54 protein-coding genes (1 of these 54 running past the window's edge) are annotated in these 57,671 nt (G+C 47.5%); 33 read left to right on the top strand and 21 right to left on the bottom strand.

All coding sequences use genetic code 11. The features are described 5' to 3' along the window. Positions 1–361, bottom strand: the start of a protein-coding gene (locus B5D42_RS08420; RefSeq protein WP_078831040.1) for an S-adenosylmethionine:tRNA ribosyltransferase-isomerase. Its footprint begins 869 nt before the window's first position; the window shows 361 of its 1,230 coding nt (coding positions 1–361); it begins with the start codon at positions 359–361; its stop codon lies off the left edge, out of view. Positions 362–402: 41 nt separating this feature from the next. Continuing rightward, entirely contained in the window at positions 403–744 is a 342-nt protein-coding gene (locus tag B5D42_RS08415; RefSeq protein WP_139367063.1) for a DUF3052 domain-containing protein, read from the bottom strand. A gap of 300 nt (positions 745–1,044) precedes the next feature. Between B5D42_RS08415 and mraZ the strand changes: the two genes are divergently transcribed. The 14 genes from mraZ (at position 1,045) to B5D42_RS08345 (ending at position 18,587) form a co-directional block, all read left to right on the top strand. After that, positions 1,045–1,509, top strand: a complete 465-nt coding sequence (mraZ, locus tag B5D42_RS08410) for a division/cell wall cluster transcriptional repressor MraZ (RefSeq protein WP_078831038.1) — start codon at positions 1,045–1,047, stop codon at positions 1,507–1,509. Positions 1,510–1,537: 28 nt separating this feature from the next. Beyond that, positions 1,538–2,491, top strand: a complete 954-nt coding sequence (gene rsmH / locus B5D42_RS08405) for a 16S rRNA (cytosine(1402)-N(4))-methyltransferase RsmH (protein WP_078831310.1) — start codon at positions 1,538–1,540, stop codon at positions 2,489–2,491. 4 nt (positions 2,492–2,495) lie between these two features. Further along, on the top strand, positions 2,496–2,846 hold the full coding sequence (locus B5D42_RS08400; RefSeq protein ID WP_245825615.1) for an FtsL-like putative cell division protein: 351 nt from the start codon (positions 2,496–2,498) through the stop codon (positions 2,844–2,846). 42 nt (positions 2,847–2,888) lie between these two features. Then, a complete protein-coding gene (locus tag B5D42_RS08395) occupies positions 2,889–5,018 on the top strand; it encodes a PASTA domain-containing penicillin-binding protein (RefSeq protein ID WP_078831308.1) in 2,130 nt (709 codons plus the stop codon). 24 nt (positions 5,019–5,042) lie between these two features. Further along, positions 5,043–6,506: a UDP-N-acetylmuramoyl-L-alanyl-D-glutamate--2,6-diaminopimelate ligase gene (locus B5D42_RS08390; RefSeq protein WP_078831037.1), complete on the top strand. Its 1,464-nt coding sequence runs from the start codon at positions 5,043–5,045 to the stop codon at positions 6,504–6,506. A gap of 41 nt (positions 6,507–6,547) precedes the next feature. Then, entirely contained in the window at positions 6,548–7,858 is a 1,311-nt protein-coding gene (gene mraY / locus B5D42_RS08385; protein WP_078831036.1) for a phospho-N-acetylmuramoyl-pentapeptide-transferase, read from the top strand. Beyond that, a complete protein-coding gene (murD, locus tag B5D42_RS08380) occupies positions 7,858–9,216 on the top strand; it encodes a UDP-N-acetylmuramoyl-L-alanine--D-glutamate ligase (RefSeq protein WP_245825613.1) in 1,359 nt (452 codons plus the stop codon). Before mraY ends, murD begins: the two co-directional genes overlap by 1 nt. A gap of 46 nt (positions 9,217–9,262) precedes the next feature. Beyond that, the gene (locus B5D42_RS08375; RefSeq protein WP_078831035.1) at positions 9,263–10,573 is read left to right on the top strand and encodes an FtsW/RodA/SpoVE family cell cycle protein; all 1,311 of its coding nucleotides are present in this window, start codon (positions 9,263–9,265) and stop codon (positions 10,571–10,573) included. Position 10,574: 1 nt separating this feature from the next. Beyond that, positions 10,575–11,666 carry an undecaprenyldiphospho-muramoylpentapeptide beta-N-acetylglucosaminyltransferase gene (murG, locus tag B5D42_RS08370; RefSeq protein ID WP_078831034.1) on the top strand — a complete coding sequence of 364 codons (1,092 nt, stop codon included), beginning with the start codon at positions 10,575–10,577 and terminating at the stop codon, positions 11,664–11,666. Continuing rightward, entirely contained in the window at positions 11,663–13,030 is a 1,368-nt protein-coding gene (gene murC, locus B5D42_RS08365) for a UDP-N-acetylmuramate--L-alanine ligase (RefSeq protein WP_078831033.1), read from the top strand. The genes murG and murC overlap by 4 nt, the downstream gene beginning before the upstream one ends. Positions 13,031–13,035: 5 nt before the next feature. After that, positions 13,036–14,109, top strand: a complete 1,074-nt coding sequence (locus B5D42_RS08360; protein WP_139367062.1) for a POTRA-like domain-containing protein — start codon at positions 13,036–13,038, stop codon at positions 14,107–14,109. Between the two features lie 95 nt (positions 14,110–14,204). Continuing rightward, positions 14,205–15,587, top strand: a complete 1,383-nt coding sequence (gene ftsA / locus B5D42_RS08355; protein WP_078831031.1) for a cell division protein FtsA — start codon at positions 14,205–14,207, stop codon at positions 15,585–15,587. Between the two features lie 85 nt (positions 15,588–15,672). Beyond that, the gene (gene ftsZ, locus B5D42_RS08350; protein WP_078831029.1) at positions 15,673–17,529 is read left to right on the top strand and encodes a cell division protein FtsZ; all 1,857 of its coding nucleotides are present in this window, start codon (positions 15,673–15,675) and stop codon (positions 17,527–17,529) included. A 122-nt stretch (positions 17,530–17,651) separates the two neighbouring features. Next, a complete protein-coding gene (locus B5D42_RS08345) occupies positions 17,652–18,587 on the top strand; it encodes a TIGR01777 family oxidoreductase (RefSeq protein WP_078831028.1) in 936 nt (311 codons plus the stop codon). Positions 18,588–18,593: 6 nt separating this feature from the next. Here the strand turns inward: B5D42_RS08345 and B5D42_RS08340 are convergent, their stop codons facing one another. Together B5D42_RS08340 and B5D42_RS08335 are read right to left on the bottom strand one after the other, a co-directional pair. Beyond that, positions 18,594–19,424, bottom strand: coding sequence for a DUF2705 family protein (locus B5D42_RS08340; RefSeq protein ID WP_078831027.1), 831 nt, complete (start codon positions 19,422–19,424; stop codon positions 18,594–18,596). A gap of 15 nt (positions 19,425–19,439) precedes the next feature. Then, positions 19,440–20,336 (bottom strand): ABC transporter ATP-binding protein, encoded by an 897-nt coding sequence (locus tag B5D42_RS08335; RefSeq protein ID WP_078831026.1) that lies wholly within the window; start codon positions 20,334–20,336, stop codon positions 19,440–19,442. A 147-nt stretch (positions 20,337–20,483) separates the two neighbouring features. Between B5D42_RS08335 and B5D42_RS08330 the strand changes: the two genes are divergently transcribed. Next, complete coding sequence (locus B5D42_RS08330; protein ID WP_078831025.1) at positions 20,484–20,930, top strand: histidine kinase; 447 nt, start codon at positions 20,484–20,486, stop codon at positions 20,928–20,930. A gap of 633 nt (positions 20,931–21,563) precedes the next feature. Here B5D42_RS08330 and B5D42_RS08325 read toward each other — a convergent pair. Then, on the bottom strand, positions 21,564–23,939 hold the full coding sequence (locus B5D42_RS08325) for a 3-hydroxyacyl-CoA dehydrogenase/enoyl-CoA hydratase family protein (protein ID WP_078831024.1): 2,376 nt from the start codon (positions 23,937–23,939) through the stop codon (positions 21,564–21,566). Positions 23,940–24,472: 533 nt separating this feature from the next. On the opposite strand from B5D42_RS08325, the gene gatC reads away from it, so the two are divergent. Genes gatC through B5D42_RS08310 form a run of 3 tightly spaced genes read left to right on the top strand, consistent with a single transcriptional unit; the run spans position 24,473 to position 26,111 of the window. Beyond that, a complete protein-coding gene (gene gatC / locus B5D42_RS08320; RefSeq protein ID WP_078831023.1) occupies positions 24,473–24,763 on the top strand; it encodes an Asp-tRNA(Asn)/Glu-tRNA(Gln) amidotransferase subunit GatC in 291 nt (96 codons plus the stop codon). A gap of 30 nt (positions 24,764–24,793) precedes the next feature. Further along, positions 24,794–25,513: an ABC transporter ATP-binding protein gene (locus B5D42_RS08315; RefSeq protein WP_078831022.1), complete on the top strand. Its 720-nt coding sequence runs from the start codon at positions 24,794–24,796 to the stop codon at positions 25,511–25,513. Positions 25,514–25,547: 34 nt separating this feature from the next. Continuing rightward, positions 25,548–26,111, top strand: a complete 564-nt coding sequence (locus B5D42_RS08310; RefSeq protein ID WP_176112946.1) for a cob(I)yrinic acid a,c-diamide adenosyltransferase — start codon at positions 25,548–25,550, stop codon at positions 26,109–26,111. 1 nt (position 26,112) lies between these two features. On the opposite strand, the gene B5D42_RS08305 is transcribed toward B5D42_RS08310, so the two are convergent. Continuing rightward, positions 26,113–26,763: an ABC transporter ATP-binding protein gene (locus B5D42_RS08305; protein ID WP_078831021.1), complete on the bottom strand. Its 651-nt coding sequence runs from the start codon at positions 26,761–26,763 to the stop codon at positions 26,113–26,115. Between the two features lie 144 nt (positions 26,764–26,907). Between B5D42_RS08305 and B5D42_RS08300 the strand changes: the two genes are divergently transcribed. Then, the gene (locus B5D42_RS08300) at positions 26,908–27,129 is read left to right on the top strand and encodes a DUF2795 domain-containing protein (RefSeq protein ID WP_026767946.1); all 222 of its coding nucleotides are present in this window, start codon (positions 26,908–26,910) and stop codon (positions 27,127–27,129) included. Positions 27,130–27,201: 72 nt separating this feature from the next. Here the strand turns inward: B5D42_RS08300 and B5D42_RS08295 are convergent, their stop codons facing one another. The 6 genes from B5D42_RS08295 to B5D42_RS08270 form a co-directional block, all read right to left on the bottom strand. After that, complete coding sequence (locus B5D42_RS08295; protein ID WP_078831020.1) at positions 27,202–27,471, bottom strand: SemiSWEET family sugar transporter; 270 nt, start codon at positions 27,469–27,471, stop codon at positions 27,202–27,204. Positions 27,472–27,522: 51 nt separating this feature from the next. Further along, complete coding sequence (locus tag B5D42_RS08290) at positions 27,523–28,338, bottom strand: enoyl-ACP reductase FabI (RefSeq protein ID WP_078831019.1); 816 nt, start codon at positions 28,336–28,338, stop codon at positions 27,523–27,525. Between the two features lie 68 nt (positions 28,339–28,406). Next, entirely contained in the window at positions 28,407–30,062 is a 1,656-nt protein-coding gene (gene recN / locus B5D42_RS08285) for a DNA repair protein RecN (protein ID WP_078831018.1), read from the bottom strand. A gap of 77 nt (positions 30,063–30,139) precedes the next feature. Continuing rightward, positions 30,140–31,630: a tetratricopeptide repeat protein gene (locus tag B5D42_RS08280; protein WP_078831017.1), complete on the bottom strand. Its 1,491-nt coding sequence runs from the start codon at positions 31,628–31,630 to the stop codon at positions 30,140–30,142. Between the two features lie 65 nt (positions 31,631–31,695). Beyond that, a complete protein-coding gene (locus B5D42_RS08275; RefSeq protein WP_078831016.1) occupies positions 31,696–32,451 on the bottom strand; it encodes a zinc ribbon domain-containing protein in 756 nt (251 codons plus the stop codon). Positions 32,452–32,492: 41 nt separating this feature from the next. After that, on the bottom strand, positions 32,493–33,593 hold the full coding sequence (locus tag B5D42_RS08270) for a Nif3-like dinuclear metal center hexameric protein (protein ID WP_078831015.1): 1,101 nt from the start codon (positions 33,591–33,593) through the stop codon (positions 32,493–32,495). 50 nt (positions 33,594–33,643) lie between these two features. Here B5D42_RS08270 and B5D42_RS08265 point away from each other — a divergent pair, with 50 nt between their 5' ends. The 4 genes from B5D42_RS08265 to B5D42_RS08250 all read left to right on the top strand — a co-directional run bounded on the left by B5D42_RS08265 (position 33,644) and on the right by B5D42_RS08250 (position 36,554). After that, positions 33,644–34,489: an aminotransferase class IV gene (locus B5D42_RS08265; protein WP_078831014.1), complete on the top strand. Its 846-nt coding sequence runs from the start codon at positions 33,644–33,646 to the stop codon at positions 34,487–34,489. Positions 34,490–34,546: 57 nt separating this feature from the next. Beyond that, a complete protein-coding gene (locus tag B5D42_RS08260) occupies positions 34,547–34,825 on the top strand; it encodes a type II toxin-antitoxin system RelE/ParE family toxin (protein WP_078831013.1) in 279 nt (92 codons plus the stop codon). A gap of 14 nt (positions 34,826–34,839) precedes the next feature. Further along, a complete protein-coding gene (locus tag B5D42_RS08255; protein WP_078831012.1) occupies positions 34,840–35,169 on the top strand; it encodes a HigA family addiction module antitoxin in 330 nt (109 codons plus the stop codon). A 77-nt stretch (positions 35,170–35,246) separates the two neighbouring features. Beyond that, the gene (locus B5D42_RS08250) at positions 35,247–36,554 is read left to right on the top strand and encodes a cryptochrome/photolyase family protein (RefSeq protein ID WP_078831011.1); all 1,308 of its coding nucleotides are present in this window, start codon (positions 35,247–35,249) and stop codon (positions 36,552–36,554) included. Between the two features lie 4 nt (positions 36,555–36,558). Here B5D42_RS08250 and B5D42_RS08245 read toward each other — a convergent pair whose 3' ends face one another. Next, positions 36,559–37,395: a 1,4-dihydroxy-6-naphtoate synthase gene (locus tag B5D42_RS08245; protein ID WP_078831305.1), complete on the bottom strand. Its 837-nt coding sequence runs from the start codon at positions 37,393–37,395 to the stop codon at positions 36,559–36,561. Positions 37,396–37,405: 10 nt separating this feature from the next. Then, positions 37,406–38,074 carry a futalosine hydrolase gene (gene mqnB, locus B5D42_RS08240; protein ID WP_078831010.1) on the bottom strand — a complete coding sequence of 223 codons (669 nt, stop codon included), beginning with the start codon at positions 38,072–38,074 and terminating at the stop codon, positions 37,406–37,408. 205 nt (positions 38,075–38,279) lie between these two features. Between mqnB and B5D42_RS08235 the strand changes: the two genes are divergently transcribed. The 4 genes from B5D42_RS08235 (at position 38,280) to fabD (ending at position 40,710) form a co-directional block, all read left to right on the top strand. Next, on the top strand, positions 38,280–38,687 hold the full coding sequence (locus B5D42_RS08235) for a 6-pyruvoyl trahydropterin synthase family protein (RefSeq protein ID WP_078831009.1): 408 nt from the start codon (positions 38,280–38,282) through the stop codon (positions 38,685–38,687). 74 nt (positions 38,688–38,761) lie between these two features. Then, entirely contained in the window at positions 38,762–39,178 is a 417-nt protein-coding gene (locus B5D42_RS08230; protein WP_078831008.1) for a 6-pyruvoyl trahydropterin synthase family protein, read from the top strand. A 24-nt stretch (positions 39,179–39,202) separates the two neighbouring features. Then, positions 39,203–39,799 carry a GTP cyclohydrolase I FolE gene (gene folE / locus B5D42_RS08225; protein WP_078831007.1) on the top strand — a complete coding sequence of 199 codons (597 nt, stop codon included), beginning with the start codon at positions 39,203–39,205 and terminating at the stop codon, positions 39,797–39,799. Between the two features lie 20 nt (positions 39,800–39,819). Further along, positions 39,820–40,710, top strand: a complete 891-nt coding sequence (gene fabD / locus B5D42_RS08220; protein WP_078831006.1) for an ACP S-malonyltransferase — start codon at positions 39,820–39,822, stop codon at positions 40,708–40,710. 74 nt (positions 40,711–40,784) lie between these two features. Here the strand turns inward: fabD and B5D42_RS08215 are convergent, their stop codons facing one another. The 5 genes from B5D42_RS08215 to B5D42_RS08195 all read right to left on the bottom strand — a co-directional run bounded on the left by B5D42_RS08215 (position 40,785) and on the right by B5D42_RS08195 (position 44,326). Continuing rightward, on the bottom strand, positions 40,785–41,234 hold the full coding sequence (locus B5D42_RS08215) for a GNAT family N-acetyltransferase (RefSeq protein ID WP_078831005.1): 450 nt from the start codon (positions 41,232–41,234) through the stop codon (positions 40,785–40,787). 23 nt (positions 41,235–41,257) lie between these two features. After that, positions 41,258–42,475 carry a trans-sulfuration enzyme family protein gene (locus B5D42_RS08210; protein WP_078831004.1) on the bottom strand — a complete coding sequence of 406 codons (1,218 nt, stop codon included), beginning with the start codon at positions 42,473–42,475 and terminating at the stop codon, positions 41,258–41,260. A gap of 180 nt (positions 42,476–42,655) precedes the next feature. Beyond that, the gene (locus B5D42_RS08205) at positions 42,656–43,651 is read right to left on the bottom strand and encodes a beta-ketoacyl-ACP synthase III (RefSeq protein ID WP_078831003.1); all 996 of its coding nucleotides are present in this window, start codon (positions 43,649–43,651) and stop codon (positions 42,656–42,658) included. Continuing rightward, on the bottom strand, positions 43,644–44,066 hold the full coding sequence (locus tag B5D42_RS08200) for a PIN domain-containing protein (protein WP_078831002.1): 423 nt from the start codon (positions 44,064–44,066) through the stop codon (positions 43,644–43,646). The genes B5D42_RS08205 and B5D42_RS08200 overlap by 8 nt, the downstream gene beginning before the upstream one ends. A 32-nt stretch (positions 44,067–44,098) precedes the next feature. Further along, positions 44,099–44,326, bottom strand: a complete 228-nt coding sequence (locus B5D42_RS08195) for a DUF6364 family protein (protein ID WP_078831001.1) — start codon at positions 44,324–44,326, stop codon at positions 44,099–44,101. Positions 44,327–44,393: 67 nt separating this feature from the next. Between B5D42_RS08195 and ruvA the strand changes: the two genes are divergently transcribed. Together ruvA and sov are read left to right on the top strand one after the other, a co-directional pair. Continuing rightward, the gene (gene ruvA, locus B5D42_RS08190) at positions 44,394–44,984 is read left to right on the top strand and encodes a Holliday junction branch migration protein RuvA (RefSeq protein ID WP_078831000.1); all 591 of its coding nucleotides are present in this window, start codon (positions 44,394–44,396) and stop codon (positions 44,982–44,984) included. Positions 44,985–45,056: 72 nt separating this feature from the next. Further along, positions 45,057–52,298 carry a T9SS outer membrane translocon Sov/SprA gene (gene sov / locus B5D42_RS08185; protein ID WP_078830999.1) on the top strand — a complete coding sequence of 2,414 codons (7,242 nt, stop codon included), beginning with the start codon at positions 45,057–45,059 and terminating at the stop codon, positions 52,296–52,298. A 94-nt stretch (positions 52,299–52,392) separates the two neighbouring features. Here sov and B5D42_RS08180 read toward each other — a convergent pair whose 3' ends face one another. Both B5D42_RS08180 and B5D42_RS08175 read right to left on the bottom strand, forming a co-directional pair. After that, positions 52,393–53,724, bottom strand: a complete 1,332-nt coding sequence (locus B5D42_RS08180) for an ABC transporter permease (protein ID WP_078830998.1) — start codon at positions 53,722–53,724, stop codon at positions 52,393–52,395. 42 nt (positions 53,725–53,766) lie between these two features. Further along, positions 53,767–54,711, bottom strand: a complete 945-nt coding sequence (locus tag B5D42_RS08175; RefSeq protein ID WP_078830997.1) for an ABC transporter ATP-binding protein — start codon at positions 54,709–54,711, stop codon at positions 53,767–53,769. Positions 54,712–54,956: 245 nt separating this feature from the next. Between B5D42_RS08175 and B5D42_RS08170 the strand changes: the two genes are divergently transcribed. From B5D42_RS08170 to B5D42_RS08155, 4 genes are read left to right on the top strand one after another with little or no spacing between them, the layout of a single operon-like run. After that, entirely contained in the window at positions 54,957–55,403 is a 447-nt protein-coding gene (locus B5D42_RS08170; protein ID WP_078830996.1) for a hypothetical protein, read from the top strand. Positions 55,404–55,405: 2 nt separating this feature from the next. Beyond that, a complete protein-coding gene (locus tag B5D42_RS08165) occupies positions 55,406–56,071 on the top strand; it encodes a hypothetical protein (RefSeq protein ID WP_078830995.1) in 666 nt (221 codons plus the stop codon). Then, the gene (locus B5D42_RS08160; RefSeq protein WP_078830994.1) at positions 56,041–56,829 is read left to right on the top strand and encodes a sensor histidine kinase; all 789 of its coding nucleotides are present in this window, start codon (positions 56,041–56,043) and stop codon (positions 56,827–56,829) included. The genes B5D42_RS08165 and B5D42_RS08160 overlap by 31 nt, the downstream gene beginning before the upstream one ends. Further along, entirely contained in the window at positions 56,822–57,463 is a 642-nt protein-coding gene (locus B5D42_RS08155) for a response regulator transcription factor (protein ID WP_078830993.1), read from the top strand. The genes B5D42_RS08160 and B5D42_RS08155 overlap by 8 nt, the downstream gene beginning before the upstream one ends. Positions 57,464–57,671 lie beyond the last annotated feature (208 nt).

Raw genomic sequence — 57,671 nt, 5'->3', positions numbered from 1 at the left:
GCACGTCTTTCCACTTTTTAGCACCGCCTACCAGGCATTTCCACAGCACACGGTTTTTCTGCAGCATAGCGGTGGTGATATCCGGGTATTGTTCATGCGGCTCAAGACAAAAAATCTCGATCTGCCCGCCTGTTTCTTTCTGGAAAAGCAATCTTGCTTCAACTACTTTGGTATTGTTGAACACGAGTAAACTGCCTGCAGGGATTTCTTCAGCCAGATGCGCATACCTGCTTTCCCTGATAACTCCTTTTTTATAGACAAGCAGTTTACTATTGTCTCTTTTTGCCACCGGGTAAGCGGCAATATGATGGTCGGGAAGTTCGTAGGTATAATCTGCTATGGAAAGATGGCTCGGGTGCATGTAAAAGAATTGATCCGGCTGCAAAAATAAGCCGGAACCACTCAGCGGGCAGCTTTCCGCTTTACAATTTTAAGTCCGCTCCATTGTTCACTTACCGAACAGACTTTTATATCCACCCAATCCAGCGGCAGCACAATATCCCGGATAAGATCTTCGTTTATATCCGTCGGCAGACGGGAAGCTTTTTTATACCAGGAGATCCAGATGATTGTGTTTGAAGGCATTTCACTGATCAGCCTGCTGAATTCCTCCCGGAGTACAGCTGCTTTTATTGCAAAAAGATGTACCAGATCAGCAGCCCCACTTTTTACCACCTGACCGCTGATGTCTTCTCCCAATAGCTGGAAATAATCCGGTGGGGCATTCACAAGCATGACTTTCATGCCTGGTTGAATACCTAGTTTTCGTATCAGGGGAGTGCCGGAATAACCGCCGGATGTCATAAAAAGGATGATTTTAAGCTGAAAATAAGCATTTTTAAGGTTATGCACTGGTTATCCACAGCAATCCACATTTGATTCACATCCCGCAAGCCCTGAAACACCTTCAAATTCAATACTGCAAAGGCTTTGAGCCTGATTAAATCTGTGGATAAATACAGCTCCCCCATTTCTCGTTTAAAAGTGGGAAAAAGTGTTATTTTGTGTCAACAAGTGGTAATTCTGACAATTATTTATTAACCAATGAACGGATTTCACGGAGAATATGAAGCTACGGTCGATGCAAAAGGCCGTTTCCTGCTTCCGGGCGGACTGAAAAAACAGTTGCCTGAAGGCGAGGGGCGCTTCATTCTCAGCCGGGGCTTTGAAAAATGCCTCACGTTATATCCGATCAAAAGTTGGGAACTGATCATTGCCAAAATAAGCCAGTTGAATGACTTCGATCCAAAGGTACGTCAATTCCGCAGGCAGTTCCTGGGTGGTGCAACGGAAATTGAGCTGGATAATGCCGGCCGTATGCTGTTGCCTGCTTCCCTGAAAGAATATGCGGGATTAGGAAAAGATATTGTGCTGGCGGCGGCCCTGGATCGTTTCGAAATCTGGGATGCAGGTAAGTATAAACAGCTCTTTGATGATTTTTCACCCGAAGCTTTCAGTGAGTTGGCAAAGGATGTGATGACAAACGGAAATGAAAAATTCCCGGGTTGATTTTGAGAACGCAGTAAAGCAGAGACCCATGGACGCGCAAAACGGAAAAAAAGGTTCGGATCTGGATGTGAACCAGTCGGCGGCTGGTTACCATATTCCCGTTCTGTTCCATGAAACCATCGATGCGCTCAACATCAGGCCCGATGGCATCTATGTGGATTGCACATTCGGCGGCGGTGGCCACAGCAGGGGTATTCTCGCAAAACTTGGCGAAAAGGGTAAACTCTTTGCCTTTGATCAGGATGCCGATGCCGAGCAGAATCTGCCCAGAGATGAAAGGATCGTGTTTGTGCCCCAGAATTTCCGCCATATGCAACGTTTCCTGCGTTTGCATAAAGTAAACGCGGTTGACGGAATACTGGCAGACCTGGGCGTGAGCAGTCACCAGTTCGACCAGGGCGACCGTGGGTTTTCCACCCGCTTTACCGGCCCGTTCGATATGCGTATGGACAGGCGGCAACCATTAACAGCTGCTGTTATTGTAGCAACCTATACTGAACAGCAGCTGCATAAGATATTCGAGCAGTACGGCGAAGTATCGAACTCGAAAACGCTCGCAAAGCATATTGCACAGCACAGGAACCATCAGCCCGTTACAACCATCGAACAGTTCAAATCACTGGTAAGTCCGGTTGTAAAGGGGAATCCCAATAAATACCTGGCTCAGGTGTTCCAGGCGCTGAGAATGGAAGTGAATGATGAGATGGGCGCCCTGAAAGAAATGCTGGCACAGGTGCCGCAGGTACTTGCACCGGGAGGGCGTGTTGCGATCATAACATTCCATTCCATCGAAGACAGGCTGGTGAAAAATTTCTTTCGCCAGGGCAGTTTTGAAGAGGTACCGGATAACCCGTTCGAATCTGTCCGCAGGCAGGAGATACTCAATATTATTACCCGGAAGCCGGTAACGGCAACCGATGAAGAGCTGAAAAGAAATTCAAGAAGCAGGAGCGCAAAGCTGCGTGTTGCTGAAAAAATATAAATGCATGGAAGAAACAGGCAATAAAAAAACGGAACCAGCTGCAGGTAATGCTCTCAGGAACCCGTTGAAAGGTTTGTTTAACTACCAGTGGATGCTCAGCAATATTCCTTTTTTCCTGTTCCTGTCGCTGCTTGCGGTGTTGTATATCGCAAACGGGCATATGGCAGATAAAACAATGCGTAGGATCAATGCCACAACCGTGGAGTTGAAAGAACTGCAATATGAATACAAGACGCTGAAAAGTGAAGTGATGTTCAAGAGTGAAGAAGTGCAGATGGTGAAAGCCACAGAGCCATTGGGTCTTAAAGTGGTGAAAGAAATGCCGCAAAGACTTCAGCAGGAAAAGAAGCCATGATATTTTTTGTAAAAGGCAGCCAATAACAGATACAGTTTGTTTGTGAAGGGGAATGAAAAACTAGAAGTAAAGCGGGACATCCTGTGGCGGGTATATCTGAGTTATATACTGGTGGTGGTGGCATGCGTGGCAATATTCGGCAAAGCAGTTTATATACAGCAGGTAGAAGGAAAGTACTGGCGGAGTATGAGCGACAGTCTTCACCAGAAGATCAACGAGATCGAAGCCGAGCGTGGAACGATCTACAGTGAAGACGGACAGATGCTGAGCACCAGCATTCCCCAGTTTGACATATACATGGATTTCAGGGTGGCACCTCTTCGGGAAAAGAACGGTCAGCGTTTCCGCGATAACCTCGATTCTCTCAGTTATTGCCTGGCAACGTTGTTCGGAGATCAGTCTCAGGGAGAATATAAAACACTGCTGAAACAAGGGTACAGGGATAACAGCAGTTATTTCCTGATCAAAAAGAAAATATCCTTCAGGGAATATGAGCAACTGCGCAAATTCCCACTGTTCAGGCTGGGAAGATATAAAAGCGGGTTGATCGCCAATGAGCGGACCATCAGGCTGAACCCTTACCAGATGCTCGCATTCAGAACCATCGGATTGGCGCGGGATTCGAATAAAGTGGGATTGGAGCTGGCTTACGACAGTGTGCTGAAAGGAAGGAACGGAAAACAATGGGTGCGCTCGATAGCAGGCGGCGTAACGGTTCCGGTAGACGATACTTATGAGATAGAACCTGAAACAGGGAAAGATATTGTAAGCACCATCGATGTATTCATACAGGAAGTAACTGAGAATGCGCTGATGAAGATGATGCAGAAGAACGAGGCGGAACATGGCTGTGCGATCGTACTGGAAGTAAAAACAGGTAAGATCAAAGCGATCGCTAACCTGGGCAAACGCAGCAATGGCAGTTATTGGGAAGATTTCAATTACGCCATTACGCCCTCGGAACCAGGATCAACCTTCAAGCTGGCTACCATGCTGGCATTGCTGGAAGACAAAAAAGTTTCTTTGAACCAGACCGTAAACCTGGAAGGCGGCACCTGGAAAATTGCGGGTCAGACGGTGTACGACAGCGAAAAGCACGGTCGCACGGATGTAACGATCCAGAAAGCTTTTGAGCTCAGTTCAAATGTCGGAATGGCGAAGCTTGCAGCAGCATACTATGCCGCAACACCGGGCGCTTTCATCAGCCATCTTAAAAAAATGCGGATGGATACGGTGACCGGCATAGATCTGAAAGGCGAAAAGCCACCGGTGATCTATAAGCCGGGTGGCAGGTTCTGGGGACCAACCACTTTACCATGGATGGCTTTCGGCTATAACCTGGCAGTAAGTCCGCTGCAGACAGCGATGCTGTACAATGCCGTTGCCAATGGAGGTAAAATGATGCGTCCTTACCTGGTAAGCGCTATCAAAGAAGAAGGTGTTCTGTTGCGCGAGATCAAACCGGTAGTGCTGGATGAAAAGATCTGCAGTGATCAGACACTCAGGCAACTTAAAACCTGTCTCGAAGGCGTTTGTACCGCGGGAACAGCAACGGAACTGTTCAAAAACACACCTTACAGCGTTGCGGGAAAAACAGGTACTGCGCTGGTGGCTGATAATAACAGGGGATATGCAGATAAGATCTACCAGTCGTCGTTTGCAGGATATTTTCCGGCAGACAATCCGCAATACACCTGCATCGTGGTGATCAAGAACAAACCTCATGCAGCGGTGTTTTACGGCGGATCGGTAGCAGGGCCGGTGTTCAAGGAGATCTCAGACAGGCTGTACAGTACATATGTGCGCCAGTCAGGAAATAACCAGGCAGCACCTGTGAAGAAAGACAGTACCGCATTTACATATACAGGGATGAAACAGGATATATCGTTCATCGCATCCACACTGGGATTACCATACAGGGACTCTGCAGGCAGAACAGATGAATGGATCAATATTTACGGCAAAGACGCAACAGTGGTGATGAATAAAAAGCCCGTTCAGCGGGGAACGATGCCGCAGCTGAAAGGAATGGGATTGAAGGATGTGGTCTATTTGTGCGAGAACATGGGTTTGAAGATCAATGTGAAGGGAAAAGGAAAAGTAACACAACAATCGGTACAGGCCGGACAGGTGGTTGCACCGGGGCAATTAATAAACATCGAATTGAATTAACCAGGATCAGGAACATCAATCATTATGGCCAGACTGCAGGACATATTATACAAAGTACACCTGAAGCAGGTACAGGGGAACACTGATATCGATGTAAAAGATATACAGATCGATTCCCGCAAGGTAACTGCAGGCAGCGCTTTTGTAGCGATCAAAGGCGTCGCTTCGGATGGTCATGACTATATAGAGAAAGCAATTGCATCGGGCGCTGTGGCAATTGTATGTGAAGTATTGCCTGCGCAGACCGCAGCAGGAATAACTTACCTGCAGGTTACTAACACCCATGAGGCAGTGGCTTATATGGCCAGCAGGTATTATGGTGAACCATCTTCGCAGGTAAAGCTGGTAGGTGTAACAGGCACCAACGGAAAAACAACGATTGCAACAGTTCTGTTCAAGTTGTTTGGTCAGCTGGGTTATAAATGCGGATTGATCAGTACGGTACAGAACCAGATAGATGAAGAAATTATTCCGGCCACACATACAACACCGGATGCGGTAAGCCTGAATGCATTACTTCGGCATATGGCAGATGCGGGTTGTTCGCATGTGTTCATGGAGTGCAGCAGTCATGCGATCCATCAGCATCGTATTACCGGTCTTCAGTTCACAGGTGGTATTTTCAGTAATATCACACATGATCACCTGGATTATCATAAAACCTTTGATGAATACATCAGGGTGAAAAAGAGATTCTTCGATAATCTTCCTTCAACGGCATTTGCCTTATCGAACGCAGATGATAAGAGAGGTGAAGTGATGCTGCAGAATACGCCGGCCAAAAAATATTATTACAGCCTTAAGACCATGGCCGATTTCAAAGGCAAGATCCTTGAGAACGCGCTGACTGGCCTGGTGATGACGGTAAACAATACGGAAGTTCATTTCAGACTGATCGGAGAATTCAATGCCTACAACCTGCTTGCGGTATATGGCGCTGCGATCTGTCTCGGCGAGAACAGCGAAACAGTACTGACAGCGCTCAGCATATCAACGGGTGCAGAAGGCCGGTTCGATTATACTATCAGTCCTTCCATGGTGATCGGCATCGTTGACTACGCACATACGCCGGATGCATTGGAAAATGTACTGGCAACGATCAGAAAATTACGCAAAGGGCATGAGCAGATCATTACGGTAGTGGGTTGCGGCGGCGACAGGGATAAGACGAAGCGGCCGGTAATGGGGCAGTCGGCCTGCGATCTGAGCGACAGGGTCATTTTTACCAGCGATAACCCGCGTACCGAAGACCCGAACCAGATCCTGAAAGATATGGAAGAAGGCCTGACCAGCGCGGCACGCAGAAAATACATTGCCATCGCCGACCGGAAGGAAGCTATTAAAACTGCTGTGAGTTTTGCCAACCCGGAAGATATCATACTGGTGGCAGGAAAGGGACATGAGAAATACCAGGAGATCAACGGGGTGAAATATGATTTCGATGATAAGCAGGTACTGAAGGAAATGTTTGAATTGCTGAATAAATAAGGATCACTGTAAACACGAGGGAAAAATAAAAACCAAACCAGATGCTCTACCAACTTTTCACATGGCTGAAACAGGAATTCAATGTTCCCGGTGCTGGCTTGTTCCAGTTCCTGACATTCAGAATTGCCATGGCGATCTTGTTGTCTTTATTCATTGCAACTGTATATGGTAAAAGGATGATCCTTTTCCTGCAGAGACGCCAGATCGGCGAAACTGTACGTGAGCTGGGATTGCAGGGTGAGCAGCAGAAGAAGGGAACGCCAACCATGGGCGGGATCATCATATTGCTCAGCATTCTCATTCCAACCCTGCTTTTTGCCAACCTCGATAAAGTATACATCAGGCTGATGGTGCTCTGCACCGTATGGCTCGGAGCGATCGGTTTCCTGGACGATTATTTCAAGATCAAAGCAAGAAAATCAGCGCAGCAGAAGGGCGAAGCATATAAAAAGAAAGACAGCGACGGTCTTGCCGGTGTAAGTAAGATCATTGGCCAGGTAGGTCTTGGCATCATCATCGGCGTAACGCTTTATTTCAGCAATGCTGTAACTGTTGAAAGAGAAGTGGTGAGCGGAGCAACCTATGCACCACAGCAGGGCGAGCGGCTGGCGCGGGATTCCAATGTGTTTGTAAGAAATATGGATGGGGTGGACAGGAAGTTTGTGAAAGTAAAAACACCTATCACCACCATTCCGTTTGTAAAGAACCATGAGTTCAATTACAGCAAGCTGGTCAGCTGGATCGGTCCCGGCGCAGAAAAATATACCTGGATCGTTTATATCCTGATTGTAACATTTATTGTAACCGCGGTATCGAACGGAGCTAATATCACAGACGGACTCGATGGGCTGGCTGCAGGCGTAAGTGCTATTATCGGTGCGGCACTCGGTGTATTCATCTATGTAAGCGGAAACTACAAATTTGCCGAGTACCTGAATGTGATGTATATCCCCAATCTGGGTGAACTCTCGATTTTCGTAGGCGCATTTGTGGGAGCCTGTATCGGGTTCTTATGGTACAATGCATACCCGGCACAGGTATTCATGGGCGATACGGGAAGCCTGGCGCTGGGCGGCATCATCGCATCGCTGGCCATCATCGTAAGAAAAGAATTACTGATCCCGATTTTCTGCGGAGTATTCCTGATAGAACTGCTGAGCGTGATGATACAGGTCAGTTACTTCAAATACACCAAACGGAAATACGGTGAGGGCAAAAGGGTATTCCTGATGAGCCCGCTGCACCATCATTACCAGAAAAAAGGATTTCATGAAAGTAAGATAGCCGTAAGGTTCTGGATCATAACCATACTCTGTGTGGTGATGTCGATCCTTACGCTGAAAATGAGATAATGAACACAAAGGACGAAATGTATAAAAAGCTGGTAATACTCGGAGGCGGAGAGAGCGGTGTAGGTGCTGCACTGCTCGGGAAGAAGAACGGCTATGAAGTGTTTCTCAGCGATGGCGGCGCACTCAAGCCTAAGTACCGGCAGGAGCTCATTGATAACGGGATCGATTTTGAAGAAGGACAACATACGGCAGAAAAGATCCTCAGTGCAACGGAAGTGATGAAAAGCCCGGGCATTCCTGAAAAAAATGAAATGGTAAAACAGATCAGGAAACAGGGAATACCGGTGATCAGTGAAATAGAATTCGCATACCGGTTCAAAGGGAACAGCAAGATAGTGGCGATCACCGGCAGCAACGGCAAAAGCACCACTACCGCGCTGATCTACCATATCTGCGAAACGGCAGGACTGGATTGCGCACTGGTAGGAAATATCGGTTATTCTTTTGCCAAACAGGTGGCCGAAGATCCGAAAGCGATCTATGTAGCAGAGATCAGTTCTTTTCAGCTGGATGATATCAAGGAATTCAGACCGGATATAAGCGTGTTGCTGAACATCACGGAAGATCACCTGGACAGGTACGATTACAAATTCGAGAATTATGTAAGAAGCAAGTTCAGGATCATCGAAAATCAGACTATGAATGATTATTTCATCTACTGCCAGGACGATGAAGTAATCATGAAACATTTGGCTTTACTAACCATTCATACTAACCCATTACCATTCTCTATGAAACAAGAAGTAAAAAAAGGCGGCTACATCAAAGGCGATCAGATGATGTTAAGAATACAGGAAGAAAGAGTCAGTATGAGTATTTACGACTTCGCCCTGAAAGGAAAACACAATAACTACAATACAATGGCAGCAGGTATAGCAGCAGCAACACTCGGTATCCGCAAAGAAAAAATACGCGAAGCTGTCAAGAACTTCCACAGCCTGGAGCACAGGATGGAATTCGTAGCCATGGTACGCGGGGTGGAATTCATCAACGACAGTAAGGCGACCAACGTAAACAGCACCTGGTATGCGCTGGAAAGCATGAGCAAGCCAACCGTGCTGATCCTTGGTGGTACCGATAAAGGGAATGATTATTCACTGATCGAAGACCTGGTAAAGGAAAAAGTGAAAGCGATCGTATGCATGGGTGTTGATAATAAAAAGATCATCGACGCATTCAAGGATATCGTTCCGGTGATCGTTGAAGCAGACACGGCAAAGAAAGCGGTGAACGCAGCCTTTAAAATAGCGGTAAAGGATGATGTGGTGCTGCTGAGTCCGGCCTGCGCAAGCTTCGACCTCTTCAAGAATTATGAAGACAGGGGAACGCAGTTCAAAGATGCTGTAAAAGAATTGTAAATACTGCCCGGCAAACGCGGGTACAACATAACACGAACAGAGGTTGATGAACGAGACCACAGACAAATTGTTTTCACAGATCCCTTCCGTAGAAGGGATGCGGAACCAGCTTGCCTACAGGACAAGAGGAGATAAATACATATGGGGCATCGTGGTACTGCTGTCGCTGGTGTCGATACTGGTGGTATACAGTGCAACAGGTTCGCTTGCATACAAGATGTACAAGGGCAATACCAATGTATACCTGTTCAAACAGGTGTCGTTTACAATGATCGGTATCCTGCTGATCTATTTCCTCCACCGGATCAATTATACCCTGTTTTCAAGGGTAGCTACGGTGCTGTTCATGCTATCGGTTCCTTTGCTTATTTATACCCTGTTCTTCGGAGCAAGGATCAATGAAGGAAGCCGCTGGATCAAACTGCCCATCATCAACATGACAGTGCAGACAAGTGATCTTGCCAAACTGGCCTTGTTCATGTATATCTCAAGGATGCTGAGCCGTAAGCAGGAAGTGATCAAGGATTTTAAAAAAGGGTTTCTTCCCGTTGTGATGCCGGTGCTGATCATCTGCGCCCTGATCATGCCCGCTAACCTGTCTAACGCATTGCTCACCGGCGCCACATCGTTGCTGCTGATGTTCATAGGGCGGGTAAGCATTAAACATATATTGCTAACCATAGGAGTGGCGCTGATACCCGTTGCATTTATCGTGTCTGTGGCAGTGATCACATACGATGGTAAACAGAAGGAAGAAACAAAAAAAACAACCGTAGCTGAAAAAGCGAAATCCTTTGGTCGCTTCGGTACCTGGGTGAAACGCGTGCAGGATTTTATATACGCTGAAAAAGATGAAGTTCCTTACCAGGTACAGCAGGCAAAGATCGCCATCGCGAATGGTGGTGTGTTGGTAGGATTAGGCCCCGGTAACAGCCAGCAGCGGAATTTCCTGCCGCAGGCATACAATGACTTTATCTATTCGATCATCATAGAAGAGTACGGCCTGATGGGCGGTGCATTTATGATCTTCATATACCTGGTGTTCCTGTTCAGGTGCATACGCATCTTCCGGAGATGCCCGTATGCATTCGGAGCATTCCTTGCGCTGGGGTTAAGCTTTACGCTGGTGATACAGGCTGTGGCCAATATGGCGGTGAATGTGAACCTGGTTCCGGTAACGGGAGTAACCCTGCCGCTGGTGAGTATGGGCGGAAGTTCCTATCTCTTCACCTGCTGTGCGATCGGTATCATCCTGAGTGTGGCAAGGAACGTAGAACAGATGGAAGGAAAAGTGGAAGAACCGGTAACCGATCACCTGGCGCCGGCAGGAGAAACTGAAAAACCAGCGCTGGCATAATATGGCAAAAAAGATCATCATAGCAGGAGGAGGAACCGGCGGACATATTTTCCCGGCCATCGCTATTGCCAATGCACTGAAAGCACAATCGCCAGGCATTGAGATCCGTTTCATCGGTGCTAAAGGCAAAATGGAGATGGAAAAAGTGCCGCGGGCCGGTTACCAGATCGACGGATTGGATATAGCCGGTTTCAACCGCAGCTCGATTCTTAAAAACCTGGGACTTCCATTTAAGCTCTTTAAAAGTTTCATGCAGGTGAAAAAGATCGTGAACGCTTTTGAACCGGATGCGGTGATCGGCGTTGGCGGTTATTCCAGTTTCCCTGTATTAAGATATGCGCAGGGCAAGGGCATTCCCACTTTCATTCATGAGAGCAATTCATTTGCAGGGAAGAGCAATATACTGCTGGGTAAAAAAGCAACGGCTGTGTTTGTAGCATCGGAAGGAATGGAGCAGTTCTTTCCCGCCGGCAAAATACAGATCACCGGTAACCCGGTTCGCAAAGAGATCGTAAAAGCCGTTGGTGAAAGAGAAGAAGCCGTAAAACATTTCGGACTCGATCCTTCCAAAACGATCCTGCTGGCTGTAGGCGGAAGTCTCGGAGCCAGGAGCATCAATGAACTGATCGCAGCGCATGTGCATGAACTGGCACAGCATAATATAGAATTGATCTGGCAGACAGGAACCAATGGTGCTGAAAGCTACAAACATCGCGGGCAGCCGTTCAGCAATGTATGGGTAGACAGCTTTATTTATGAAATGGATAAAGCATATGCAGCGGCGGATATCGTGGTGTCAAGGGCAGGGGCCATGTCTGTAGCGGAATTATGTGTGGCGGGAAAACCGGTGATATTCGTTCCGTATCCTCATGCCGCAGAAGATCACCAGACCGTAAATGCGCAGTATCTCGCCGACCGGAAAGCCGCGTTGCTGGTAAAAGACGCGGATATCCGGGCAAAACTGTTCCCAGAGATCCTGCGCCTGGCTAATGATGCGTCTCTGAGAACATCATTGAAGGAACATATCAGGCCACTGGCGGTTACCAATGCAGACGATATCATAGCAGCAGAAATATTAAAACAGATCAGGTGAGCAGATTGAACGAAATAAAAAATATCTATTTCATAGGCATAGGCGGCATCGGCATGAGTGCGCTTGCCAGGTATTTTCATGCGAAAGGTACAAGGGTAAGCGGTTACGACAGAACCCGGACACCACTTACCAGGGAACTTGAAAATTCAGGCATAGCGATCCATTATGAAGAGAATCCTGAACTGGCTCCCAGGGATGCTGATGTGATTGTGTATACACCGGCTATCCCGGCTCAGCATGCAGAACTGGTCTATTATAAAGAGAACGGTTACACGGTGGTGAAAAGAAGTGACATACTGCAATGGATCACTGAAGGTTCTTTTAATATCTGCGTGGGCGGTACCCATGGAAAGACAACCGTTACCACCATGATCGCTCATATCTTAAGGCATTCCGGTTATGGTTGCAATGCCTTCCTCGGCGGTATTTCTGCCAATTACAATACCAATTTCTGGAGTCATGAAAGGAACGTGGTGGTAGTAGAGGCGGATGAATACGACCGCAGTTTCCTGAAGCTGGTTCCGGATATCGCGGTCATCACGGCAATGGATCCTGATCACCTGGATATCTATGGCACCCCCGAAGAAGTGGAAAATGCGTTCATCCAGTTTTCACATAAGGTAAAACCAGGCGGCGCACTGGTGGTAAAATCAGGGTTGGGTCGTGAAGCTGATCTGAACAATAACAACAGGATCACATACAGTTATGATCACGCAGGAGCGGATGTGAGGGCAGTTGATGTAATGGTAAGGAATGGCAGTTATCATTTCAATGTAAAGGCGGCAGACTGGGAGATCGGCGATGTGCAGCTGCATATGGGCGGTCTGCACAATATAGAAAATGTGATTGCTGCCATTACGGTAGCAAGACAGCTCGGGATAACAGATGATGCGATCCGTTCAGCCGTGGACGCATTCAAAGGTGTACGCAGAAGATTTGAATATGCTTTGAATAACGGGCAGCATACGCTGATCGATGATTATGCGCATCACCCGGAAGAATTGCGTGCTTTGATCAGCGGGGTGAAAAGCATTTTCAGCGATCGTAAAATGACACTTGTATTTCAGCCCCATCTGTTCAGCAGAACAAAAGACCTGGCGGATGAATTTGCAGCGAGCCTGGATATGGCAGATGAAGTGATCCTGCTGCCGATCTATCCCGCACGCGAATTACCGGTGGAAGGTGTTACGAGCAGCCTGGTGCTGAACAAAATGAAACTGGAACATAAGCATGTGTTCACAAAAGAACAGATGCTCCAATATGTAACGGATAAAAAACCAGCCCTGGTGGTAATGGCCGGTGCTGGTGATATAGATGCATGGATTCAACCCGTAAAAGAAACACTGGAGAGGTCGGGCGGATGAAAAAAATGAGCTGGAAAAAAAGAGTATTGCAGGTAATCTGGCTGCTGGCAGGCATTGGAACGATTGTGCTGCTGGGCGCCGCCATGCAGAAAAAAAGCCAGCGGAAATGCGAAGATGTACAGATCGAAATTGCAGGCGCGGAACACCATATGTTCATTGACGAGAAAGATGTGCTGCAGCTGGTGAATGCAAGGGGCCCGGTAAAAGGTCTCCCTGTTTCAGCAGTAAACCTGCGCCAGCTCGAAACCGGGATGGAAAAGAACCCCTGGGTAAAAAATGCGGAACTGTATTTCGATAACGGGCAGGTACTGCAGGTGAAGATTGAAGAGCGCGAACCGGTTGCAAGGGTGTTTACTGCACAGGGCAGTTCTTTTTACCTCGACAGTGGCGGATTACGATTACCGCTCAGCGAGAAGATGTCGGCCCGCGTACCTGTATTTACCGGCTTTCCTTCAGATAAGGCAAAACTGTCGAAACCCGATAGCGCCCTGCTGGAAGATGTGGTGAAGCTGAGCCGTTATATTGTTGCGGACTCGTTCTGGATGGCACATGTGTCGCAGGTAGACATTACGCCGCATGCAACATTTGAACTGATCCCGGCAATCGGTGATCATATTGTGGCACTTGGAGATGCAGAAGAAATCGACAGCAAGTTCAGCCGGCTGTATACATTCTATAAGAAAGCATGGCTGCAGCAGGGTATGAACAAATATGAAAAGGTTGATGTGCAGTATGCAAACCAGGTGGTGGCAGTAAAGAGAGGTACGGCGAAGAAACTGGTCGATTCAGCTGCAGCTGCAAAGGCAATAGAATCATTGCTGAAGGGAACAGCGGTTGCAGACAGCAGTACTGTTGTTGTAGCAGCGCCGCCTGCGAAAGATTCGGCAGTGGTAAAGAAAATGGCAGCACCAGTTGTTAAACAACCGGTAAAAGAAAAAACAATTTCGAAAACTAATGCACCGTTAAACAATAAACAGAATAATAAAACGTTATCGAAACAGCAGTCGGTCAAATCAGGCAAAAAAACAAAGCCGGCTGCCAAAACAAATAAACCCAAGGCAGTGATGCAGAAAAAATAAAACGGATGCTGAAGGCTGTGCACGGTTTTTGCAACAGCTGATCTCGTTTGAAAAATAAATGCATTGCAACAAAAAACAACTAAAACACTTACGCTATGAATCACAATGAATCACCGATCATTGTTGGTCTCGACATCGGAACCACCAAAATCGCAGCGATCGCCGGCAGAAAGAACGAGCACGGCAAGCTGGAGATTTTAGGTTTTGGTCGCGCTAACAGTAACGGAGTGCAGCATGGACAGGTATTGAACATCGATCAGACCATCAAAGCCATTCAGCAGGCTTTGTTGCATTGCTATGAAAGTAACCCTGAACTGGAGATCAACGAAGTATATGTAGGCATAGCAGGTCATCATATCAAAAGTTTACAGACCCGTGGTGATATCGTACGCCAGGACGCGGAAACAGAGATCCAGCGCTGGGAGATAGACCAACTGCTGAACAACCAGCGCAAAACATTCATCCCTGCCGGGGATCAGATCATCGATGTGATCCCGCAGGATTTTCACGTAGATAATATCCAGAACATCAAAGACCCCGTAGGCTACAACGGCGTAAAAGTGGGCGCTAATTTTCACATCATTACCGGCGACAGGAATGCGATCCGGAACATCAACCGTGCGGTTGAAAGAAGCGGCCTTGCAACGAAAGACCTCGTGCTGCAGCCACTGGCATCAGCGAGTGCGGTAATGAGCGATATCGATATGGAAGCCGGTGTGGCGATCCTCGATATCGGAGGCGGCACCAGCGACCTCGCGGTATTCTATGAAGGGATCCTGAAGCATACGGCTGTAATACCATTCGGTGGTGAGAATATTACCAATGATATCCGCATGGGCCTGGGCGTACTCAAAAGCCAGGCAGAAGCGATGAAGGTACAGTTCGGAAGTGCTCTGGCCGACGAAGCGAAATCGAATGCGTATATCACTATCCCGGGATTGAAAGGTATGCCTGCTAAAGAGATCAGTGTGAAGAACCTGGCAGCCATCATACAGGCGCGTATGAGCGAGATCCTGGATTTTGTTACTTACCATATCAAACAGGTAGGGCTCGACAGCCGTGCACTGAATGGCGGTATTATCCTTACCGGCGGTGGTTCACAGCTGAAACACCTGATCCAGTTAACGGAATATACAACAGGACTGAATGCACGCATCGGTTTACCGAATGAACATCTCGCACCCAATCATATCGAAGAGCTGAAAAAGCCCATGTATGCCACATGCCTGGGACTGATCCTGAAAGGTTACAGCGATTACGATCATAACCGCAAGGAATTTACAGAACAATACAAGAAAGTGGCGGTTCCGAGAACACTTACAGTTGAGCTCGAAGCCGATGCAATACAGGAAGAACAGGAAGTGATTGCAGTGAATACCAATGCAAATGCATCAGCCCGGAAACAGAAGTTCTGGGATAAGTTCAAGAATAACCTGATAGATCTGTTTAAAGAAGAAGAGGACCAGGTGATCAGATAATTACCTGGCCGCAGCAATAATAATTTTACGATCCAATATCCTCAGAGGCAGAGCCGTGTAATCTACTAACCCAAAAAAGCACATTATGATTCATTTTGATCTTCCCAAACAAAAATCGTCCATCATTAAGGTACTCGGTGTGGGTGGCGGGGGAAGCAACGCTGTAAACTTTATGTTCGGACAGGATATTGAAGGCGTTGATTTCATCATCTGTAATACCGATGCAAAGGCAATTGAGCAGAGCGAAGTGCCGAACAAGATCCAGCTGGGGCCACATCTTACACAGGGATTAGGTGCTGGTGCAAACCCGGAAGTGGGCAAAATGGCCACAGAAGAATCACTCGAAGAAATAAAGCGTATCCTCGAAGTCAATACTAAAATGGCATTCATAACTGTGGGCATGGGTGGAGGTACCGGAACCGGTGGCGCCCCGATCATTGCACAGATATGTAAAGAGCTGGGTATCCTTACCGTTGGTATTGTAACCACACCATTCGGTTTCGAAGGCCCGCGCCGCCAGCAGCAGGCAGAAGAAGGTATCAGGCAGCTGAAACCTTATGTAGACACACTGCTGGTGATCAGTAACGATAAGCTGCGCATGCAGTACGGCAACCTGAAAATGAAGGATGCTTTCGCCAAGGCGGATAATGTACTCGCCACTGCAGCAAAATGTATCACCGATATCATCAACAGCCGCGGTCATATCATCGTAGACTTCGCAGACGTATGCACCGTTATGAAAAACGGCGGCGTTGCGATCCTGGGTAAAGCAGAGGTGGAAGGTGAAGACCGTGCGCAACGTGCTATTGAAGAAGCGCTGGCGTCGCCGCTGCTGAACGATAACGATATCAAAGGAGCAAAATGGATCCTGATCAATATCAACAGTGCGGAAGGAGACGATGAGTGTACAATGGATGAACTGGAAGTCATCAATAACTACCTGCGCATGCAGGCAGGAGAAGGTACTGACGTGATCGTTGGTATGGGCTACGATGAAACCCTCGGCAAAAAGATCGGTATCACACTCGTAGCTACCGGTTTTGAACATAAAGACCCTTTTGCAAAACCGGTAGAGGTAAAAAAGCCTGAACCTAAGCCTGAGAAGATCGTAATGACACTCGGACTTGACCTGGAAGAACCTAAACCGGTTGCATTACCGATCCAGCAGACATTGCCGCTGGAAGATAAAGATCCGTTCGCGCCACGCATCCAGGAGCCGGTACAGGAAGAGCCGGTTGTACAGAATACATTTACTTATTCACAACCGCAACCTGAACCCGTGAAGGAAGAAATGCCGCTCATGTTTGAACTGAGCACCGACCTCACGGAAGAAGTAGTGGTAGAAAAACCACAGCCTCCCGTGTCACAGCCGGCTACAGATGAAATGCTGCGTTTCAGCGTAAGCGAGAAACCAGCAGAACCAGCACGCCCGGTTACGCCATCGTACAGTACAGGTCTCAGCAAGCCATCCAATATTTATGCATCAGAGCCTGCGGCACCAAGGCCTGCACCAGTACCACAGCCGGTACAACAGGTAGAGGAAAAGCCGAAACCCGCGCCGATCCAGGCAGAGGATGAACTGCAGCTGGAAATGGAAATGCATATCGTGGAAAAGGAAGAGCCAAGAAGTATGCCGGTTCCGCAGCAGGAAATACAGGCCGGATACGACGATGTGATGGATGATGTGGAAGAACAGAAAAAAAGAGCAGCCGAGCGTATACAAAAACTGAGGAATCTGTCGTTTAATATCAGTAACAGTTCAGATCCCAACAATGAGTTCGATTCTGTTCCGGCCTATGTTCGCAGGAACATGGAACTGTTTGGCAGCACATTAACATCAGTAGAGAATTTTTACAGCAAGTACACAGTGGGTAAGGATGAGAATAACCAGACACAGATCTCAACCATCAACACCTTTCTCGACGGGAAAAAACCCGATTAGTGATTGCTTACCATAGTTTTTTGTTTTTAGCCTGGTGATTTTAGTTGTTTGCCCCCGGTCAGAACCGGGGGCTTTTTTGTGCAACCTTATTCCGGTTCAGTTGTTATTATTGCATAACCGATATGAAAACAGTACTTATAACCGGCGGAACCGGTATGGTGGGGCAAAGACTTACAGCTTTGCTGTTACGGCAGGGGTACAAAATCATTATCCTTTCCCGCGGGCAGACTGATGCCCTGCAGGATAACAGATCCGGGGTGTCTTATGCGCATTGGGATGTTGAAAAAGGGGTTATCGATCCGGAAGCGATCCGTAATGCCAATCACGTGATCCATCTTGCGGGTGCCGGGGTTGCGGAGAAACGCTGGACGGAAAAAAGAAAAAAAGAAATCCGCGAAAGCCGCACTGCCAGCGGTGCCTTACTCGCGAAAGCCATCCGTGAAATTCCCAACCAGATCAGTACGGTTGTAAGTGCTTCTGCCATCGGCTGGTACGGGGCCGATGATAAAGGAATGCGCACGAAAGGATTTACGGAAGAAATGCCGCCTGCTGATGATTTCCTCGGCGAAACCTGCCGGCTCTGGGAACAGAGTATTCAACCGGTGGAAGAACTGAATAAAAGACTGGTCATTTACCGGTTGGGGATCGTGTTCAGTAATACCGGCGGAGCCCTGAATGAATTTCTCAAACCGCTTAAAGGAGGCATTGCAGCTATATTGGGAAGCGGAGAACAAATGATCAGCTGGATTCATATAGACGACCTTTGTCATCTTTTCCTGCATGCTATCGAAAACCCCAAATTGCACGGCGTATATAATGCAGTGAGTCCTTCACCCGCCACCAATAAAACCGTAACCCTGGAATTAGCCCGCCTGGTAAGAGGTCGTTTCTTCATTCCTTTACATGTTCCTTCGTTCCTGCTGAAATGGGTGCTGGGCGAAATGAGCATTGAAGTATTGAAAAGCGCCACCGTCAGCAGCCGTAAAACAGAAACCGCCGGATTCCTGTTCAGGTACCCGACGGTTCAGAAGGCTTTGGGCCATTTATTCGGCAAATAAAATTTCTTACAGGTCCCTTTTCTTATGAACTGCATAGCAGATCAGCCAGATAATACCGGTAAATACAACCGTAAGTGCGATCTGGGCTGGTACAGCATCAATCCACCTGTCGTAAGTAGCTTTCGCATCATTGCCAAACTTTCCAACAAAAGATGGTGCAACGAGGATGCGGTCAGACATTTCAAAAGGCATCAGCCGCGAAACGCCATCCATCTTCAGTTTATAAGTGAAGTAAGCTGTGACGATATTCTCGATCACCAGGTTGTAAAAAAGAAATATGCCCAGTGCAATGAAAGCTTTTTTGATCAGGTAACCCAGCAGGAATGCGATGGATAACTGCGCAAAACTCTGAATGAAGAACAGCGGGATATAGTATAGTTGCTCAGCCCACCGGTAAGCAGATGAACTGTCTGAATAAAACCCGAATACCGTAGCTACAAGCGCGTAAACAATGGTAATGATAAATGAAATGATTGCCACATCACAAAGTTTGCTGGTAATGAACTGCGACCTGCTCCAGCCATCTATGATATTCTGACGGTGTGTTTTATAATTGTACTCATTGGTCACCAGCATGATCACAAGAATAGAAGGCAGGATTACGAAATGAGATGAAAAATATGCCACGGAATGCCAGGTCTCAGGAAATGCAAACGGGTTGCCCAGCAGCATTTTGGCAATTTCCCCCGCCATATTTTTACTTGTTGAAATCTGCTGGTAAACATTGTAGAACATGATGTTGATACCAGGATAAGTAAGCGCTACAATACCGAGCATCCACCAGAAAGCAGGGTATTTTTTGATTTTGAGCCATTCAATTTTTATAAGGGAAAGCATGGGATCGTTTTTAAGTTAGTCATTGGTTAATTCAAAGAACTTGGCTTCAAGGCTTTTCTTTTTCAGCAGCAGCTGGTTCAGTGTAATACTGTTTCTGAAGCAATAGCTGTTGATCTCTTCCATATTCGCCGATCCTATCGGGAAGAAGAGCTGGATCTGCCTGCCATCCTGTTTCAGCTGGCTGTAGCCGCCCATCTGTTCCAGTACAGTGCGTAAATGGTCGGGATTGGCTGCAGACACTTCAACGATATCTTCATTCGCCAGTACTTCATCTACCTGGCCTGCCGTAAGCAAGGTGCCTTTTTTGAGTATCGCCACATGGGTACATACTTTTTCCACTTCATCCAGCAGGTGGCTTGCCATGATAATGGTTTTGCCCTGCGCCGACAGTTCTTTGATCAATGCCCTGATCTCTGCAATACCTACCGGGTCGAGGCCGTTGGTAGGCTCATCGAATACCAGTACCTGCGGATTCCCCAGCAGCGCCGCACCGATAGCGAGCCGCTGTTTCATACCCAGGCTGTAAGAGCTGAAACGGCTGTTTTTCCGGTGAGATAATTTTACGGTTTCCAGCACGCGCTCAATGTCTTCCGGCGTACCGCGTCCGCTGATGGCCTGTGTAACTTTGAGATTGTTCACAGCCGAGAGGTAATGATAAAAATTAGGCGTTTCCAGTAACGAGCCGATCCTTTTCCTGGTGGCAGGAGAGCCGGGCTGACCAAACCACGAAAAATTGCCGCTGTCGGCTTTCAGAATGTCGAGGATGATACTCAACATGGTTGTTTTGCCGCTTCCGTTAGGCCCTAAGATGCCGAAAACGCTGCCCGGCGGTACCTGGAAAGAAACATCGTTCAATGCCCGTATGGGGCCGTATGATTTGGATATCCCCTGCAGAGATAAGATCGGTTCCATAAAAAGTATGTTATATCCCGAAGATAATGCTATACCGATGATTTTTCAGCAATATTGATAAGCGTGTCAGAAACGCCTCAAGCGGTTGTTTTCGCTTTTAATTGTGTATTCACTTATAAAGCATAAATTAGGGTAAACATAACCGGCATGGACAACCGTACCCATGAAACGCCTGCGGAACTGGCGGGCCTGCTGGAAGAGATCGCGGTATCCCTGGCAGAAATGGCTGAAGCCCGGCGGGTACAATTGCAGCTACAGTTTGCACCAACACCCGTATGGCTGCAGCATGAAACTTCCCAGCTGCGGAACAATCTCCGGGTCTTTGCAGAAAACATGATCCTGATAGCAGAAGCAGGTTCCGTTATCCGTATCTATATGGATACCACAGATCGTCAATGCATTATTGAAATGCTGGGTAACGGCAGGGCTACAGGTATCGACAGGTTACATGCCTATTTCCTGGATGAGGAAAATATTTTCAGAACAGGGCTTGCTACTGCAAAAAAATACGTTGAGGATAACGACGGAGAATTACGCTACGCCAGCCACGAACATTCCGGAAATCATTTCAGGGTCAAATTCAATATGCGTTGAAAATGGTCGCCAGGAAGCTGCTGGCTGGCGATGTATTGCTGATCAGGCGGCCAGCAACGGCAGTTTAATCCATTGTTGGAAGCCTGGTGTTCGGATGGTACTCCGGTTCTCTAAGCCACTTCAAATTCGTTGCTTCCGCTCACTCAGGCCGTTGTGCCTCGTTTCCGCTGATGTCTCCCGGAGGGGACTCAGCGCAGCACGTACTTGCGATTTCTAAAGCTGCTTATAGATTCGTTTCCGCTGATGTCTCCCGGAGGGGACTCAGCGCAGCACGTACTTGCGATTTCTAAAGCTGCTTATAGATTCGTTTCCGCTGATGTCTCCCGAAGGGGACTCAGCGCAGCACGTACTTGCGATTTCTAAAGCTGCTTATAGATTTCAACCTTCAGACGGTGTGTCGCTCAGGCCGCTGTGCACCGAACCCAAAGAGGCGCCTCTGCAAAGACTGGCAGGGTCTTTTGGTTAATGGTTAACCGCACCGATTTCACACTGTCTCTGATGTCTCCCGGAGGGAACTCAGCGCAGCACTCATCTGCTCTTTCTAAAGTTGGTAGATTTATAAATTCTTCTTAACGCCTGTGGTCAGGCGATCAGTAATAGCAACGATATATACTTTACATTATCCTGCTACCCCTAGTTTCTCACCGGCTTACCCGTCTTCAGCACGCCCTGTATCCGCTCCAGCGTTTTGCGTTCTCCGCAAAGGCTGAGGAATGCTTCTCTTTCCAGGTCGAGCAGGTATTGTTCGCTAACGAGGGTCTGATCGCTGAGATCACCGCCGCACATTACATACGCGAGCTTTCTTGCCACAAGTGCATCGTGATCGGTTGCATAATTGCCTCTCCACATACCATTGATGCCTGCATATAATGCGCCCAGCACAGAACGGCCGAGTACTTTAACGTCTTTGCGCTGCACAGGGGTAACATAGCCCTGGTCGTATAATTCTATGACGCTTTTCTTGGCTTCCAGTATCCTGCGGCCGGCATTCATTACAATCTCGTCATGTCCTTTTCTCATAATACCCATTTCAAAAGCCTCATGTGCGGAAGTGGCCACTTTAGCAGTTGCAATGGAGAGGAACCTGTTTTTGAGTGTAATGGTTTCCGGTTCGTCTTCATGCATTTCATCAGCTGCGCGCAGTGCAAACTCTTTGGTGCCACCACCGCCGGGGATCAACCCAACACCTAACTCAACGAGACCGATATACGTTTCGGCTGCCGCGCAGATCTTATCGGCATGCAGGTTCATTTCACAACCACCGCCCAGTGTTAAACCATGCGGTGCAATTACCACCGGAACAGATGAATAACGTACGCGCATCATACTGTTCTGGAACATGCGGATGGCCATATCCAGTTCGTCGTATTCCTGTTCTATAGCAAGCATGAAGATCATGCCTACGTTGGCACCTGCGCTGAAGTTAGGCCCGTCGTTGGCTATTACCAATCCTTTAAATGATTCCTCGGCAATACCGATCGCTTTGTTAAGGCCTTCCAACACTTCGCCGCCGATGCTGTTCATCTTGCTGCTCCATTCAAAACCGGCAACACCATCGCCGGTATCATATAAACGGCAGGCGCTGTTTTTCCAGATGGTTTTGTCGGCATGGTTTTTCAGCACCATGAATGCTTCTCCGCCAGGTATCGGCAGGTAACCGCCGGATGCAACATCATAGAACATCCGTCTGCCCTGTTCTATTTTATAGAAAGAAGCGGCGCCGTTGGCCAGCATCTGTTCAACCCATGGCGCTACGGAATAACCTGCTGCTTTCATAGCTGCAACGGTCTTCTCTACCCCCAGTGTATCCCAGCTTTCAAATGCACCGATCTCCCAGCCAAAACCCGCCATCATTGCATCGTCTACGCGGTACAGCTCATTGCTGATCTCAGGAATGCGGTAAGAGATATAGGAAAAAAGAGAATAATGAAATGCCCTGTAAAAATCACCGGCTTTATCAGTGGCCGCCTGCAGTATTTTCAGGCGCTGTTTCAGGTCTTCAACTGGTCTGGCGGTTTCAAGCGCTGCAAATTTTGGCTTGTTGCGCGCGCCATATTCCATGCTTTGCAGGTTCAGCGTAAGGATCTCTTTACCGCTGTCTGATTTTACTTTTTTGAAGAAGCCCTGGCCTGTCTTATCGCCCAGCCAGTTATTGCTTACAATTGTTTCCAGCCAGGATGGGATCTGGAATATTGCTTTGGCCTCATCATCCGGACAATTATCCGACACGCCTTTTGCAACTTTTACCAGCGTATCTATCCCTACCACATCCGCAGTCCTGAATGTAGCAGATTTAGGTCTTCCGATCACAGGTCCGGTCAGCGCTTCAATCTCATCGATACTCAGAGAAAGCTTGTCCATGATATGGAAAATGCTCATGATGCTGAATACGCCGATACGGTTGGCAATGAAAGCCGGTGTGTCTTTACAGAGTACGGTGGTTTTACCCAGGTAAAGATCTCCGTAATGCAACAGGAAATCCACCACTTCCGGATCTGTATGCGGGGTAGGGATGATCTCGAGCAAACGCAGGTACCTCGGCGGGTTGAAAAAGTGTGTGCCGCAGAAATGTTTTTTGAAATCTTCGCTTCTGCCTTCTGCCATCAGGTGAATAGGGATACCCGATGTATTGGATGATATAAGTGTACCGGGTTTGCGGAACTTCTCTACTTTTTCATACAGCTGCTGTTTAATGTCCAGCCGCTCTATCACTACTTCAATCACCCAGTCGCAACTGTTTATATCTTTCAGGTTATCTTCAAAATTACCGGTCGTGATCCGCTTCAATGCTGCTTTGGTAAAAAGAGGCGAGGGGTTGCTCTTTACAGCAGCCTGCAACGCATCATTCACGAGTTTGTTCCTTTCTGCAGGTTTCGTGCTTTCTTCTGCACCTTTTGCTACTATATCAAGCAATAACACGGAAACACCGGTGCCCGCGAAATGACAGGCAATACGCGAACCCATCACACCACTTCCGAGAACAGCCACTTTTTTGATTGAACGTTTCATAGATGAAGCTTTGTGTAAAAATAGTTAGTTATGCAACTATTATGACCGAAGTTAGCATAAAAATTTTTTCAGTTCCAAAAGCTGCTGTTGAAAAGGCTGAAAGAGGTGGAAAATAAAATGGAAAAATATCAAACTTTTCCGAGGGGGTAGTTTTCAGAAAAGTTTGATATTAAACCAGCAACAGGATCAAATGTTATTTATCCGTTGTGGCTGCTCCTTTGTACGCCATATAAAGGCATACGAGATAAACTGCTAGCAATACATAAACTAACATAATCGGGGGGGATTTTGTTCTCACTAATTTAAGGAGGAATATTCATTCATAGCAATCAATTAACATTGTCTTTTTCACCATCAGCCTTTTTTTTGTTTATAAACTATATTTCAGGCTGGAAATCAATGAAAAAAAAGTGACGAAAACCGGTAAAAAAAAGCTTTTGCGGCACTTCATAGCTGATTTTTTCTGCATAACTGCCTTTGCCTTTTAACATTTACGGGATGAAATTGGCCAGCTTTCAGTTATTTTTGTTAGCATGGAAATAGCTAGCGGTACCGTTGCATACCTCGCTAATCTGTCGAGGTTGCATTTTAATGAAGACGAGCAGGCGGTCATTACTGATGAGCTGCAGCAGATGCTGGCTTTTGTGGAAAAGCTGCAGGAGCTGGATACCACGGGTGTGGAACCGCTTATGCATATGGGCGATGCCGTGAATGTGCTGCGTGAAGATAAAGTGGCCGGTTCCGTAACAAGAGCGGAAGCACTGAAGAATGCTCCCGTACACGATGAACAGTTTTTCAAAGTACCGAAAGTGATACGCAAATAAACGATTCCCGTTAACCATAACCTCCGCCCTATGAGCCAGTCCATCATACGACTCGAAGAAATTCAAAAAAGCTATTTTATGGGAAGCCAGGCTATCCCTGTACTCAAAGGGATCTCGCTGGATATTTTCAGGAATGAATATGTTGCGCTGATGGGCCCTTCGGGTAGTGGTAAGAGCACCCTCATGAATATCCTGGGCTGCCTCGATTCGCCCACCGGCGGAAAATATATCCTCAACGGGAAAGATGTGAGCAAGATGGCTGATGATGATCTTGCTACCGTAAGAAATACCGAGATCGGTTTCGTATTCCAGCAGTTCAACCTGCTGCCCCGTCTTTCGGCTGCCGAAAACGTAGCCCTGCCGCTGATCTATGCAGGGGTTAACAAGAAAGAGAGAATAGAGCGGGCGATGGAAGCGTTAAAAAAGGTTGGGCTTGCTGAAAGAAGTCATCACAAATCGAACGAACTGAGCGGTGGCCAGATACAGCGTGTGGCTATCGCACGCGCCCTGGTCAATAATCCTTCACTGCTGCTGGCAGACGAACCTACCGGTAATCTCGATTCGAAAACTTCGGTGGAAGTAATGGAGATCTTCAGTAAGATCCAGCAGGCCGGCAATACCGTTGTACTTGTAACGCACGAAGAAGATATTGCTGCTTATGCACATCGTGTAGTTCGCCTGCGCGACGGACTGATTGAAAGCGATACCCGCCGCAGCAAACAAACAGAAGCGGCTGGTTCGGTTATTTAAGCCACTGTTGTTTTACATTCCTCAAAAAAGAGTCATGGCCATCAAGATCTATACAAAAACCGGCGACCAGGGAAAGACATCCCTGATCGGCGGAACGAAAGTACCTAAAAGCCATATCCGTATTGAAGCCTATGGCACGGTTGATGAGCTCAATTCCTATATAGGACTTGTCAGTGATCATATTACCGATGAACACACACGCATTGTCTTAAAGGAAATACAGGATCGTCTTTTTACCATCGGTTCATCGCTTGCCTGTGATCCCGAACGCGAACCACTGATGAAAATGCCCGATCTCAGGGAAGAGGATGTTAAACTGCTGGAGAAAGAAATAGATGCGATGAACGAAGTGCTGCCTCCCATGAAATCGTTCATCCTGCCGGGCGGACATGTGGCCGTTTCAACCACCCATGTAGCCAGGTGTGTCTGCCGCCGTGCAGAACGGAATTGTGTGAACATGCAGCAGCAGGAAGTTTTTGTTGATCCGCTGGTGATCAAGTACATCAACCGCCTGAGCGATTATCTTTTTGTGCTTGCAAGATATGCAGGCCATCTCCTGAATGTGGCTGAGATTCCCTGGAAACCGCGTGTTTCCTGACTCAGATGATCTTCCCGTCGCGCATGTGAAGGGTTCTGTCGCTCATGGCAGCCAGTTCCTCATTATGGGTTACAATAAGAAAAGTCTGTTTGAACTGGTTACGCAGCTGCACAAATAATTCATGTAATTCACGGGCATTGGCACTGTCGAGATTGCCGGTAGGCTCATCCGCAAAAACGATATCGGGCTGATTGATGAGGGCTCTTGCCACAGCCACACGCTGCTGTTCACCGCCGGATAACTGCTGGGGCTTATTATCTATCCGGTTACCAAGGCCCAGCAGATCGAGCAGGTGTGCAGCCCTTTCCATGATGTCTTTTTTCTTCCCGCCCGCGATCCAGCCGGGCACAGATACATTTTCCAGTGCCGAGAATTCAGGTAACAGGTGGTGGAACTGGAACACAAAACCCATATGCGCATTACGGTAAGCCGCCAGTTTACGGCCTTTCAGCTCATCGATCCGCTCATTGTTGAGCCAGATCTGGCCTTCATCAGCCACGTCAAGTGTACCAAGGATATGCAGGAAAGTGCTTTTTCCTGCCCCGGATGAACCTATAATACTCACAATTTCTCCCTGGCTGATCTCAATATCAACGCCTTTCAGCACTTCCAGCTGGTCGTATCTTTTTTTAATATTCCGGGCTTTGAGCATGTGTTTTCTCGGTATTTGCCCTGCAAACCTACAACAGCAGCCCCAGAATGGTTAATTTTTAAACATTTCTTTGCACAGGTTGGAAACTCTGATTTGGAGATATCATTTATACGGCTACATTTGCAAAAAATTAAAAGGTAAAATATGTTCTGGACATTAGAATTAGCAAGTTACCTGGAAGAAGCGCCCTGGCCTGCAACTAAAGACGAGCTGATTGATTATTCGATCAGAAGCGGTGCTCCTATTGAAGTGGTGGAAAACCTGCAGGAGCTGGAAGACGAAGGCGAAGTGTACGAGAGCATTGAAGACATCTGGCCTGATTATCCAAGCCAGGAAGACTTCATGTTTAATGAAGACGAATACTGATCAGTCATCAGGTAACTAACGATATAGCTAAAGCCATTCTCATGAATGGCTTTTTTCTTTTGCACGATCTGTTTAAAGCGGGTCTTTTTCTTTAAAGCTGAACTTGAAGTAAAGCAGTACCAGGGATAAAGCGAGCACGATCAGGTTGGCCGATAACACCGGTCCGCTGTGTATCGCTACCGCATATACAGACCATACAATGGTACTGGTTACAACGATGAGTATCATCCAGATGCTCAGGTCGCCTACGCTCCTGGATTGCCAGGATTTATATACCTGCGGGAGAAAAGTAACAGAAGTCAGGAACGAGCCGAAATAACCGGTGAATTCAATCCATGACATAAGCTGGAGTTAAAGCCGCCCCAACGCTTGGCGTCGGGACGGATAAATAAATTATTCAATTCCCATTTTCTGCATAACGGCATTGCTTACGCCGGTAGTAGAATAACCTCCATCGTGGAAGAGGTTCTGCATGGTTACCATGCGGGTCAGGTCTGAGAAGAGTGTAATACAATAGTTAGCACAGTCTTCTGCAGTTGCATTACCCAGCGGGGCAATGGCATTTGCATAATCGTAAAAATCACCAAAGCCTTTGATGCCGGTTCCGGCGGTTGTTTTGGTGGGCGACTGTGACACGGTGTTGATACGTACTTTTTTCTCTACACCATAATGATAACCGAAGCTGCGCGCGATAGATTCGAGCATTGCCTTGATATCTGCCATATCCGTATAGAAAGGATAGGTACGCTGTGCCGCCATATAAGTAAGCGCTACCACACTTCCCCATTCATTGATGGCATCGAGCTTTTTAGCTACGGCCAGCATTTTGTGAAAGGAGAGGGCTGAAACGTCGATCCCTTTCTGGAAATAATCATAGTTGGATTCGGTATAAGGAATATTTTTCCTGATGTTCACGCTCATTCCGATAGAGTGCAGCACAAAATCGATCTTGCCGCCCAGTACTTCCTGAGATCTGGTGAACAGGGTAGTCAGCTCATCCACACTGGTTGCATCTGCAGGAATGATTTCTGAACCGGTTTTCTCAGCCAGTTTTTTGATCTCACCCATACGCATTGCGATCGGGGCATTGGTTAAAACAAAAGTGGCGCCTTCTTCATGTGCCTTTTCTGCTACTTTCCATGCAATTGAATTCTCATCAAGCGCGCCGGTTATGATACCACGTTTGCCTTTTAACAGGTTGTATGCCATAATGGTCTTTTTGTTTTTAGATATTTAGTCGGTAAATGTATAGAATTCCCGGAAAATACCGGATTTCATCAGTTCATGATCATTTCCCTGGCGTTTTCCAGGGCCGCCGCTGTTGGCTTTTCCCCGCTCAGCATCCTGGCTATGGCGGTGATGCGCTCGTCCTGATCCAGTTGCCTGATGTTGGTCTTTACCATTTCGTCGCGGATCTCTTTATATACAAAGAAATGTGCATTGGCCTTACCGGCGATCTGCGGCTGATGTGTAATACAGATGATCTGACGGCTTGCTGCCAGGTCTTTCATGATCAGGCCTACCTGTTTGGCCGCTTCGCCCGAAATACCGGTATCGATCTCGTCAAAGATCATGGTAGGCAGATCGATGGATTGCGCTACCAGCGACTTGATGCATAACATCAGCCTGCTCAGCTCTCCGCCGCTTGCCACTTTGCGTATTGGTTCAAACCTGTTGCTGCGGTTGGCATCGAAAAGGAATTCGATGCTGTCCATGCCGTCAGACTGTAATGGCCTTGTGGTAATGGATACCCTGAGCCTTGCATTGGGCATGCCTACCTGGTGTAATAATGCATTCACCCTTTCTTCCAGCGGTTTCGCCTGCTGCTGTCTTGCTGCTGAGATTGCTGCGGCTGCTTTTGAAGCACTTGCCTGCAGCCCGGCCGACAGCTGTTCTTTTTCCTGTATGGCTTCATCTATATTCAATACCGCATCGAGCTTCAGCTGCAGCTCTGCCTGTATGGCCAGTAAGCCGGCGGTATCTTTTACGCTGTGCTTCTTTACAAGTTTATAACCCTCTGCCAGCCGCTGGTTGATCCATTCGTTCCTGGAATCATCGAACTGTACATTTTCACCTACCCGGTTAAGCTCACCTGCAATATCCTGTAATTCGATATGTGTGCTTTGCAGGCGTTCTGTGAGCTGGGCCAGCTCTGCATGTATTTCCGTAAATGGCTGCAGCTGGTTGATCAGTTGCTTGAGGTGATTGATCAGCGGCTGCTCACTTTCCTTTAATTCAAAATAAGTTTTGGTGAGTGCAGTTTTGATGCCTTCCGAATGACTGAGCAGCTGCAGTTCTTCTTCCAGCTGTTCAAGTTCATTTTCTTTCAGGTCGAGTGCAGACAGTTCATCAAAAAGGAACTGGTTATAATCTGCTTCTCTTGTAAAGGAAGCCTTTTCTTCTTTGAGCTTTGCCAGTTGTTTTTCGCATTGCTGCCATTCCTGGTAAACGATTTTGTAAGCAGCCAGTTTTGCATCGTTGCCTGCCAGCGCATCCATTACTTCCCGCTGAAAATCTTCATCACCTATTTCAAGCGTATCGAACTGCTGGTGAAGGTCTACGAGTAATGAGGCAAGCGTTTTCAGTTGCTGCAGTGTGGCGGGGGTATCATTGATGAATGCACGCGATTTCCCGTTTACGGCAATTTCCCTGCGTAATACCAGTTCAGCGTCTGTATCCAGGTCCTGCTCTTCCAGGAAACGCAGGACTGATTTTTTCCCTTCAACGGCAAACACTCCTTCGATAAAACATTTCTTTTCGGTATTCACCAGTACAGAACTGTCGGCCCTTTCCCCAAGGATCAGGCTGAGCGCTCCCATGAGGATACTTTTACCTGCTCCGGTTTCACCGGTAATAATATTCAGCTGCGACGAAAAATCGATCGTGATCTCGTCAATGATAGCATAATTCTGTATGTATAATTTCCGGAGCAATGGTTGCGTATTATGCTGCAAGTTAAGCGGGAAATCAAAATCAAGTGATTAAAAAAATCCACTTTGGATATTGCTGATTATTTGCCCTCGCAGCGGGCTATGCCGGACTTGGCGCGCTGATCTAAAGAATTCTTGTATTCATGGTCTCCCATATCGAGGCATTTCCTGTAATAGGAGATCGCTGTAGCTTTCTGGCCCTTGGATTCGTAGATCTGTCCTACCTGCAAAGCCGCCCGCGCTGCAAAGTATTCTTTACGGTTTTCGCCGATGCGGATGGCCACCAGGTAAGCCTGAATGGCATCATCGTCACGGCCCAGATCGTCATAGATCCGTGCTACCCGGTAGGTGAATTCAAGCCTTTCTTCTTCCTTAGGGAAATCATGCTCTGATTTGCCGTGGAGCAAACCCAGCGCTTCGTGGTGATAGCCGCCATCGTTCAGTAACCTTGCCTTTAACAGCGTAATGTCTGGCCATACACCTGTTTTCGCATCTTTCAATGCCTGTTTGTCGGCATCTGAATCTGTGGCACCTTTGGCAAGCACATTTTTCCTCGCGGCTTCCGCGGCCTTCATATTTCCCTGGAGATAATAACACCAGCTCAGTTTCTGATACGCATCTTTCACATAAAACTTCCCTTTGAACTGAGCGAGAAAACTTTCCATATACCGGGCACCTTCCTGTGTATCGAGGTGGTACAGCTTTGCAAAGCCCATTTCAAAATCCCATACACCTACTTTCAGGTATTCATCGGAAGTGTTCCTGTTTTGTATGATGCTGCGTGTATAATCTGCCTGTTTGTTATTGAGTGCGAGATTGGCAGCCATATAGGCATGGAGGTGATTGTTCACGAGATCGAGGCGGCGCTGTTGAACGAACTGCAGTGCCTCTTCTTTTTTATTCTCCATATAGAACAGGAGATAAGGGTACATGAAGTTCGCTTCATTCGCCATCATTTTGGCCCATGGATCGTTACTGTAAACGAATCCGCGCACGGTTTTCATTCCTTCGGTGAGTGAACCGCTCATGCCAAACAGGCTTGCAATGAATTTATAACCTTTGGGAATGGTACCGATAACAGCCTGCAGCGCGCCATACAAGAGATCGTTCGGCGCAAAAGTGGGATATTGTTTTTTATTTTCCTTGATAGCCTGGAACGCGCGCCTGAAATCCCAGCCGGCTTCCCAGGTATGTCCAAACTTGATGGCTGTGGCCGCTTTGTGTACCCGCATAGACGCAACACAAAAATTGTAAAACGGAGAAGTCTTTGGCCCTTCCTGCACAGCTTCGATCCGTTGCAGGAATTTGGGGTAACGTACCGCGTATTCGGCAGGATCTTCATTAAAGAAGAGAACGTAAAAATCGGCATAGCTCTCCAGCAGCAAAGGAATCAGGTTGTCGGGGTTCTGCTGCCGGGCTTTTTCTGCCAGGGCAATACCGCTGTTGATTTTGAGTTTTGTGAGTTCCTGGTAGGCTTGCTGACAGGTGCTGTTGAACTCGAATACTTTTTCCGCCTTCACTACTGCAAAGGAAAAACAGACTGCCGCTATGGAAAGCAAAACCTTTTTCATGAACCGAAAATAAGAAAGGACAGTCACTTGACTGTCCTTCCGGGATATTTTATGAGAAGCTTGTATTATTTCGCTTCCACGCTGTCGTTCAGATCTGCATCCACGAGGATACGGCCGCAGTTTTCGCAAACGATGATCTTCTTGTGCAGGCGGATCTCGCTCTGGCGTTGGGGCGGGATAGAGTTAAAGCAACCTCCGCAGGCATCGCGCTCAACAGGCACTACTGCCAGTCCGTTGCGGTAGCTTTTGCGGATACGGTCGTAGCTGTAGAGTAACCGCTCGTCGATATGACCACGTGCTTCCACGCTTTCTTTGTTGAAATGCGTTTCTTCCTTTTCGGTATCGGCGATGATCTTTTCGAGTTCACCTTTTTTATGACCGAGAACCCCTTCTTTAACGTTCAGTTGTTTTTTAGCGCCTTCCAGTGTTTTCACTTTATCAGCCAGCTCTTCGTTCGCATCGCGGATATGTTTTTCCGCCAGTTTGATTTCAAGCTGCTGCATTTCGATCTCTTTGTTGATCGCTTCAAATTCGCGGTTGTTCTTCACATTCTCACTCTGCTTCTCGTATTTGCTGATCAGGGCTTCGCTTTCCTTGATGGCGTTCTTTCTGCCTTCAATGAACTCGGAGATACCGTTGATCTCTTCTTCAATACGGGTCTGGCGGCTTTGTAAACCGTGGATCTCATCTTCAAGATCGCTTACTTCCATCGGAAGTTCGCCTTTTAATATCTGGATCTCGTCCAGCTTGCTGTCGATCTTCTGCAGCTTTAAAAGGGATACCAGTTTTTCTTCAACTGAGAAATCTTTAACTGAAGCCATATTTGAGTTTGATGTTTGTCTGATTGATATTTTCGTTTGCCTCACCCCAGAAAATAGTGAACCGGGTTGGTTTTTATTGCTGATTTGAGGACGGCAAAGGTAAGGAATTTAGCCTGTAAAATATCAATCAGCAGCTCTACGGTAAATTGTTCGCTTTCCCAGTGGCCTATATCTGCGATCACCATCCTGCCCTCAGCATCGAAGAATTCATGGTATTTTACATCAGATGTGATGTAAATATCAGCTCCCGCAGCCATTGCCCGGGCCGTTAAAAAGCTGCCGGCTCCCCCGCAGAGGGCTACTTTCCTGATTTTCCGCCCCGTTAAAGGTGTGTGCCGGATCACTTGGAGCTGAAATGCCGTTTTGAGCATGTGCAGGAAGCCCGTTTCCTCCATTTCTTCCGGCAATTCGGCAATGATTCCGCTGCCAACCTGCTGATAGTCATTACTTAAGGTGACAATATCGAATGCCGGTTCTTCATAAGGATGGGCTTCGGTCAGCGCCTGTACAATACCATTTTGGCGGTAAACGGGGAAAATAACTTCTATTTTAACTTCCGCCTCCTGGTGCCGGACCCCCGGCGTTCCCACAAAAGGGTTGGTCTGTTCCGAGCCGCGGAAAGTTCCGGTTCCTTCCGTATTGAAGCTGCATTCACTGTATTCCCCGATGCTGCCGGCTCCGGCTTTGAAAAGAGCATCCCGGACCTGGCCGGCCTGAGCAAGCGGCACAAAAGTGTATAATTTCATCAGGATGCCGCTTTTGGGCTGCAGGATCCGGCGTTCTGTTAAGCCCAACCGGTCCGCGATCCGGGAATTCACGCCATCCAGCACATTATCGAGGTTGGTATGGATGGCATAAATGGCTACATCCCGTTTAATGGCAGCGATCACGGTCCGTTCTACGTAATTCCGGCCGGTGATCTTTTTCAGGCCTCCGAAAATAACAGGGTGATGGGCCACTACCATGTTACAGCCACGTTCCACCGCTTCGGCAATCACCGCTTCCGTAACGTCGAGCGTGCAGAGGATACCGGTACATTCCTGCATGGCATTGCCGGTAAGCAAACCCGCATTATCATAACTTTCCTGGTAGGCGGGAGGAGCCACCTGTTCCAGCACGGCGATCACATCTTTTATTTTCATGTTTGTGGATTGGAGAGAGCTAAATTACCTTCATTCAAGATTTATCCGGTATGGCAGCAGCAGATTTTCTTTTTTTCAATGGTAAAATGCTTCGCGAAGGAAGCCCGGTCTTATCTGCGGATAACCGCTCTTTCCGTTTTGGCGATGGTTGTTTTGAAACCATCCAGGTAGCCGGTGGACGTATTCTGCTGTTCCCTTACCATATGGAACGACTCTTCAGATCACTGGAATTGCTTCGTTTCGATGTTCCTGTTCATTTTGATTCTGCCTACCTGCAGGAACACATCCTGCAATTGGCCCGGAAAAACGGCCATAACGGACGTACCCGGATCAGGCTTACAATCTTCAGGGGCAATGGCGGTTTGTACGATCCCGAAAATCATTATCCCAATCATGTGATCCAGTCCTGGGAATTGCCCGATCAGTGGGAAATGAACCAAAATGGACTTGTAACAGGTATCTTTCCCGATGCCCGCCGCTCCTGCGATCTCTATTCGCCGCTTAAGCATAACAATTACCTTCCCAATGCCATGGCCGCATTATGGGCAAAGGAAAACCGGCTGAATGAAGCGTTCCTGCTGAACCCATACAACAGGATCGCGGACGCTACCATCGCCAATGTATTCGTTGTAAAAAATGGCAGCGTGCTTACCCCGGCGCTGTCTGAAGGTGCGGTAAACGGAGTAATGCGCCGTTATCTTTTAGAGCAGCTGCATAAGGAAGGAATTCCTGTAGCGGAGGGCCAGCTTACGGCGGAACATTTGTTCGATGCCTCGGAGGTTTTTCTCACCAATGCCATCTCCGGCATCCGCTGGGTGCAGCAGGCAGGGCAGTCTGCTTATGGGAATGAGTTGTCGGCTTTTCTTTTTAATAAGTTTATTGCGGGGGGATTGTAATCTTTTTTAACAATAAAAATTTTTGACACCTGATACGTTTCACGTTACATTTGTGATATGATCGTGAGTTTTCGTCATAAGGGACTGAGGCTATATTACGAAAAAGGTGATGCTTCGAAATTACCTGCCCGGCATGTTCCTAAAATACGTCTGATTCTGACTCGCCTGGATGCAGCCAGTAAACCGGAAGAACTGAATGTTCCGGGATATAACCTGCATTTGCTAACCGGGAATCTTAACGGATTTTGGTCAGTAAAAGTGAACGGTAATTACCGGATTCTTTTTCGGATAGAAAGTGACAATGCACACGATGTAGATTATTTAGATTATCACTAACACAGGAGGATATTATGGCCATGTTTAACCCTGCCCATCCGGGCGAACTGATCCGCGAAATGCTGGAAGGAATCCGGGAAGAAACCGGGAAAAAACTCACTATTCAGGATGTTGCCGATGGATTACATTCAACGCGTAAAACCATCTCCGCAATCATCAACGGAAAACAAAGTATAACACCTGAAATGTCTATCAAGCTGGGCAAAGCCTTTAATACAGGCGCTGAGTTCTGGCTGCGTGCACAGGAAAATTATGATCTGGCACTGGCCCGCAAGAAAGTTGACCTGCGCGGAATCCGTATTTTCTGGAAATCAGGCAATATTGGTACCATAAGTATGGCATAACCTGACCAGAAATTTCACAGCCCGCCGAACAAAACAACATTTTCTTTGTTGTTACTGGTATGTCCGCAACGACAACAATGCCTGAGGTCAATATCATGTGGTTCCGCCGCGACCTGCGTTTGACAGATAATGCAGCTTTATATCATGCATTGAAAAGCGGCCATCCCGTTGTGCCTGTTTTTATTTTCGACCGGAATATACTGGACAAGCTGGAGGACAGGGCCGACCGGCGGGTTACTTTCATTCATCAGGCACTTGAAGCCATGCAGCAACAGCTGGCAGCACAGCAAAGCAGCCTTGAAGTGTATTACGGAAGACCCGCTGAAGTATTTCAGCAACTCACCGAAAAATATAAGATCGGCACTGTATTCACTAATCACGATTATGAGCCTTATGCCAAGGAAAGGGACGAGGCAATAAGAATATTTTTACGAACGAAAGCTATTGCTTTCAAAACCTATAAAGACCAGGTCATATTCGAAAAGGATGAAGTGCTGAAAGAGGACGGCACACCTTATACCGTATTCACTCCCTTCAGTAAAAAATGGCTTGCAAAGCTCAATCCGTTTTACCTGAAATCATATCCGGTTGAAAAATATGCCGCTCATTTTTACAGGCAGGCAAAGCTTGTATTGCCTTCGCTGGAAGAGCTCGGTTTTATAAAAAAAGAAGATCATATTCCGCCGCAGCAACCGGATGAATCGGTCATAGAACGATATGATCAGACCCGCGATTATCCTGGTCAGGTGCATGGTACGTCACATCTCGGTGTTCATCTTCGTTTCGGCACCATCAGTATACGGCAACTGGCTGCAAAAGCGGTTGAGTTGAACCAGACCTATCTCAAGGAACTGATCTGGCGTGAATTTTACCAGATGATCCTCTGGCATTTTCCGCATGTGGGTAAAGGACATGCTTTCAGGAAGGAATACGACAAGATCACCTGGCGGAATAACGAAGCGGAATTTGAGCGCTGGTGTAACGGAACCACAGGGTACCCGATCGTGGATGCCGGTATGCGCGAACTGAATGAAACAGGTTATATGCATAACCGCGTCCGTATGATCGTTGCATCGTTCCTTACCAAACACCTGCTGATCGACTGGCGCTGGGGTGAAGCTTACTTTGCAGAGAAACTGCTGGATTATGATCTTGCCGCCAATAACGGCGGCTGGCAGTGGGCGAGCGGAAGTGGTTGCGATGCCGCGCCTTATTTCCGGGTTTTCAATCCCAGGCTCCAGACTGAAAAGTTCGACAAACAGTTAACATATATCCGCAAATGGGTTCCCGAACTGGAAAGCCTTGAATATCCTGCGCCAATCGTTGCCCATGAAGCAGCCCGCAAACGCGTGATGGATGTGTATGCAAAAGCATTGAAGAACTGATGGATCATGAAATGAAAATATCACTGTTGTTGATCACAGCAGAAGGATTGAGCTGCCGGTATACTTCGAGCAGTTTGGCAACTGCTTTTTTACCATCAGCACCGAGTTCAAGTGAATAATTGTTCACGTACAGATCGATATGACTCCGCATGACAGATTCGCTCATTTCCTGGGCATGTTCTTTTACATAGTCTGTAAGTGAAGGGTAATTTGAGAAAGCATAATCAACACTTTTCCTGATCAGCCTGTCAACTTTTAAAAGCAGCGCTTTGCTGAGCGTTCTTTTTGCGGCAATACCACCCAATGGTATCGGTACGTTGAGCTGCTCTTCCCAGAAATTCCCGAGATCCATTACTTTGTGCAAGCCTTTGTCCTGGTAAGTGAAACGGTTCTCATGAATGATCACACCTGCATCTGTAATGCCATTGAGCACGCTGTCTTCAATTTCGTTGAATACCTTGAACTGTTTATTATGTGCATGCGGAAATGCAAGCGAGAAGAGCAGGTGTGCTGTGGTATTGATACCTGGTATTGCTACCAGCATCTGGTCAACCGCGGCTATTGATTTTACAGGTGTTTTTGTGATCAGCAAAGGACCAACGCCCTTACCCAGCGCGCCGCCGCTATTGAGCATGAGATATTGTTCCAGTACAAGAGGCAGTACACCGTAACTTAGTTTTGTAATATCGAGCTTTCCCTCAATGGCCCATTCGTTCAGGGTCTGTACATCTTCCAGGTGTACATTGAAGGAAAGTCCTTCGGTATCTATTTTCTGATTCACCAGTGCATCGAAGATGAAAGTGTCATTCGGGCAGGGTGAAAAGCCAAGTGTAAGGGTCATCTCGTTCGGTTCAAAATGTTCTATGAAGTGCATCTGCGTAATCGGTCAGTACCTGGTTGAGGTTTCCGATCGCTTCTTTTATTTTCCAGTTTGCCTTATTGCGTTCGCCGATATAGTTGGATACTGCCCTGAGCTGCAGGAACGGTATATTGGAAATGCCGCAGGCATAATGCAGCACGGCGCCTTCCATCGATTCAAGGCCTGGCGTGTATCTGCTGCTGATCTGCCGGATACGTTCGGGTGAAACGCTGATCTGGTTAACGGTAACGGCGTCAGCCACCGGCAGGCGGAGCAGGTTAAAACGATCAAGCCAGGGATTGGGTAATTTTCCCTCGCAGAAAGGAAAGCGGTTTGCGTTTTCCAGTTTGAGATCGAAGAGGTCGTTCCAGCTGCCGTTCTCTTCCACGCCGGTATCGGCAAGTATTTCCTGCTTTACGGCAAAAACGGAACCCAACGCTGTTCCCGGATCAAAACAACCGGCAATGCCTGCCTGTACCACGAGATCGGGTTTTTCTTCCAGCAGCATTTTTGTGATGGAAAACGCACTGGTGAGCATACCCACTCCAGATGCATGAAAACGGATCTGCAAACCAGCGGTACCAGTTGTATAAGCCGGGTTTAGAGATGCGGAAAAAGGCCCCCATTCACCTGCCGTTGCTGCTGTAATGATCACTCGCATGCTGCAAATTAATACAAATGAAAGAATTCTGCCGGAGGCGCATCCGGCGGAATTATTCCCGGTTCAGGTCTTATTTGATTAATAATCATTCATTTATGCAGTTATTCCACATGTGAAACCATTGCAATCAGTAAGTACCCATGAATATGATCTCTGCCATCCGGTTGCTGCTGTTTTATTACCTTTGCGGAAATTTTCGTGAAGAATGGTGTATTTAACCCGGCAGGAGCATTTCAACGCAGCGCATAAACTGTTCAATCCCAAATGGAGTAAGGAGCAGAATGACGCTGTTTTTGGTGTTTGTGCCAATGAGAACTGGCACGGACATAATTATGACCTGTTTGTAACGATCAAGGGTACTCCTGATCCGGATACTGGATTCCTGTATGATGTTAAGAAACTCAGTGTGCTGATCAAAGAAAAAGTGATCGACAAGCTGGATCATAAAAACCTGAACCTGGATGTTGATTTCATGAAAGACCAGCTCTGCAGCACAGAGAACCTGGCCGTCGGCATCTGGAAGCAGCTCGAACCGCATTTGCCGGCACAGGTACAGTTACATTGCATCAAATTATACGAAACCGCCAGGATTTACGTTGAATACTTCGGTTAATTGTTGAGACGGGTCTTTTTTTGAACCTTATCGCGTCTTTATTTGTCATTATTAAAGCACGAAACATCCAGCAAATGAACGATCGGAAAGTAGCTGTTTTCAGAAAAGAACATTTCAATTCGGCACACCGGCTACATAATCCTGCATGGGATGAAGAGCGGAACAATGCTGTATTCGGACTGTGCAATAATCCCAATTACCACGGGCATAATTACGAACTGGTAGTGAAAGTAACAGGTGTGCCGGATCCCCAGACCGGCTATGTGATGGACCTTAAACTGCTGAGCGATCTCGTAAAGGAAGAAGTACTTGACAGGTTCGATCACCGCAACCTGAACCTCGATACCAAAGAATTCGCTACATTGAATCCGACTGCAGAAAACATTGCAGTGGTGATCTATGACCTGTTGCGCAAACGGATCGATGCTTCGCTGGATCTGAGCATACGCTTATACGAAACAGAGAGAAATTTTGTTGAATACCCGGCCTGATTGATAACAGATTAATATACTACTATGGCATATGTAAAAAAAGAGATGTACGATGAAGATGTGACGCAGGGGCTGATGACAAATTACCACAGTGTTCTGCAACTGCTGGGAGAAGATGCTGAAAGGGAAGGACTGGTAAAAACACCGGAGCGGATCGCTAAAGCCATGCAGTTTTTGACGCAGGGCTACCAGCAGGATGCACGTGCGATCATCAATTCTGCAAAATTCAGTGAAGATGTCAGCGAAATGGTGATCGTGAAAGATATTGAACTGTTTTCCATGTGTGAACACCATATGCTTCCTTTCTTTGGCAAAGCGCATATCGCTTATATACCCAATGGCTATATTACTGGACTGAGCAAGCTGGCGAGGGTGGTGGATGTTTATTCCCGCCGGTTACAGGTGCAGGAAAGACTTACCACGCAGATCCTCGAAGCCATCAAAGACGCGCTGAATCCGATTGGCGTGGCTGTGGTAATAGAAGCCAAACACCTGTGCATGATGATGCGTGGTGTACAGAAACAAAACTCAGTTACCACCACTTCGGCTTTCGATGGCGAGTTCCTTAAAAATTCAACCCGCAGTGAATTCCTGAAACTGATCACTGCCAAACTCGATTAATTGCTTAAATAAGAATCTGAATGAAACATGCGTTTATTTTTCCCGGACAGGGCTCGCAATTCAGCGGTATGGGTAAAAACCTGTATGAGAACAACCCGCTTGCCAAAGACATGTTCGAGCAGGCGAATGAGATCCTGGGTTTCCGCATCAGTGATATCATGTTCACAGGCACTGATGAAGAACTGAAGCAGACCAATGTAACCCAGCCCGCAGTATTCCTGCATTCCGTTATCGCGTATAAAACGATTGCAGACGCAAAACCTGATATGGTTGCCGGTCACTCCCTCGGCGAATTCTCCGCTCTGGTGGCCAATGGTACGTTACAATTTGAAGATGCATTGAAACTGGTCAGCATCCGTGCCAAAGCCATGCAGAAAGCCTGCGAACTCACGCCGTCTACCATGGCCGCAGTGCTTGCGTTGGACGATGCAAAAGTTGAAGAGATCTGTGCAGCTGTACAACAGGAAACAGGTGAAGTTGTGGTTGCAGCCAACTATAACTGTCCAGGTCAGCTGGTGATCAGCGGATCAGTAAAAGGCATCGATATTGCCTGCGAAAGAATGAAAGCTGCGGGTGCGAAGAGAGCACTGGTATTACCTGTTGGCGGTGCTTTCCACAGCCCGCTGATGGAGCCGGCACGTGAAGAATTAGCCGCTGCGATCCGCAATACAAATTTTGGCTCACCTGCATGTCCTGTATACCAGAACGTGGCTGCAAGTGCTGTTACTGATGCCGAAGTGATCAAGGAAAACCTGATCGCGCAGCTTACAGGAGCAGTTAAATGGACACAAAGCGTACAGGCCATGGTTGCTGATGGCGCGGCCCGTTTTACAGAAGCCGGCCCAGGCAAAGTATTACAGGGGCTTGTTCAGAAGATCCATCGTGATGCACAGGTTGATGGTGTAAACTAAGAACAGCGCATACAGAAAATATAAACGGCCCATGCTGCATTAGCATGGGCCGTTGCTTTTGAATAATAGCGGTATTAAAAATCAAGGATGCCGTTCAGCCAGGCGGGATCCAGCGTGGCATTGTATTTTTTGTAAAAATTGATGGCCGGTTCGTTCCAGTCGAGCACCTGCCATACCATCCGCTTAAAGCCTTTTTCTTTGGCTTCTTCCATGACCCTGTCGAACAGCAGTTTACCTGCACCTTTTCCGCGCAGCTTTTCCGTAACGAGGAAATCTTCCAGGTAAAGGCATTGACCTTTCCAGGTGCTGTAACGGATATAGTACAATGCAAAGCCTTCCACTTTGCCATCGATCTCCGCTACAAATGCCCACCACACAGGGTTTGGGCCGAAACCGCTGTCTTCAAAATGTGCTAAGGTAACCGTTACTTCTTCCGGCGCTTTTTCATAATCGGCCAGTTCCTGTATCAGTTCCAGCAGACGTGCGCAATCCTCTTTAACCGCTCTTCGTATCTGTATGTTCATGGTCTGAAAAAAATGAATGATTGTTAATCTTTAAGTGCCTGTTCCAGGTCGTTCAGGATATCCGGCAGGTTTTCTATTCCCACGCTCATCCTGATCAGGCCATCAGTAATTCCGTATTTGATTCTTTCTTCTCTTGCAATACCGAAATGACTCATGCTTGCAGGATGTGAAACCAATGTGTCAACGGTTCCAAGTGAAATAGCCCTTACACACATCTGCAGCTTGTCGATGAATTTCTTGCCGGCCTCCAGGCCACCTTTCAGTTCATAGCTCATTACTGCACCCGGGTGCCGCATTTGTTTTGCGGCCAGCGCATGATCGGGGTGTGATGTCAGTCCTGTATAATTTACTTTCGCGATAGCGGCATGCTGTTCCAGGAAACGAGCTACTTCCATTGCATTCGCACAATGGCGTTCCATACGGAGTTCGAGGGTTTTCATTCCCAGGCTCAGCAGGAATGCATCGAATGCGTTGCTGTTGCCGCCGAGTAATACATGCCATTTCCAGACCGATGTCTGCATCTTCTCAAGATCCTTACCGATCAGTACACCGCCGATAGCGGTACCATGACCATTCAGGAATTTGGTAGTAGAATGGAAAACGAAATCAACGCCGTATTTAAACGGCTGCTGCAGGTAAGGCGAGGCGAATGTATTATCGACCGATACGATCAGGCCTTTTTCTTTCGCGAGTTTCGTCACTGCTTCGATATCCACACACTGTATAGTAGGATTGGCGGGTGTTTCAATATGGATCATCCTGATGCTGCTGTCTTTACTGATCGCATCTGCAACAAGATTCAGATCGCGCATATCGATGATGGTAGTCTTTACGCCGGTAGCATCCATCACTCTATGCAGTAACTCATGCGTTCCGCCATAAAGTGAAAAATGCGAAAGCACTGTATCGCCTGCTTTGAGGTTCGCAAGGAATAATGTGGTCATGGCTGCCTGTCCGCTCGAATGCAAAAGTGCTTTGAGTTTTAACGGAGATCCGCTCTCGTCTTTCAGTCCGAAAGCTTCCAGAGCCGCGATGGTTTCTTCTGCAGCGGTAAAGGAAGGGTTCCCCCATCTGCTGTATATTCTTGTTTTATCCGAACCGGCAAATCTTTCCATGCCCTGTTGTGCGGTATCGAATGTAAAGGTTGATGTAGCGTAGATGGGCGTAAGGTGCGCGTCATCTGCATTCTTGTGCCCGGTAGCGTGCATGGCTACAGAGCTGATGCCTGAAAACTGATCCATATTATCCCGGATTTAGGTGTTGATGAACTGAAACTCCGGGAATTCCCCGCAGTGCAGACGAAGGTACAGAATGCAGCAGAAAGCATGAAGGCTCGTGGATGTGCGGGCAATCGGAGCACCGGGAAAGGCAAATAAAAAAGCTGCTCCATCCGGAACAGCTTTTAGCAGAATGTTTTTTTATCAGGAATCATAACCCCATTTCACCAGGGTTGCTCCCCATGTGAAACCGCCACCAAAGGCTGCGAGTACAATGTTGTCTCCTTTTTTAAGTTGTTTTTCCCAGTCCCACAGGCATAAGGGCAGTGTTGCTGCAGTGGTATTGCCATAGCGCTGGATATTGATCATTACTTTTTCTTTCGGTAATCCCATGCGGTTGGCCGTTGCATCGATGATACGCAGGTTGGCCTGGTGTGGTACCAGCCAGGAAATATCATCACCTGTGATTCCGTTGCGCTCCAGCAGTTCGGCGCTTACGTCGGCCATACCTTTTACTGCAAATTTGAATACGGTCTGACCTTCCTGGTATGCGAAATGCTCACGTGCCATTACGGTTTCAACAGTAGCCGGTTTTACAGAGCCGCCGGCTTTCATGTGCAGGTAATCGCGGCCTGAACCATCGGTGCGGAGGATGCTGTCCTGGATACCGGTTCCGTCTGTTGCCGGTTCCAGCAATACGGCGCCGGCGCCATCTCCGAAGATGATGCAGGTAGCGCGGTCGGTATAATCGATGATCGCACTCATCTTATCCACGCCTACCACTATTACCTTTTTGTAACGGCCGCTTTCGATATAGGATGCACCGGTAGTGAGGGCAAACAGGAACCCGCTGCAGGCCGCGCTGAGGTCATAACCCCAGGCATTGGTAGCACCGATCTTGTCGCAGATAATGTTTGCCGTGGCAGGGAATACCATATCAGGTGTTACGGTTGCGCAGATCAGGCAGTCGATATCTTTCGGGTCGAGGTTCTTTTTGCGCAAGATCTCCTGCACGGCGGGTACAGCCATATCACTGCTGCCTTTTCCCGGTCCTTTCAGGATCCTCCTTTCTTCAATACCAGTACGCGTACGGATCCACTCGTCGTTGGTCTCTACTATCTTCTCCAGGTCAAAATTGGTCAGTTTGTCTTCGGGAACATAGCCGCCTACAGCGGTTATGCTTGCTGTGATCTTACTCATGAATTGTTTGATTGAATGCGTCTAAAAATTCTTTAGGTGTTTGTATCAGTATGTCTTTATGCCTGAAATGTTTGGGATGACCGGTAATCACCGAATGCAGGTTCCTGATGCCGGCCGCGCATTCCAGCTGAATGGATTCTTCCAGTTCCGGAACCGCATTTTCAAGGGCCCTGTCGATCACGGCCGAATCAACCGCCACTGTCAGTAAAAGTTCTTTCATGTCTTTCAGCGCCTGTACCGCCCGCGCTTTGCCCTTGCTTTCCGAGAGCTGGCGGAAGATGCTGATATAACTGCTGGCGGCGCAGTAAAGTTCTACCTGTTTTTCATAAGAGAGTTCCATGATCTCTTCAGTCTCCCTTCCGAAGGGTTCGCGCTCGGCGAAGAAGTCAAGCAGCACATCCGTATCTATAAACACTCTTATCACTTATACTGTTCTTTCGTTTTAAGTTATAGCTGATGCTTTTCTTTCCGGGTGCAAATATCATCAGTTTTGAATGCGCCCTGCCATCTTTTAATATGAGGGGGCAATTTTGTCTTTTTCTTGCGGGTAGGATTGGTAATGGCTTTCAGGTACGATTCCACCAATTCTGAAAGGCTGCGGCGGTTCTGCTGGGCATATTCCTTGGCGTCCCGGATCACGGAATCGTCGATAGACAGCGTCAACTTGGTGTTCATACGTATAAAAATTTCTCAAAGGTACGTGTCATCTGTCATTTATTCCCTGTATTTTTACAGTTGTTATATGATAGCGTTTGTTAGAGGACATTTTGCTGTAAAAACACCCGCACGGATCGTAGTTGATGTGAACGGCGTGGGCTACGATCTGCAGGTCAGCCTGAATACCTATACATCTGTAGGTAGCAAAGAAAGTGGCCAGTTGTTTACGTACCTGCACATTACCGAAAATGCACAGACGTTGTACGGCTTTGCCGATACAGCAGAGAAAGAATTATTCCTGCAGCTGATCAGTGTATCAGGTGTGGGTGCTTCTACTGCTCGTATGATGTTGTCTGGCATGAAGCCTGAAGAAATTACACGCGCTATTGTGCAAGGCAACACCAGGCAGCTGGAAAGTATCAAAGGAATAGGAAAGAAATCTGCCGAAAGGCTGGTAGTAGAGCTGAGGGATAAGCTGGGTAAACAGTCTGTAACCTTTTCACAGGAAACGGGCACCGGCGCAGCAGCGGATACAGGTACCGATGCCGTAAATGCACTTGTTGCCCTGGGCATTGCAAGACCTGCAGCCGAGCAGGCGGTTAAAAAAGCCCGTACCCAGGCCGGAGATGAAGGTTCGCTGGAGGATATTATCAAAACGGCATTAAAAAACATATAATCTTATACCTATAGCATACATTTCTACTTAACCAAGCTACTTGTTTTGAGGCTACCTAGCTTTTATCTGTTCATGACCTTTATGCTGGCCGCTGCATGTGCATGCGCGCAGCAGAGCGATTCCCTGCGTTATCCCATCAGCGACAGGAGGGGTGATGCGTTTTCATCCCGCAGCCGCAACCCTTTTGAACTGCGCGATACTTCTCTCATCCGTCAGACCATCGAATACGATCCAAGGACCAGACAATATTATATCGTTGAAAAAATAGGAAACTCCTATTACCGGAAACCGACCTTTCTCACATTCGACGAGTTCTGGCGTTTACAGGGTAAAAAAGCCGAAGCTGATTATTTCAAAAAAAGAGCCGATGCCATTACCACCCTGAACCGCAAACCGAAACGCCCGCCTGCCCGTGCCTATACCAGCCTGTTCGACCGGATCTTCGGCATCAACAATGTTGCTACGGGAGGCCCCGATAACAGACTGAAAGTGGATATCCGCCCCACAGGTGAAGTTAATATCATGGCCGGTTACCAGGGGCAGAACATCAAGAACCCGACACTTCCTGAAAGAGCGCGGAAAAACGGAGGTTTCGATTTCGATATGAACGCCAACCTGAATGTGAATGCAAACATCGGCGACAAGCTTAAATTTCCTATCAATTATAACACCACTTCCAATCTCAGTTTCGACAATACCCTGAAACTGGATTACAAGGGAATGGACGATGAGATCATCAAGAGTATTGAAGCGGGTAATATCTCATTCCAGTCTAAGGGAACACTTATTCCCAGCGTACAGAACCTCTTTGGTATTAAAGCACAGCTGCAGTTCGGAAAACTTTTTGTAACCGGTGCATTGGCCAACCAGCGTTCTTCCCGCCAGTCGGTTTCACTGCAGGGTGGTGCTGCCACACAAAGCTTCCAGAAAAGACTGGATGAATACGAGGAGAACCGTCACTTCCTGATGGCGCAGTATTTCCGTGATAACTATAACAAGACCATGAGCAACCTGCCCGTGGTAACGTCGCAGGTACAGATCCAGCGTATTGAAGTATGGGTAACCAACAGAACCGGTGCCACAACCGATGCGCGTGATATTGTGGGTATGATGGATCTCGGAGAGCCGAAACCATATAACCCGAATGTGCACAGCAATACAACGCCGGGCTCACTGCCATTCAATACAGCCAACGATCTTTATACCTCATTGATCAATAACGGCAGCAGCCGTAATCCTGCAGCGATCAACAGTATCCTGCTTTCGAAAGGACTGCAGGCAGTGGAAGATTATGAAAAAACATTTGCACGGAAACTGAATCCTTCTGAATATTATTTTAACCCGCAGGTCGGTTTTCTTTCAGTAAATACGCAGCTGCAGTCTGACGAAGTGCTGGCGGTAGCGTACCAGTACACGTACAATGGCCGTGTTTACCAGGTAGGTGAATTTTCACAGGATGTGGCCCTCGACTCAACACAGGGTGTGCAGAAAGTGTTGTTCCTGAAATTATTGAAAGCGACATCACAGCGGACGCAATTACCGATCTGGGGCTGGATGATGAAGAACGTATATTCACTTGATCTGTTCGGCGGCATACAGCGCGATGATTTCAAGCTGAACGTACTGTATGAAGAGCCCAGCGGCGGATTGAAGCGTTATCTTCCGGAATCTTCACCAGCGGTGGACGGACAACCCTTACTGCGTATCCTCAATCTCGACCGCCTTAACAGCCGGAACGATCCGCAGCCCGATGGTGTATTCGATTACGTGGAAGGATTTACGGTGCTCTCGCAATCGGGCCGTGTGATTTTCCCGGTGCTGGAACCGTTCGGACGCGACCTGGATACACTTGCATTCTCAGGCATGCCGCTGGCCACACGCAATAAATACATTTACTACCAGCTGTACGATTCGATCAAAGCGATCGCACATACTTATGCCAACCTGAACCGCTTTGTAATGCAGGGTCAGGTGAAGGGAACAAGCTTTGGCGGCGGTTCTGAAATACCACTGAATGCATTTAATATCCCACCGGGATCTGTAAGTGTAACTGCCGGCGGGCAGGTGCTGCGTGAAGGCTCAGATTATGTGGTGGATTATAACCTGGGTACAGTTAAGATCCTGAACCAGGCCATCATCAATTCAAATATTCCTGTTAAAGTATCCTTTGAGAACAATGCCACATTCGGCATGCAGCAGCGCGGCTTCTCGGCATTACGGCTGGATTATGTGGCAAACAAAAAACTGACCGTAGGCGCGATTGTGGAACGCCTGGGCGAACGGCCTTTCTTTACCAAGATGGGATATGGCGATGATCCGATCCGCAATACGATGTACGGTGTTGATTTCAGTTACCAGTCTGAACTGCCCGGCCTTACGCGGCTGCTGAATAAATTGCCATTTTATTCAACCAAGGCCAAATCCGCTATTGCTGCTTATGGCGAAGCAGCGGTATTGAAGCCGGGGCACCCGCCACAGATCGGAAAGGGTGAGCAGGGACTGATCTTTATTGATGACTTTGAAGGTACACGCACCAATATCGATCTGCGGTTCCCGTTCGTATCGTGGGCGCTTGCATCGACTCCGCAGGGTAACCCGCGGTTTCCGGAAGCAACGCTTACCGATTCTATCGATTACAACTTTAACCGCGCCAAGCTGGCATGGTATAATATCGAACCCAATCTGCAGGATAAGAACAGTCCGAACAACCCGTTAAGGCGTAACCTGGCCGAGCTCAGCGATCCGAGGGTGCGCCAGGTATTCACCAACGAACTGTTCCCGCAGCGTTCCACCAATATTACGGATGTACAGGCGGCAACCTTCGATCTGGCGTATTATCCAACGGAAAGAGGTCCATATAATTTCGAGAGCAGAAGTTCGCAGATCGATGGCAGCGGTAAGTTATCCAACCCGGCACGCCGCTGGGGCGGTATCATGCGTGCGATCGACCAGACCGATTTCGAAACGGGTAATATTGAGTTCATCGAATTGTGGGTGCAGGATCCGTTCATTAAAAATCCGTCGAGCAAAGGCGGTAAACTTTATCTGAACTTCGGTAATGTGAGCGAGGATATCCTGAAAGACGGAAGAAGGTTTTATGAGAACGGTATGAATACCCCCAAGATACCTGCGGCGGTAGACAGCAGTAATACCTGGGGTAAAACACCGGTGAACCCGATCCAGATCACACAGGCATTCAGTAATGATCCGGACGACAGACCATACCAGGACGTAGGTTTCGATGGGCTCGACGATGCAGCTGAAAGGCGCAAGAAAGGTTATGTACTGCAAAGGCTGGCGAATAATTTCGGTACAGGTTCTTCCATCTACCAGAAAGCGCTGGAAGATCCTTCCAATGACAACTATAAATGGTACCGCGACGAAACTTTTGATCAGACCGGTATGGGTATTCTCGGTCGTTATAAGAGTTTCAACAATCCGCAGGGCAACTCGCCGGTATCAACAACCAACGGACAGTTCACATCGGCAGCAACACTTTATCCTGATAACGAAGACCTCAACAGGGATAATACGCTGAACGAAAATGAATCGTATTATGAATATGAGATCGATCTGAAACCGGGAATGGATGTGGGCATCACACCCTATGTAACGGACAAGAGAAGGGTAACGGTGAATTCTGCAGATGGAATTACACGTACGGAAAACTGGTTTCTGCTGCGTGTGCCCATCCGAGGCTTCTCAAGAAAAGTGGGCAATATCCCTGATTTTAAATCGATCCGTTTTGCAAGGATGTTCCTGACTGATTTTGAAGATTCGGTAGTGCTGCGTTTTGCACGTTTCGACCTGGTACGTAACCAATGGAGGCAATTCACTTTCAACATCGATACCACCGGTTCTTATACGCCGATCAATACTGCAACCGGAACGCAGTTCAATACACTGGCAGTAAACCTGGAAGAGAACAGCAGCCGTCAGCCTGTGAATTATATCATGCCACCGAATGTAGAGCGTGTGCAGTTACTGAGTAACAATGGGGTGAACCTGCAGCAGAATGAGCAGGCGATGAGTCTCCGCATCAACAACCTGGTAAGCGGCGATGCGCGTGGCGTATTTAAAAATCTCAATCTCGATATCAGGCAGTATTCAAAGCTCGATATGTACGTGCACGCCGAATCGATCACAGGTCAGCGTGTGGTGCAGGACAATGAATTGTATGCCCTGATCAGGATCGGCCAGGATTTCCTGAATAACTATTATGAAGTGAAGATCCCGCTTAAGGTAACACCACCGGGTAATTATCCGCGCGGGCAGGAAGACCGGGTATGGCCGGAACAGAATAATCTTGCACTGAACCTCCGGTCACTTATAGATCTGAAGCTGCGCAGGAATTCGGCAGGAGCATCACCAGCGAATATTTACCGGGAGAAACTGGATAACAAGACCATCTCCATCAAAGGAAATCCGAATCTCGGCGAAGTAAGGGGAATACTGGTAGGTGTGGAGAATCCGTATGATCCTGACGGACCGATACAGAGTGCGGAAGTCTGGATCAATGAACTGCGCTTGTCGGGCCTCGATGAGGAAGGCGGCTGGGCAGCATTGGGAAGGGTAGACCTGTTAATGGCCGACCTGGGTACCGTATCGGTTTCGGCCAATACACATACGGCAGGCTTCGGTACCATCGAACAGCGTGTGAACGAACGCTCACGCGATAACCTCGTACAGTTCGATATCGCAGCGAATATCGATGCTGGTAAACTCATACCCAAAGAAGCAAAACTGTCGATACCGGTATACGCCAGCATCAACAGAACCGTACTTACGCCGCAATACGATCCGTACGACAAGGATGTGAAGTATAAAGAGAAACTGAACAGTGCGCCGAAAGACAAACGTGATTCGATCAGGGACGCGGCGATAGACCAGACCACGATCAAAACACTCAACTTCACCAATGTAAGATTTCTTCCGGGCAATAAGCCGGGGTTATTGAAGCTGAGCAATTTCGATTTCAGTTATTCGTATACACAGATTGAACAGAGCAGCCCGGTGATTGCACAGAACAAAGTGACGAGACACCGTGGGGGGCTGGGTTATACTTATACGGGCCAGAGCCGTTATTTTGAGCCGTTCAAACGAATGGCGGGCAGGTCTCCGTGGCTGGCATGGCTCAGGGAATTCAATATCGGTTACATGCCTTCTTACCTGAGCTTTAAAGCGGATGTGAACAGGCAGTTCGGAGAGTTTGTGCCGCGGATCGTAAATACGATAGACAGTAAAGTAGACCGGGTGGATACCACTTATGATAAATACTTTACGTTCGACCGTTATTATAACATGCGCTGGGATCTTACCAAAAAGCTCAATTTCGATTTCTCTGCTACCAACAATGCACGGGTGGATGAACCTTATGGCCGCATCGATACAAAAGCGAAAAAAGATTCCGTACGCGATAATTTCCTGAAAGGCGGGCGTAATACTTTGTACAACCAGAAAGCGATCCTCAGTTATACACTGCCATTCACGATGTTCCCGATCACGGACTGGATCACCGGCCGTTATGTGTATGGAACATCCTATAACTGGATCGGCGGAAGCCTGCTGGCGCCGAGTCTTGGTAATACCATCGAGAACTCGCAGGAGAACAGTGTGTCAGCGCAGCTGAACTTTACAAGTCTCTATGCCAAATCACGCTGGTTGCGTGCACTCGATAATGTGCCGGTGCCCAAAACAGCCAAGCCTAATCCTGCCAACACAAATCCGCTCGGAACGGCATTGCCAAGCCGTGAGGAAGCACTGAAAGGCCTTACAGGTAAGGCAAGGCGCGATGCATTGAAAAAATGGAAAGAACGCAGAAGGGATGAAAGAACGGCGCAGCGGTTGTTACGGGCAAATGAGCCGGCAGAACTGAGCAACTGGGAAAGATTCCTCGGAAGAACACTGACCATGATCAAAAACGGAACCGTAAACTATTCTGCGAATTACCGCAGCCGGATCCCGGGCTTCATGGATAAGACACAGTTTATCGGACAGAACTGGAACAGCATGGCGCCGGGACTGGATTATGTATTCGGAAGACAGCCCGATACCAGCTGGCTGAACCAGAAGGCAGCGCAGGGATTGCTGAGCCGGGATGTCAATTTCAATTTCCTGTACCGCCAGAGCTTTGAACAGCGGCTGAGTATCACAGCTCAGGTGGAGCCGATCCGTGAACTCATCATAGACCTCAACCTGGAAAAGACATTCACCAAAGAGTATACAGAACTGTTCAAGGATACATCAGGCAACGGAAGAGCGAGTCACCTGAACCCGCTGGCATCGGGTGGTTTCAGTGTATCGTATATTTCGTTCGGGACCTTGTTCGCGAAACATAACCCGAATGAGATCTCGGCAACATTCAAAACTTTTGAGAATAACCGTCTTGTTGTTTCGAAGCGAGTAGCGGAAAGCAATCCTTACTGGCAGAACCTAGCACCGGGACAAAAATTCACCAATGATGGTTATGCTGCAGGTTATGGCCGTTATGCGCAGGATGTGCTGATCCCGGCCTTTATCGCCGCTTACACGGGTAAGGACCCGAATTCTGTTTCGCTGATCAAGCAATCGAACTCCAAAATTTCATCCAATCCGTTCAGCGGTATCAAACCATTGCCGAACTGGCGCATGACCTATACGGGGTTGACCAAACTGCCATCGCTTGCAGAGAAATTCAGTGCCATTACGCTTTCGCATGGATATAACGGTTCGCTGAGTATGAACAGTTATAACAGCGCGCTGCTTTACCAGGATCCGTTCTTTTTCAGTGCACCCGGTTTTATCGATACGGTGAGCGGTAACTACATACCATTTTTCCTCGTGCCGAATATCACCATCAAGGAAAGCTTTGAGCCGCTGATCGGTGTAGATATCACTACTACCAAACAACTGAACCTGAAAGTGGAATTCCGTAAGAGCAGGCTGCTTAGCCTGAGCCTGATCGATTACCAGCTTACAGAGAGCAGGACCACAGAATGGACAATCGGCGGAAGCTGGCGTAAACGTGGTGTAAGGCTGCCGTTTAAACTGCCGGGTGGCAAAGGAAACCGCCTGGAGAACGATCTTGTTTTCAAACTGGATCTGTCGATGCGGGATGTGTCTACCAGCAACAGCAGGCTGGATCAGAGTAATGCTTACGGAACCGGCGGACAGAAAGAGATCACTATTCAGCCGGCAGTAGATTATGTGGTGAACAACAGGATCAATGTCCGCTTCTATTTCGATCAGCGCAGGGTGATACCCTATATCTCCACATCGGCGCCAACCACCAATACAAGGGCAGGTATTAATGTAAAGATCTCACTGGCCCAGTAAAAGGGGATCCGGTATGATAAACAGCAATATCAATAAATAAAAGCGGCGCCATATTAATATGGCGCCGCTTTTATCATACTTAGAATGATGTGTGTTAACTTTTTCTGAAAGCCCATTTCCACATTTCTTTCCAGGTCACTTTCTTGCCATACATAAGAATACCGGTGCGGTAGATCTTACCGGCGAGCCAGGTAGTACCGAGGAAGCCGCCGATCAGCAGGAGCATACTGATAATGAGCTGAATGGTGCTTACGCCATCAGGGATGCCGTGTGCGATACGTGCCATCATCACAATAGGAGATGTGAGCGGGAACAGGCTTCCGAATACGGCAAGGCTGCTGTTGGGGTCGTTTACCGCTTTGGTCATGATCACCAGGGCGAAGATCACCGGCATCATGATAGGCAATAACAGGCTCTGCGCATCCTGCGGATCTTCATTAACCGCACTTCCCACAGCTGCGAAAAGTGAAGAGTAAAGGAAATAACCACCGAGGAAATAAAAGACAAAACAACCAATGATCAGCGGGAAATTGATATCCTGCAGTCCACTCATCAGCGTAGCCATCGCGCCGCTTTGCTGAACAGCTGCAGCTCCTGCACCAGGACCTACTGGCATTGCCTGCTGCTGACCGGCCATTTCAGGGAATATTGCCGGTAATACGATCTGTAAACCAAAAACGAGCACGATCCAGATAATGAATTGTAGCAGACCAACAGAACCGATACCCAGGATCTTACCCATCATCAGCTGGAATGGTTTTACACTGCTCACGATCACTTCTGCAATACGGCTTACCTTCTCTTCCATTACGCCGCGCATTACCATGGTGCCGTATACAAAGAGGATGATATAGATCAGGAAGCCGGAGATCATACCCACTGCATAGCTGATACCCACTTTGCTGCCTTTCTGCGTTTCGCCGGAAGTGCTTGAGAAACGGATATAGTCTTTTTCATTTTTGATGCTGTCGATCTGCGTCTGCGAAATATTCAGCGCCATCAGTCTTTTGTCTTCCAGCGATTTGCTGATGCGGCTCTGGATCTTTTCGCGGGTGAGCAGTCCTACTGCTTTTCCCGACCTGATCTGCAGGGAATCCTTCCCGCTCCCGGCATTGAAACCGGCAGGAACGTAGAGGTAAGCATCGTAAATACCTTTATCCAGTTTGCTTTTCAGCGCAGCTGTATCGTCCTGCACGAATTCGAAAATGATCTCGGTACTTTTTTTATCGTCAACCTTGCCGTTGAAAAGACGGGCATTATCGGAAACGGCAACTTTGAAATTGTCGGTAGACTTTACCGAAAAATAGATCATCATGGCATAAAGACCGAAAATGATCAGGGGTAAACCAATGGTAGAAAGCAGGAAGGTCTTTTTCTGCACCCTTGTGAGGAATTCCCTTCTTGCTACTAATAATATTTTGTTCATGTGTATTAAGTTTGGCGTTTGTAGTCTTGTTTAAGCAGCGGATTAGTTAACCGGTGTTTCAGAGAAAGCGCGGGTAACGGCTTTGCTTCCTTCTACCAGGTTGATGAATATCTCGTTCAGTGAAGGGAGTACTTCATTGAAAGCTTCAATGGTAGCACCGCTTTGCAGAAAGTGCTGTAGTACATCATTGCTTTTGTAACCTTCGCGGATTTTTACGATGAGGTTATTATCCTTGCGGGAATCCACTTCAAATGCCGGGCTGTCTGCAATACCTGCCGCAGCACCCTGTACCTTAATGCTGAACTTATTCTCTTTGAACTGCTGTTTAACATCGTTTACGGTGCCGTCAAGTATCTTCTTGCCCAGGTTCATGAGGATGATATGGTTACAGATCTCTTCCACCTGTTCCATACGGTGGGTGCTGAAGATCACGGTGCTGCCTCTCTGCGCAAGTCCGAAGATCTCATCTTTGATCAGGTTGGCATTTACCGGGTCGAGGCCGCTGAAGGGTTCATCCAGGATGATCAGTTTGGGCTCATGCAGAACCGTGGTTACAAACTGCAGTTTCTGGCTCATCCCCTTGCTGAGATCTTCCACTTTCTTATTCCACCAGCTTTCCATTTCCATTCTTTTGAACCAGGTCTTTACTTTCTGCATCGCTTCAGAACGGTCGAGGCCTTTCAGCTGGGCCAGGTAAAGTGCCTGTTCTCCGATCTTCATTTTCTTGTAGAGTCCTCTTTCTTCAGGCATATACCCGATCTTGATAATGTCATCAGCAGGGTTGAATTCCTTGCCATCAAAATAAATATCACCACTATCGGGGTAAAAAATACCGGTGATCATCCGGAGAAGTGTTGTTTTACCGGCGCCGTTAGGACCGAGCAGGCCAAAAATGCTGCCTTGTTCAATGGAGAAGCTCACATCATCTACCGCCTTTTGCGTGGCGTAGTGTTTCCTGAGATTCCGGAGTTCGAGGATGTTACTCATAGTGTTGGTTTATAGGTACAAGTTACAAGGTACATAATCTCGGCAGAGACCCGACCTGCTTTTTAAATAGGTTAGTAGCATTTATTGCATTATTCTTACAATCTGTTTTATATTTTACAGCAATATTCTTCCGTGTGACACATGTTTTATTTTAACATCTGTTTGCTGCTTAAAAAATGGGTGAAAAAACGGTTGTACGGGAAATGGCGTTGTCTAATTTTGTCAATTAACCTAAAAAACTGTTTATGAGTAAACCTCTGGGAAAGAAATTTCCTGCCAAAGAAGCGATGCGGGGCATTGAAGCCTACCGCAAGGCGATGCAGGGATCGCCTTATTACCGTGAATCGATCAGTTACACCATCTCAGAACTGCGCGATTACCTGGATGCGGCTGATAAAGAGCTGCAGAAACTGGGGATCCGCAATGAGAATGAACGTTGTATCTCCCTCATGCCTTACCTGAGCGAAGATGGTAAACTGAACATCCTGCTTACGCCCAGCGCCGATAAACCTGCTTCAGTGGCAGCCAACGGCAGGTTCAAGCACAGGTACAATGTTAAAATAAGGCCTGCTTTCGGTGCAGAAGGTAAAGGCGTTGCCGAACCCGATCCCGATGATCCGGATAATCCATACAATGGCGGAGAAGGTGAAGATCCTGAAGATCCATACAATCACGGAAGCGGAAGACCATAAGTATGAATATTTCCCTAAGCATCATAGCTGAATTTCTGAGCCTTTCAGTTGCCTTATTCTGTTTCAGGCAACTGAAAGGTTCTATCTATTTTTATTTTATACCCTTCCTTTTCTTCGTGGTTTACGGAGAGATCGGGGCTGTTTACTTTTATTATAATGTGCCGGAGAGCTACCTGAACGGAAACACGCACATTTATTTATGGATCAGTATTTTCGAGATCATCTTTTACAGCTATCTCTTCTATCATTTCTTCCATAACAGACTGCTTAAAAACCTGATACTGCTACTGGCCTTCCTTGTAGTAAACCTATACCTGTTCCTTTTCTTCTTTTATACTGTTTATGTTGAAACGTTTTATTATGTATTGACACTGGTAGGCATTTACCTGACATTGCTCAGTTGTATTTTTTTCTATCAGCTTTTCCAGCGCGACGAAGAAGGCGAGGCGCTCTCTTCGCCCGATCTCTGGATCGTGTCTGGAATTTTCGTATTTTTTACCGGCACCTGCCTCACTTTTGTACTGCATAAAACGCTGACCGGACCGGACCGCTGGTTGTTTGGTCAACCCCTTTATAATCTGATACCCCAGGTATTGAGCATAATTTTATACGGATTTTTTGCCAAAGCATTTATGTTATGCCGGAAGAAAGTAAAAACCTCATCATAGCAGTTGTTACAGCAAGTTTTTTTGTGCTGCTTTTCGGCTTTGTAATGGTGCTGGTGGTATTGAGTTTTCTAAGAAGCAAGAAAAAAATGATACTGGAAAGAAAAATAAGGGAAGCGGAAATGCAGCAGGCATTGTTGCAGGCGCAGCTGGAAATGCAGGAACATACCTTTAAAACGGTAAGCCAGGAAATTCATGATAATGTAGGGCAGATACTTAGCCTTGCAAAAGTGAACCTGAGCATCCTGGGTATGGAAAACGGCGGTAACGAAAAACTGCAGGATATTACCGACCTGGTTGGAAAAGCCATCCGTGAACTCAGGGCGCTGAGCGCGGGATACTATGCAGACAGGCTGCTTGAAGACGGATTGCTCACTGCCATCCGCCACGAACTGGAACAACTGGAGAAGACAGGGCTTTTTGAAACTTCTTTCCAGTCGCAGGCAGATACATTACGCATCGACAAAGACAAACTCATTTTCCTGTACAGGATGATACAGGAAGTATTCAACAATATTGTAAAACACTCCGGTGCTACTCATGTAAGTGTGAATATTTTCAAGCAGGATACGGATATCCAGATCATGATCAAAGACAACGGAAAAGGTTTCAGCAGGCACAACGAAAACTTTAAACCCGGTATCGGCCTCAGCAGCATGGAACAAAGAGCGGCAATGATCGGTTCGCAGATAGCGATACATAGCGACGACGGGAAAGGAACCATCGTGAACCTCGTATTTAAGGAAAATAATTATGATTAAAATAGCACTGGTCGATGACCATGTAATATTGCGGAAAAGCCTTGCGGTCCTGATCGGGATGCTGAAGGATTTTGAAGTGGTGATAGAGGCCGGCAACGGTGAAGACTTTATTGAACAGCTGAAAACCAAACCGCTGCCAGAGATTGCATTGCTCGATATTACCATGCCGGTGATGGATGGCGTTGAAACGGCGAAATGGATCAAACAACATCACCCGCATATAAAAGTAGTAGCGCTCAGCATGATCAAGAACGACCTGGTTGTGATCCGGATGCTGAAAAATGGCGCGCGGGGTTATATCCTGAAAGACTGCGAACCGGAAGAACTCCGCGAAGCCCTGCACCAGGTAAATGAAAGGGGATATTATTATAATGAACTGATCACACCAAAAATGAAAGCGAGGGGCAGTAAACCAGATGATGATTCCCCGCTACGCGTGATGATGAATGAAAAAGAACTGGCCTTCCTCAGATGGGCCTGCACCGATAAAACCTACAAGGAAATTGCCGACGAAATGGGCGTAAGCGCCCGAACCGTGGACGGTTACCGCGATGCACTCTTCCAGAAACTGGATGTGACAACAAGGGTAGGCCTCGCGATCTACGCGATCAAGAATAATATCGTGTTATTGTGACGGCACACCGTTGGTGGTCGCCTGACCAACAACAAAATTCCAAGGTTATACATAGTTGCGCAAAACGCGTTAGTCTGTCTATTTTCCCTCGCTGACGTCTCCCGAAGGGAACTCAGCGCAGCACGCACTGCGATTTCTAAAGCTGTTTATAGATTTGAACTTTTCCCTCGCTGACGTCTCCCGAAGGGGACTCAGCGCAGCACGCACT

Source organism: Sediminibacterium ginsengisoli (assembly GCF_900167075.1).
Lineage (GTDB): Bacteria > Bacteroidota > Bacteroidia > Chitinophagales > Chitinophagaceae > Sediminibacterium > Sediminibacterium ginsengisoli.
The sequence above is the reverse complement of the archived record's forward strand: the minus strand, read 5'-3'. Positions and strand labels throughout refer to the sequence as shown.

What these genes read in the sequence shown, in the direction of transcription:
- B5D42_RS08415 (WP_139367063.1), bottom strand. Translation starts at nt 744, where the DNA reads ATGAAAGTCATGCTTGTGAATGCCCCACCGGATTATTTCCAGCTATTG.
- mraZ (WP_078831038.1), top strand. Translation starts at nt 1,045, where the DNA reads ATGAACGGATTTCACGGAGAATATGAAGCTACGGTCGATGCAAAAGGC.
- rsmH (WP_078831310.1), top strand. Translation starts at nt 1,538, where the DNA reads ATGGACGCGCAAAACGGAAAAAAAGGTTCGGATCTGGATGTGAACCAG.
- B5D42_RS08400 (WP_245825615.1), top strand. Translation starts at nt 2,496, where the DNA reads ATGGAAGAAACAGGCAATAAAAAAACGGAACCAGCTGCAGGTAATGCT.
- B5D42_RS08390 (WP_078831037.1), top strand. Translation starts at nt 5,043, where the DNA reads ATGGCCAGACTGCAGGACATATTATACAAAGTACACCTGAAGCAGGTA.
- mraY (WP_078831036.1), top strand. Translation starts at nt 6,548, where the DNA reads ATGCTCTACCAACTTTTCACATGGCTGAAACAGGAATTCAATGTTCCC.
- murD (WP_245825613.1), top strand. Translation starts at nt 7,858, where the DNA reads ATGAACACAAAGGACGAAATGTATAAAAAGCTGGTAATACTCGGAGGC.
- B5D42_RS08375 (WP_078831035.1), top strand. Translation starts at nt 9,263, where the DNA reads ATGAACGAGACCACAGACAAATTGTTTTCACAGATCCCTTCCGTAGAA.
- murG (WP_078831034.1), top strand. Translation starts at nt 10,575, where the DNA reads ATGGCAAAAAAGATCATCATAGCAGGAGGAGGAACCGGCGGACATATT.
- B5D42_RS08360 (WP_139367062.1), top strand. Translation starts at nt 13,036, where the DNA reads ATGAGCTGGAAAAAAAGAGTATTGCAGGTAATCTGGCTGCTGGCAGGC.
- ftsA (WP_078831031.1), top strand. Translation starts at nt 14,205, where the DNA reads ATGAATCACAATGAATCACCGATCATTGTTGGTCTCGACATCGGAACC.
- ftsZ (WP_078831029.1), top strand. Translation starts at nt 15,673, where the DNA reads ATGATTCATTTTGATCTTCCCAAACAAAAATCGTCCATCATTAAGGTA.
- B5D42_RS08345 (WP_078831028.1), top strand. Translation starts at nt 17,652, where the DNA reads ATGAAAACAGTACTTATAACCGGCGGAACCGGTATGGTGGGGCAAAGA.
- B5D42_RS08340 (WP_078831027.1), bottom strand. Translation starts at nt 19,424, where the DNA reads ATGCTTTCCCTTATAAAAATTGAATGGCTCAAAATCAAAAAATACCCT.
- B5D42_RS08335 (WP_078831026.1), bottom strand. Translation starts at nt 20,336, where the DNA reads ATGGAACCGATCTTATCTCTGCAGGGGATATCCAAATCATACGGCCCC.
- B5D42_RS08330 (WP_078831025.1), top strand. Translation starts at nt 20,484, where the DNA reads ATGGACAACCGTACCCATGAAACGCCTGCGGAACTGGCGGGCCTGCTG.
- B5D42_RS08325 (WP_078831024.1), bottom strand. Translation starts at nt 23,939, where the DNA reads ATGAAACGTTCAATCAAAAAAGTGGCTGTTCTCGGAAGTGGTGTGATG.
- gatC (WP_078831023.1), top strand. Translation starts at nt 24,473, where the DNA reads ATGGAAATAGCTAGCGGTACCGTTGCATACCTCGCTAATCTGTCGAGG.
- B5D42_RS08315 (WP_078831022.1), top strand. Translation starts at nt 24,794, where the DNA reads ATGAGCCAGTCCATCATACGACTCGAAGAAATTCAAAAAAGCTATTTT.
- B5D42_RS08310 (WP_176112946.1), top strand. Translation starts at nt 25,548, where the DNA reads ATGGCCATCAAGATCTATACAAAAACCGGCGACCAGGGAAAGACATCC.
- B5D42_RS08305 (WP_078831021.1), bottom strand. Translation starts at nt 26,763, where the DNA reads ATGCTCAAAGCCCGGAATATTAAAAAAAGATACGACCAGCTGGAAGTG.
- B5D42_RS08300 (WP_026767946.1), top strand. Translation starts at nt 26,908, where the DNA reads ATGTTCTGGACATTAGAATTAGCAAGTTACCTGGAAGAAGCGCCCTGG.
- B5D42_RS08295 (WP_078831020.1), bottom strand. Translation starts at nt 27,471, where the DNA reads ATGTCATGGATTGAATTCACCGGTTATTTCGGCTCGTTCCTGACTTCT.
- B5D42_RS08290 (WP_078831019.1), bottom strand. Translation starts at nt 28,338, where the DNA reads ATGGCATACAACCTGTTAAAAGGCAAACGTGGTATCATAACCGGCGCG.
- B5D42_RS08280 (WP_078831017.1), bottom strand. Translation starts at nt 31,630, where the DNA reads ATGAAAAAGGTTTTGCTTTCCATAGCGGCAGTCTGTTTTTCCTTTGCA.
- B5D42_RS08275 (WP_078831016.1), bottom strand. Translation starts at nt 32,451, where the DNA reads ATGGCTTCAGTTAAAGATTTCTCAGTTGAAGAAAAACTGGTATCCCTT.
- B5D42_RS08270 (WP_078831015.1), bottom strand. Translation starts at nt 33,593, where the DNA reads ATGAAAATAAAAGATGTGATCGCCGTGCTGGAACAGGTGGCTCCTCCC.
- B5D42_RS08265 (WP_078831014.1), top strand. Translation starts at nt 33,644, where the DNA reads ATGGCAGCAGCAGATTTTCTTTTTTTCAATGGTAAAATGCTTCGCGAA.
- B5D42_RS08260 (WP_078831013.1), top strand. Translation starts at nt 34,547, where the DNA reads ATGATCGTGAGTTTTCGTCATAAGGGACTGAGGCTATATTACGAAAAA.
- B5D42_RS08255 (WP_078831012.1), top strand. Translation starts at nt 34,840, where the DNA reads ATGGCCATGTTTAACCCTGCCCATCCGGGCGAACTGATCCGCGAAATG.
- B5D42_RS08250 (WP_078831011.1), top strand. Translation starts at nt 35,247, where the DNA reads ATGCCTGAGGTCAATATCATGTGGTTCCGCCGCGACCTGCGTTTGACA.
- B5D42_RS08245 (WP_078831305.1), bottom strand. Translation starts at nt 37,395, where the DNA reads ATGACCCTTACACTTGGCTTTTCACCCTGCCCGAATGACACTTTCATC.
- mqnB (WP_078831010.1), bottom strand. Translation starts at nt 38,074, where the DNA reads ATGCGAGTGATCATTACAGCAGCAACGGCAGGTGAATGGGGGCCTTTT.
- B5D42_RS08235 (WP_078831009.1), top strand. Translation starts at nt 38,280, where the DNA reads ATGGTGTATTTAACCCGGCAGGAGCATTTCAACGCAGCGCATAAACTG.
- B5D42_RS08230 (WP_078831008.1), top strand. Translation starts at nt 38,762, where the DNA reads ATGAACGATCGGAAAGTAGCTGTTTTCAGAAAAGAACATTTCAATTCG.
- folE (WP_078831007.1), top strand. Translation starts at nt 39,203, where the DNA reads ATGGCATATGTAAAAAAAGAGATGTACGATGAAGATGTGACGCAGGGG.
- fabD (WP_078831006.1), top strand. Translation starts at nt 39,820, where the DNA reads ATGAAACATGCGTTTATTTTTCCCGGACAGGGCTCGCAATTCAGCGGT.
- B5D42_RS08215 (WP_078831005.1), bottom strand. Translation starts at nt 41,234, where the DNA reads ATGAACATACAGATACGAAGAGCGGTTAAAGAGGATTGCGCACGTCTG.
- B5D42_RS08210 (WP_078831004.1), bottom strand. Translation starts at nt 42,475, where the DNA reads ATGGATCAGTTTTCAGGCATCAGCTCTGTAGCCATGCACGCTACCGGG.
- B5D42_RS08205 (WP_078831003.1), bottom strand. Translation starts at nt 43,651, where the DNA reads ATGAGTAAGATCACAGCAAGCATAACCGCTGTAGGCGGCTATGTTCCC.
- B5D42_RS08195 (WP_078831001.1), bottom strand. Translation starts at nt 44,326, where the DNA reads ATGAACACCAAGTTGACGCTGTCTATCGACGATTCCGTGATCCGGGAC.
- ruvA (WP_078831000.1), top strand. Translation starts at nt 44,394, where the DNA reads ATGATAGCGTTTGTTAGAGGACATTTTGCTGTAAAAACACCCGCACGG.
- sov (WP_078830999.1), top strand. Translation starts at nt 45,057, where the DNA reads ATGACCTTTATGCTGGCCGCTGCATGTGCATGCGCGCAGCAGAGCGAT.
- B5D42_RS08180 (WP_078830998.1), bottom strand. Translation starts at nt 53,724, where the DNA reads ATGAACAAAATATTATTAGTAGCAAGAAGGGAATTCCTCACAAGGGTG.
- B5D42_RS08175 (WP_078830997.1), bottom strand. Translation starts at nt 54,711, where the DNA reads ATGAGTAACATCCTCGAACTCCGGAATCTCAGGAAACACTACGCCACG.
- B5D42_RS08170 (WP_078830996.1), top strand. Translation starts at nt 54,957, where the DNA reads ATGAGTAAACCTCTGGGAAAGAAATTTCCTGCCAAAGAAGCGATGCGG.
- B5D42_RS08165 (WP_078830995.1), top strand. Translation starts at nt 55,406, where the DNA reads ATGAATATTTCCCTAAGCATCATAGCTGAATTTCTGAGCCTTTCAGTT.
- B5D42_RS08160 (WP_078830994.1), top strand. Translation starts at nt 56,041, where the DNA reads ATGCCGGAAGAAAGTAAAAACCTCATCATAGCAGTTGTTACAGCAAGT.
- B5D42_RS08155 (WP_078830993.1), top strand. Translation starts at nt 56,822, where the DNA reads ATGATTAAAATAGCACTGGTCGATGACCATGTAATATTGCGGAAAAGC.